Source organism: Rhodococcus shunpengi, assembly GCF_048381395.1.
In the GTDB taxonomy this organism is placed as follows: Bacteria; Actinomycetota; Actinomycetes; order Mycobacteriales; family Mycobacteriaceae; genus Rhodococcus.
In genome coordinates this window covers 25,085-74,229 of sequence record NZ_JBLWIU010000008.1, presented here as the reverse complement: position 1 = coordinate 74,229, position 49,145 = coordinate 25,085, and the positions used below count along the sequence as shown (strand labels likewise).

The window sequence follows — 49,145 nt, the reverse complement described above, 5'->3', positions numbered from 1 at the left end:
ATCCACCCGATGCGGTCCTCGACCGGTTTCGGCACCTCCGCTGTCCACCGGCCCGTAATTTCCGGAGACCGAGAAGTATGAGAGAGAACGTCATCATGAGAGAGCGAGCCACGCATCCCCGCGCGGTGGGTGGCTCGGCCGGCAACCGCAACACCCTCTCGCGGCGCGTGCACGACATGCTGCTGGCCTCGGTGCACCACGGCATCTACGCCGAGGACCAGGTGCTCGTCGAGGACCAGTTGATCGCCCACCTCGACGCGAGCCGCACCGCCGTCCGTGAGGCACTCCGGAAACTGGCGGACGAGGGAGTCGTCGAACGGCATCCGCGCAGCGGCACGATCGTGGTGAACACGGGAGTGCGGATCGCGTTGGAGGACATCCGTCTCGCCGACGGACCGCCGGACGAGATGGACATCGTCATCACCGAACAGCGCACGGTTCCCAGCACCTCACTGCTCAGGACCCGGCTGTCGACCTCGGATCGTCGCCTGCGGATGGTGGAGAACACGTTCGTGCTGCACGGCACCGTGATCGGTATCCGCACGGCGTACTTCCGGGCGTCCTTCGAAGCGGTGAGCTACGACGGGCGCGCGGCGATGAGCGAGGTCGCCGCCCGGTTCTTCGGACGCACCGTGTCCCGGATCGATACCTCGATCGGAGCGACGACCGCCGACGCGCGCACCGCCCGGATCCTCGGGATCGCCGAGGGTTCCGCGGTCGTCGTACGCAACCAGACCTTCTACGACTCCCACGAGCGGCCCATCCAGATCGCGTTCGACCACTACCGCGCCGACCGTGTCACCTTCGTCCACGGGCGCCCGTCGACCGCGGCGGTCGCCTCGCCGCACCTGCACGCGACCGGCGGGCAGGACCCGGAGCGACACCACCCCTTACGCTGAGGGACATCGGAGTCGAGTGGGATTGTCCTCGTAATGATTTCGAAACGCCGATGGGATAGAAACGACCCATGACCGGCATGGAGCCCGGTCGGTGTTCCAGGAGGCACAGTGCAGCAGGACATGCGTCGCGACGATTCATCAGTGCGAGGTTCGACGAATCAGACCCGCCGCGCATACGGCCTGATCCGCTCGTTGATCAGGTCGGGTTTTCTCGTCGACGACGAACAACTCGTCGAGGACCGTCTCGTCAAGACGATGGGTATTCCGCGGGCCCGGGTCCGGGAGGCGCTTCAGCAACTCGCGGCCGACGGACTGGTCGAGCGGCGCCGGCGTACGGGAACCCGAGTGCGGCAGGAGTACTTCCAGGTCCCCGTCGACGACATCCTTCCGTGGCACACCCCGCCCGGTTTCGCAGTGCGGCAGACAGACAATCGCGTGGTGCCGTCGGGGCCGTCCATCAGGACGCGGCTCGGTACCCACGACACCCGTGTGGGACTCGTCGAGCACGTCTTCGAACACGTGACGAGTTCCGGCGTGGAACCGTTGGGGGTGCGGATGGCCTACTACCGCGAGCAGTACGAGCAGCCCAAGGTGTGGCAACGCTGCCCGAGTCTCGCCGACGCCTTCGCACTGGTCTACGGCGTCCCGTTGGGCAAGGTGGACACCGTGATCGACGCCGTCGCCTGCGACACGGACACCGCCCGCGTACTCGGCCTGCGCGAGGGTTCCCCCGTACTCATGCGCGAACAGCTCCTGCGCGATGTGGAGGGGACCGCGCAGGAGTACACCTTCTCGTACTACCGGGCCGATCGGGTGTCCTTCCCGCTCGGCACGGCACCCGAACGGGTGGGGCAGTGACCCGCACCTGACGATCGGCTCGGGAGGACGTGCCCGCATTCCGGAAGGAATGCGGGCATTTTCGTTTTCCGGGGGAGTGCGGCCCCGGCGAATAAGGGAGCGCTCTCGGCGTATTGACCGGATGCCGGATCGAGCCCGGACCCGCCGAGCCCGTCGACCTGCACGAATCGCTCACCCGATGCAGCGCCCGAGAGGGTTACACGGCGAAATCGACGCGCAAATGCGTCGACCAGGCGGCGAAATCGATGCCGCGTTGACTGAGCGTCGTCACTGAGGCGAACGAGTTGTGGTGTCGCCGTGAACTCGATCCCGTGCCCGGCCGATGCTCTGCATCACGGGCGTGTAGCTGGAACCGGAGAACGCATGAAATCGCTCAAGCATACGGCCGTCGGGGCCCTCTTCCTCGGTGCGTCGCTCGCACTGTCCGCCTGCACAGCGGCCACCGACGTCGGGTCGGACGACACTTCGGACAGGGCCCTCTCCGCCTCGGCGCAGGAATGCGTCGACGGCGTGCAGGCGCGTCTCGCCACCGCGACCGCTCCGTCCGAGCTGATCGCCCCGACCGCACCCCTGGACCTCGCCGCGCTCCAGGGCGACACCATCTGGTTCATCACCGTGACGATGAACCAGTTCTCGGTGGATATGGTCGAAGGCGTCGAGGAAGCCGCCGAGGCCGCCGGGATGAAGGTGGTCCGCTTCGACGGTCAGGGCATGACCAACCGCTTCAACGAAGGCATCGAACAGGCCGTCGCGCAGAAGGCGGCAGGCATCATCCTGGTCGGTATCGATCCGAGCGTGGTGTCGTCGGCGCTGGCCTCCGCCGAAGCCGCCGGCATCCCGGTGCAGAACACCCTCAACTCCGATCCGGACGACGCGGTCCCGTCGGGCATGTACGGCAACCTCACCGCGGACTTCAGCGCCGACGGGGCGATGGCCGCCGATTGGGTCATGGCCGACAGCGGCTGCGCCGGGAACCTGGCGATCATCTCGTCCACCTCGGTCACCGTGTGGGACTACCTTGCCCAGGGCGCGAAGTCGCAGATCGAGGCGGAATGCCCCGACTGCACCGTGACGATCATCGACGTCGACGTCGCCAACGTGGCGACCGACGTCGGCAGCCAGCTGCAGACCACGCTGCAGCGCCAGCCCGACATCGACTACATCTTCCCCGTGTGGGACAGCGCCGTGACCTACGTCGACCCCGTGCTGGCCGCGGCCAACTCCAAGGCCAAGGTGCTCAGCCGCGACGGACTGCAGCCGAACCTCGACGCGATCGCGGGTGGTTCCGGCCAGGACATGGACATCGCGACCCCGCCCGCCGGCTGGATCGGCTGGCTGGCCGTCGACGATCTCGCCCGCGCCATCCTCGGTGAGAGCGCTCCGGGCTACGTGATCCCGACCCGCGTCGTCGACGCCGACAACGTGGGTGATGCGAGCGTCGAGTCGATCGCGCCCGAATACTCGGACTACCAGGCGGCATTCGTGTCCGCGTGGTCCTCGGCTCAGTAACCGGCCGAACAGGAGATCCCATGACGACTTCCGCCACGACCCCCGACACGACGCTCACGGAGACTGTATCCCCCGTGACGAAGAGTTCCTCCCGCTTCGACGGGGCGTTCGAACGTTGGGCCCTCGTCGGCGCACTTGGACTGCTCGTCCTGCTGTGTGTCGCCATCCTCCCTCAGTTCCGCACGGCATCGTTGTTCACCACGATGCTCAACGCCCAGTCGCTGGTGCTTCTGCTCGCTCTGACCGCGACGATCGTGCTCCGGCTCGGAGACTTCGACCTCTCCATCTCGCAGACGATGGTGGCGACCGCGGCGATCGTGGCCGTGATGACGAAGAACGGTTATCCGGCCTACGTCGCGATCCTCACCGCCCTGGCCCTCGGCGCGGTGGTCGGAGCGATCAATGCACTCATCGTGGTGCGGGTGGGTGTCGACTCGTTCGTGGCCACACTCGGCTCGTACACGGCGCTGGCAGGTTTCGCGTACCTGATCACCGACAGCCGGATCGTGGCCGGCGTCCCCGACGGTTTCGTGAACTTCTCCCGCTCGCAGTTGCTCGGCCTGCCGATGATCACCTGGTACGCCTGGGTGCTCGTAGTGGTGCTCTGGTACGTCTACCAGCGCACCCCGCTCGGGCGGTACACGGTCTTCATCGGGGGCAACCGCGCCGCGGCACGGTTGGCCGGCATCTCCGTCGACCGCATCCGGACCTCGGCGTACATCGTGTCCGGCCTGATCGCGGCCTTCATCGGCATCTGCTTCGCCGGATACTTCGGAGCGGTCGACCCGAGCGTCGGAGCCCAGTACATGCTGCAGCCCTTCGCGGCAGCCTTCCTCGGCGCGACCGCGATCACCGTGGGCCGGTTCAACGCGTGGGGTACCGTCGCCGCCCTCTACCTGCTGACCGTCGGCATCACCGCACTCCAGTTGCTCGGCGCGCAGACCTGGGTGACCAACGTCTTCTACGGACTCGCGCTCATCGTGTCGGTCACCGCCGCCAAGCTGGTCGGCAAGCGCCGGGCAGGAGCCCGGACATGACGGCACTCAACGTGGTCGGCCTGCGCAAGTCCTACGGCGGCGCGGTCGCGCTCGACGGCCTGAACCTGCACGTCCGCCCCGGCGAGGTCCACGCTCTGCTCGGCCAGAACGGTTGCGGCAAGAGCACACTGGTGAAGTCGTTGACCGGGGTGGTGACGCCGGACGAGGGTTCGGTCGAGGTGTTCGGCCGCACCCTGACCCTGCCGGTGGACGCTCCGCACGAACACGGCATCGCCGTCATCCACCAGGACATCGGGCTCGTCGACGACATGACCGTGCTCGAGAACCTGGGAGCGAACGCCAGGTACGGTGCCCGCCTGCTGGCCCCGGTGCGGGTCGGACGGGAGAAGGCCGTCTACCGGGAACTGATGAACCGGCTCGGATTCGACTTCCCGCTCGACGCCCAGGTGTCGACCCTCAGCCCCGCCGAGCGCGCCCTGCTCGCGGTGGTCCGGGCCATGCGTCTGATGGACGGCAACACCGACGAGCAGCTGTTCATCCTCGACGAGCCGACCGCTGCTCTGCCCCGTCCCGAGGCGTCCCGGCTGCTCGCGCTCATGCGCCGCGTCGCGGACACCGGTGCCGGCGTGATCTTCATCAGCCATCGGCTCGCCGAGGTCATGGAGGTGTGCGACCGCGCGACGGTGATGCGCGCCGGCCGCGACGTCGTCGAGGTCCCGATCGAGGACACGAGCCGCTCCGAACTCGTCGCCCACATGCTCGGCCGGCGCATGGACGACTTCTACCCGGCCCCTCCGAGCGTGGAGTTCGGCGCCCCGCGCCTGACGGTGCGGGGACTCACCGGCCGGCGCGTCACGGACGTCGATCTCACGGTCCGCGCCGGCGAGGTCGTCGGCGTCACCGGCCTTGCGGGCATGGGGCAGGAAGAACTGCCGATGCTCCTGGCCGGGGACGAGAGGCCCACCGCCGGAACCGTCGCGGTGGACGGAGCCGAACTGCGCGCGAGTGATCCGCGGCAGGCGATCGACCACGGGATGACCCTCGTCCCGGGGAACCGGTTGCGTGACGGATGCTGGGTGGAAGGCACCGCCGAGGAGAACGTGATCCTCCCCGTGGTGCACCGGCACCGGCGCTGGAAAGGGCTGGACATCAACGCGATGCGGGAGCGTGCCGCCCGGCTGATGACCGAGGTGAACGTCCACCCGAACCGGCCCGAACTGCCGATGTCCGCCTTCAGCGGCGGCAACCAGCAGAAGGTCGTGTTCGCGAAATGGCTGCAACTGGACCCCAAGGTCCTGCTCCTGGACGAACCGACCCAGGGTGTGGATCCCGGCTCGGCCAAGGACCTGCTCGCCGATGCGATGGCAGCAGCGACGAAGGGTGCGGCGGTGGTGGTGTTCTCCGGTGAACACGAACTCCTCGCGGCCGTGTGCCATCGGGTGCTGGTGCTCCACCACGGCCGCCTGATCGACGAACTGTCCGGCCCGCGATTGACCGAGCAGCAACTGCTCGAAGCGTGCGAGTCCCCGGCGGACGACGCACTCCTGGCAACCCACTGACCCCGCCGTCGGATCCCGACGGCACATACTCCGGGTCCCGCGACGGCGGGACCGCGTTCGACGAAGAGAAGGACCACGAACATGACTGCAGATCCGTTCCGTCTCGGCTGGTTCGGCAACCTCGCTGCCCCCGAATGGAAGTCGCCGTACAGCGGCATCGACGCCACCACCAACTACTTCAACGGTCGCTTCTACGTCGACATGGTCCGGAACCTCGAGCGGGCCGGCTTCGACTTCCTCATGATCGAGGACTCGCTCATGGTGAGCGACATCTACCGCGGCACCGCCGAGATCGAACTCAAGCACGCCCGCTACGCACCGAAGATGGACCCGGTCGTGGCAGCCTCGATGCTCGCCGCCGCCACCGAGCACATCGGCATCATCGCCACCGCCTCGACGACCTTCTACCACCCCTACCAGCTGGCGCGGCAGTTCGCGACGCTCAACAACCTCACCGGTGGCCGAGTGGGCTGGAACATCGTGACCTCGAGCGAGGACCTCGCCGCCCAGAACTACGGCCTCGACAAACTGCCGGAACACGATCTCCGATACGAGATGGCCGAGGAGTTCGTCGACGTCGCGATGAAGCTGTGGGGATCGTGGGAGGACGGTGCCATTCTCGCCGACCCGGAGAGCGGCTACTACGCCGACTACAAGAAGGTCCACCCGATCCACCACGAAGGTCGCTTCTACAAGTCGCGCGGACCGCTGAACGTTCCTCCGGGACCGGGTGGGCGTCCGGTCTTCTGCCAGGCCGGCGGATCGCCGCGCGGCCGCGACTTTGCTGCCAAGCACGCCGACATCATCCTGACCATCCCGCACGGCGTCGAAGGGGCGAAGGAGTACCGCGCCGACATCCGCGCCCGGGCGGCCAAGTTCGGCCGCAACCCCGACGACATCAAGGTGTTCTCGGTGGTGTACCCGATCGTCGGTGAGACGGAACAGGAGGCCAAGGAGAAGAACGCCGCCTGGTACGCCCGCAAGGAACACAACTTCGAGGTCCAGATGGCGCACTTCGCGGCGACCATGGAGATCGACTTCTCCCAGTTCGACCCGGATCAGCCGATCCCGGACGACGTCTCGACCAACGGCCACCAGAGCCAGCTCGAGGTCTGGCGCAAGCAGCTCGGCGGCCGCACCATCCGCGAGGGCTTCAGCGGAATGCGCGTCCAGACCACCGAAATGGTCGGTACCCCGGATTCGATCGCCGCACAGATGGACGAGTTCATGCAGGAGGTCGGTGGCGACGGTTTCCTCATCTACGGACAGCCCATCAGCCGCCAGTCGATCGCCGAGATGACCGACGGTGTCGCTCCCGCGCTGCAGCGCCGCGGTCTGCTGCGCACCGACTACGCCCACTCCACGCTGCGCGAGAACCTCCGCTCGTTCAGCTGATGATGTATCGCATCTATGTCGACACGCCGTGCGGGCAGATTCACGCCCGCACGGCGGGGTCGGGCCCCGAGGTCGTGCTCCTGCTGCACCAGACGGCCTCGTCGTCGGAGATGTACGAGGCGTTCGCCGCGAAGTTCCTCGAGGCCGGTCACGGCGAGCGCTATACGCTGATCGCCCCGGACACTCCGGGCTTCGGGATGTCCTTCGCCCCACGTGAGCAGTACGCCCTGCAGTGGTGGGCCGACGACATGATCGCGCTGCTCGATTCCCTCGGTGTCCTGCACGCGCACCTGCTGGGGCATCACACCGGTGCCGCCATCGCAGCGACGATCGCAGCGTGTCACCCCGGCCGGACCGCGAGTCTGGCGATGGTCGGGGCGGTGGCCATGTCGCCGGAGGACCGTGCCCGGTGGCACGCCGGGGTCACGGCGATGACGCCGGCCGCCGACGGTGCACATCTGCTGACGGCCTGGGAACAGGTCGGAACGATCGATGCGGACCTCGCGTTCGCGCCGGACGTCGCGCTCCGGCATCGCGAGGTGGTGGACAAGCTCCGGGCCGGACTGCGTTGGCACGAAGCGTATCTCGCGGTTTTCTCCACCGATGTCGGTGCTCTGCTGGAGGCCGTCGCGGCCCCGGCGCTCCTGCTGTGTGGCACCTCCGACGTGCTCCATCCCTACGTCCCGGAAACGAGGCGGGCGATCCCACACGCACGGTACGTCCCCCTCGAGGGCGGCGGATACATCCTCGACCAGGATCCCGCCACGGTCCTCGAGCACTACATCGAATTCCTCACCGACGTCTCCGAGGAGGTCGAATGCCCACCAGCCCGATAGCCGTGTGGTTCCTCGAACCCGGCAACGCTGCGACGATGCTCCGCACCGTCCTCCACCTCGATCTCGCCGGTGCCGATGCGGTGGTCCTTCCCGACGAGGCGGACTGCCCGGAGGCGTTGTTGCTCGCCGCAGCGGCCTCACGGCGTGCGCCGCGGATCGGTCTCGTCGCGGAGATCTCACCGTGGAGCCGGCCGCCCTTCCTCACCGCCCGAGCCCTGGGCACGCTCGACGCCCTGACCCGCGGCCGCGCGGGATGGTTCGTCTCCGGTCGCGACACCGGCACCACCTGTTCCGACGACAGTGGACGCTGGTCGGCCGGCACCGCGACCGCAGCGGAACGGCAGGACGCGCTCGCCGACTATCTCGCCGCGACCGCCGCGCTCGGCAACTCGTGGGAGCCCGACGCTCTCGTCGCGGACGTGCCCTCCGGGAGATACGTCGATGCCGACTGCGTCCATGTCACGAACTATCACGGCCCCTACTTTTCCACCCGCGGTCCGCTGAACGCGCCCCGCCCACCACAGGGACGCGCGGTGCGCTTCGCCGAATATCGGCCGAACGCAGCAGAATCGGACGTCGCCGACGTTCTCGTCGTCGGATCCGAGGAGGACATTCCCGGAGCGCGGGCGAGCGCGGATCGCGTGCTGTTGAAAGTCGCGGGGGAGGCCACGGCCGCACCCCCGGTGACCTCGGCCGACGGCTACGCCTTCTGCGGCGTCACCGACGGCCGTCTGCTCGGGCAGGTGCTGCACGAGACGCTACCAGCGCTCGTGCCCGCTCCGAGGGGTGGTCTCCTCCGCGACCGATTCGGTCTGAGCGCATCCGATTTCGAGTTCGTCCCGTATCACGCCGAACAGGAGGTACCGGTATGAACGAGCCGATGACGCTCGGATGGTTCGTCAATTACATGCCCACCGGATGGAACCGGCCCTGGGCAGGACCGGATCCGCGGGCATGGACCGACGGCAGCTTCTACGTGGACATGGCCAAGGCCCTCGAGCGCAGTTGCATCGACTTCGTCATGCTCGAGGATTCGAGCGTCGTTCCGGAGAACTTCGGCGGTGACATGGTCGCGGAGTTCAAGGCCACCGTGAAGGCCCCCAAACACGATCCGCTTCCGCTCGCGGCGGCCATCTCCCAGGAGACCAGCCGCCTCGGCGTGGTGACCACCATGAGCACGAGCCTGTATCCACCGGATCGGCTGGCGCGGATGCAGGCGACGCTCGACGAACTGTCCGACGGCAGGAACGGGTGGAACATCGTCACCTCGTTCGAGGACCTCGCGGCGCGGAACGTCGGGCTGGAGAAGCTGTGGGAACACGACGAGCGCTACCTCCGCGCCGACGAGTACCTCCGCGTGACCTCCGAGATGTGGTCGAGTACCGACGGAATCGACTTCGACGGCCGCTACTACCGGGTGAACGGCCCGGCCGCCCCCATGAGTCGGCAGGAACGGCCGGTCCTGTGCCAGGCCGGCGGATCACCCGCGGGCATGGATTTCGCAGCCGAATGGGCCGACCTGATCGTCTCCGTCCCGGTGGGCATCGACGCCATGAAGAAGTACCGGGACGGCATCCGGGAACGGATCGAACGCAGCGGCGGCGATCCGGACCGATGCCGGGTGCTCTACATGGTCACACCGATCCTGGGGGAGACCGACGCCGAAGCAGCTGCGAAACGCGACCGCATGTACTCGCCGGAGTCGGACAACTTCCTGCGCCGGATCGTCCAGCTGTCCAACATCTCCGAGATCGACTTCTCGACCTACGATCTCGATGCACCGATTCCCTCTGACGCCACCACCAACGGGGCGCAGAGCATCCTCGACACGATGAAGCGGCTGACCGAGGGATCCTCGCTCCGGCAGGTCCTCGAAAGCACCGGCGAATCCACCTCCCTCGACCTGGTCGGAACGCCGGCGACGGTCGCGGACCGCATGGAGGAAGCGATGGAGATCGTCGGCGGCGACGGGTTCCTGCTCTTCCACGGTGGGGGAGGCCTCATCACCCGGCGTTACCTCGACGAGGTGCTCGACGGTCTGGTCCCCGAACTCCAGCGCCGCGGACTCGCCCGCAACGAATATGCAGAGGGCACGTTCCGGGAGCGCCTCGCCCGGTCGGTCCCCACCGGCGGATAGATCGAGTTTTCCGCGGTATCACCGCCGCGTCGCACAGCTTCCGCAGGTGAACGGTCTGCGGGGGCGATGTGCAACGGCGCAATATGTACGCCACATTCCGGTCGCACTCCCGACATACCCGTCGGGTCGAATATCCGGTGACGGGCGGAAAGTCTCGCCCGAAAGGAGATCCACATGAAGGTCACTGTCGTTGCCGGTAACCCGAAACCCGGCTCCCGTACGCTCGACGCCGCCACCGTGCTGGCCACCGCGCTCACCGGGGAGGCCCCCGATCACGTGGTCGACGTCGTCACTCTCGGTCCGGGCCTGCTCGGCTGGGGCGACGACGCGGTGAAGGAGGCGGTCGAGACCGTCGCCTCCTCCGACCTCGTGGTCTTCGCCAGCCCGACCTTCAAGGCCACCTACACCGGCATCCTGAAGTTGTTCCTCGACCAGTTCGCGACCGGCGACGGTCTGCGCGACGTCACGGCGGTGCCGCTCATGCTCGGCGCCGGCCCGGCCCATGCGATGGCGCCCGACCTGCTGCTCAAGCCCGTGCTCGTCGAACTCGGCGCCACCTGCCCCGCCGCGGGGCTGTACCTGATCGATTCCACCTACACCACCGACACCCGGATCGCCGAGTACGCCGAGCGCTGGGCGCCGGTGCTGCGATCCACCATCCGGACGGAGGCACGATGACCACCCTCGCCCTCGACGGCGCCACCCTGCGCCGCGCGTTCGCCCACGTCCCCTCGGGTGTCGTCGCGATCTGCGCCGACACCGGCAGTGAGCGGATCGGCATGGCCGCAAGCACTTTCGTTCCCGTCTCCCTCGAGCCGCCGCTGGTGGCGTTCTGTGTGCAGAACAGTTCGACCACCTGGCCGAAGCTCGAAGCGCAACCGCGCCTCGGCATCAGCGTCCTGTCGTCCGAACACGACATCGCCGCCCGGGTGCTTGCAGCGAAGAACGGCGACCGGTTCGCGGGCATCGAGACCGAGACCCGTGACAGCGGAGCGTTGTTCATCGACGGCTGCGGTGTGCGGATGGACGTGTCGATCGAACAGCAGGTGCCGACCGGCGATCACGCGATCGTCGTGCTGCGCGTGCACGAACTGTTCTGTGATGAAGCCGATCACGCGACGGAGCCGATCGTCTTCCACCGCAGTTCGTTCCGACGTCTGGTGGCGTCGTGAGCCGCATCGAGGCGGCGCTCGACGCGTTGCGGGCGGGTAAGCCGGTCCTCGTCTCGGACGCCGCGGACCGGGAGAACGAGGGCGACGTCATCCTCTCCGCGCAGCACGCGACCCCGGAATGGATCGCGTGGACCGTCCGACACACCTCGGGTCTGCTGTGCGCCCCGATGACCGGTGCCCGCGCCGACGCCCTGGACCTGCCGGCAATGGTCGCCGACAACCAGGATCCGAAGCAGACCGCCTACACCGTCACGGTCGACGCCGCGCGAGGCGTCACCACCGGCATCAGTGCCGCGGATCGTGCTACGACCCTGCGTGTGCTCGCCGATCCGACGGCCACCTCGCGCGATCTGATCCGCCCCGGCCACATTCTGCCGTTGCGGGCCCGCCCCGGTGGAGTGCTCGAGCGTCCCGGTCACACCGAAGCCGCCGTCGACCTGTGTGCACTCGCGGGTCTGCCGCAGGTCGGTGTGATCGCCGAGCTCGTCTCCGACGACGGATCGATGATGCGCATGCCGGAGATCGAAGCGCTGGGAGCGCAGTACGACCTGCCCGTGCTCACGATCGAGGAGTTGATCCGCTACCGCGCGGCGCATCCGTTTCCGTCACCGGTGGTGCCGTCCGGACGGGTCGTGAGGGCCGACGAGGCATCGATGCCGACCCGCTTCGGAACCTTCCGTGCCGTCGGCTATCTCGACCGCCACACCGGCGCCGATCACATGGCGCTCATCGCCGGACCGTTGGGTGACGCCCCGCTGGTCCGGGTGCATTCGGAGTGTCTGACGGGCGAGTCGTTCGCGTCGCAGCGCTGCGAGTGCGGCCCCCAGCTGGATACCGCGCTGGAACGGATCGCTCAGGAAGGCGGCGTCCTCGTCTACCTGCGTGGCCACGAGGGCCGGGGGATCGGCCTGCTCAAGAAGCTCGCGGCCTACCGACTGCAGGACGGCGGCTTCGACACAGTCGCGGCCAACCTCGAACTCGACGAACCGGCCGACGGACGCGAATACGGCGGCGCCGCGGCGATACTCCACGATCTCGGCATCGGCTCGGTGCTACTGCTCACCAACAACCCCGCCAAGATCGCCGGACTCGAGGACAACGGCATCGTCGTCGCGGGGAGGGAGCCGCTGCACGTCGGCGTCGCACCGGCGAACGTGCGGTATCTCGAGACGAAGCGGCGACGGATGGGGCACATGCTGCCCGCGGCGCAGAACTGAACAACATCCTCGCTACACGAACCGGTGTTTGCCCCTGCTGCAGCAGGGGCAAACCTCGTTTCGGCGAGCGAACCCGGACACTGTCGGAATTCTCGAACGCACACTTACCGCGCGTCCTACGGTTGTCGGCATGGGCACGCCCGGCATCGACCAGTGGGTCTTCCACGTCGACCTCGACCAGTTCATCGCCGCGGTCGAAGTGCTGCGCAATCCGGAACTGGCGGGCCGTCCGGTGGTCGTCGGCGGTCGCGGTGATCCGACCGAGCGCGGCGTGGTCTCCACTGCGTCCTACGAGGCGCGGGCGCACGGGGTGGGGTCGGGGATGCCGCTGCGGGTCGCTGCGCGCAAGATCCCCGACGCGGTCTTCCTCCCTGTCGACGCCGATACCTACAACGAGGTATCGCAGGTCGTGATGGACACCCTCCGCGGCTTCGGCACGGTCGTCGACGTGCTCGGATGGGACGAGGCGTTCATGGGCGTGCAGACCCACGATCCGGAGGCGTTCGCGCGCGAGGTGCAGGCCGCCGTGCTCGACGCAACCGGGCTGCACTGTTCCGTCGGGGTCGGCGACAACGTCCTGCGCGCGAAGATCGCGACGGGATTCGGGAAGCCTCGCGGGATCTTCCGGTTGACGCGCGACAACTGGTTCGCGGTGATGGGGGAGCGCTCACCCGATTCGTTGTGGGGCATCGGCGCGCGCACGGTGAAGAAACTCGACGACATGGGTATCCGCACGGTCCGCGAGCTGGCGCGTGCCCCGGTCGACGAGATGGCAGCGCGGTTCGGACCCAAGATCGGTCCGTGGCTCGTCGGCCTCGGCGCCGGTGCGGGCTCGACGGAGGTGTCGGCGGAACCGTGGGTGGCGCGGTCGCGCAGCCGGGAGACGACCTTCCAACACAACGTCGGCGACTGGAACGCGATCACCGAGTGCGTGCGCGACCTCGCGGCGCGGGCCGTCGACGACGTCCGAGGTGAGAGGCGTGAGGGAGTGCGGGTCGCGCTGAAGATCCGCTACGCGCCGTTCGTCACCCACACCGCGAGCGTCGCTCTTCCGTCGCCCACCACGGATCTCACGACCGTCACGGACGCGGCCGTCGGACTGCTCGACCGCTTCGATCACGAACGCGAGGTCCGGCTCGTCGGAGTGCGGGTGGAGATGACGCCACCGGAGAACGTGCGGTCGCCCTAACGGCTGGCAGACTGGGCCCGGTGCGATCGGTGACCAGGACACGGGGACCTCTACGACCACCGGAGGCCGCCGCAGCGGCGGTCTTCGGGACGTTGACGGCTGTGCTGTCGGTCGTCGCGGGACTGATACCCGTCGGTGTCGCCCAAGTGCTGGTCGCGCTGCCCGTCGCCTTCCTCGCGGCCACCGGCCGCCTGCGCGCGATCGTCGCCGCGACCGTTGCCGCCGGGGTGGTCGCGCTCGTGGCCGGCGGGCCGTTCGCCGTCGCCGCGGTCGTCGTCCTCTCCGGTATCGGAACACTCGTCGGGTTCGCGCACCGCCGGTGGGGTCACGCCGCGGTGTTCGCGGTGCTGGCCGGATCCGTCCCGGCCGGGTTGCTGCTCGCGGCCGCCGCCTGCGGTCTGCTGCTGCTGTTCGACCGGACCCGGGTGCTGCTGCTCGAGGCCCTCGAAGCGTCGATGCGCGGCACGATCCGGGCGTTCGAGGCGGCCGGTGCAGGCCGGCAGTTCGTCGACACCTGGGACCGGACCCTCGAGATCATGGTGCGGCTGTGGTGGGTGTGGATCGGTGGCGCAGTGCTCATCGGGACCGTGGGCACCGCACTGCTGTGCTTCGGGATCTTCCGCGTGGTGGCCCTCCGCAGTACGTGGGCGACCCGGTCGGTCGACTGGCCCGAGCAGGACCCCACCGCCGACCCGGCTCCACTGCCCGTCGCCCTGCGCCTGGTCGGCTACCGGTATCCGGGAACCGACCGCGACGCCCTGTCGGACATCGACCTCACGATCGAACCGGGAGAGTTCGTCGCGATCGTCGGTGGCAACGGCTCGGGTAAGTCGACACTCGTGCGGCTGCTCGCGGGACTCGAGCCGACCGTCGGCCTTGTCGACCGGCCCGGACCCGTCGGACCGGGACGCCCCGGTGGAACCGCGATGATCCTGCAGCATCCCGAGAGCCAGGTCCTCGGTCGCACGGTCGCCGAAGACCTGCGGTGGGGGATCGACGACGTCGACGTCGAGGATCTGCTCGCCCGCGTCGGCCTCGCCGGGATGGAGGACCGCGCGACGGAGGATCTGTCCGGCGGGCAACTGCAGCGACTGGCACTGGCAGGCGCACTGGCCCGACGACCCGCACTGCTCATCGCCGACGAGATCACCGCGATGGTCGACGCGGACAGTCGCGCGGACCTGATCCGCCTGCTCGCGGACGTCGCGCACGACGGTACCGCGGTCGTGCTCGTCACCCACCTCGACGACGAGGCCCGCGCCGCCGATCGCGTCGTGCACATCGCCGACGGCCGGATCGTCCCGCGGGTCGCGTCGCCCCCACTGCCGCCACCGGTCCCGGCGACCGCCCCGTCCGTCCCGCAGCCTGTCCTCGAACTACGCGATATCACGCACGTCTACGCGTCCGGCACACCCTGGGCTCATACCGCCCTCCGCGAGGTGTCGCTGACGATCTGCCGAGGCGAAGGCGTGCTCGTCGTCGGGGAGAACGGTTCGGGCAAGTCGACGCTTGCGTGGATCGTCGCCGGACTGATGCGCCCCACGCACGGAACGGCCGTCCTGCACGACACCCCGACCGCCGACCTGCACGGGGAAGTGGGCATGGTCTTCCAGCAGGCCCGGCTCCAGCTGCAACGACCGACCGTCGCGCAGGAGATCTCCGACGTGGCCGGGCTTCCGCACACCGACCGCGGTTACGTCGCCGCCGTCCTGCACCGGGTGGGTCTGCGTCCCGAACTCATCGACCGGCCGATCGACCGGCTCAGCGGAGGAGAGATGCGGCGGGTCGCGATCGCCGCCCAACTCGCCCGCACTCCGCGGGTGCTCGTGCTCGACGAACCGCTGGCCGGGCTGGACCTGCAGGGCCGCCGCGAGGTCGTGTCGATCCTCGCCCACCTGCGCGCGGTCGAGCACGTCACGATCATCGTCATCTCCCACGACCTGCACGGCATGGAAGAGGTGTGTTCGCGCACCGTGGTGCTCGAGGACGGACGCATCGTGGAGCAGACGGGAGCGGTGATCGCATGAGTCGCACACGTACGCGGCAGCGCCGCCCCGTCATCCTGCTGCGACCCGTGCCGCGGCAGACCCCCCTGCACCGAGTGTGGGCCGGAACGAAGGTGCTGTCGGCAGCGGCGCTGTCGGTGGCGGTGAGTTTCGCGCCGAGCTGGACCGGACTCGGCATCCTGCTCGCCGTGCTGGTCGTGGGCGTGCTCGTCGCGCGGATCCCCCGCGGGGTGGTCCCGACGATTCCGTGGTGGGTGTTCGCGGTCCTCGCCGTCGGCCTGGTCCTCAACGCCGCGGGCGGCGGACTCGCCGCCTACGTCCGGACGATCCTGCTCGGCGTGGGCCTGCTGCTCCTCGCGTCGCTGGTCGGGTGGACGACGCGACTGTCCGATCTCGTCGATGCCCTGCCGGTCCTGTTCGCCCCGCTGCGGTTGTTGCGGCTGCCCGTCGACGAATGGGTGACGGTGTGCGCGCTGGCGTTGCGGATGCTGCCGACCGTGCGTGCCGAGATGCGCGTGCTGTTCGCTGCCCGCAAGGTCCGCGGCCGACCCGGCTTCCGCAATCCGGCGGGATGGTGGCACGAGGTGATCGACGCCGTCGGCGCGGTGGTGTCGGTGTCGATGCGGCAGGTCCGAGATCTCGGCGACGCACTGTCGGTGCGGGGACCACGATCGGCGACCCGCCCGCCACTGCGACTGCGGATCGGGGACGTCGTCACCGTCCTGGTCGTGGTGGGCGCGTGCACGGCGATCACCGTGTGGGGCTGAGCCGTCAGTTGCGGTTGTCCGAAGCGGTGTCCTTCGACCGCGAGCGGATCCGCTTGACGAGCCCGTAACCGATCACCGCGACGACGACGGCGATCACGACGTACTGCAGCGCCGAGGCATACGGTTCCACGGCGCTCCAGTTCTCGCCGAGCTGATAGCCGGCCAGCACGAAGATCGAGTTCCAGATCAGACTGCCGGTGGTGGTGAAGACGAGGAACTGCCAGATCGGCATCTGCGTGACCCCGGCGGGGATGGAGATGAGACTCCGGAAGACGGGCACCATCCGGCCGAAGAAGACGGCTTTGCGTCCGTGCCGCTCGAACCACGCGGTCGAACGATCGAGGTCCTCGACGTCGACGAGCGGCAACTTCCGCACGACCTTACGGATCCGGTCCTCACCCACCCAGCGGCCGACCGAATACAGGCCGAGAGCGCCGACCACCGAACCGAGGGTCGTCCAGAACAGCGCACCGAACAGGGTAAAACTGCCCAGGCTCGCGGCGAATCCGGCGAGCGGCAGGATGACCTCGCTGGGCAACGGAGGGAAGAAGTTCTCGAGTGCGATGGCGATGCCGGCACCGACACCGCCGAGGCGGTCCATCAGGTCGAGCGCCCATCCCGCGAGACCGTCGGTGGGGGCTGACTGTGAATCCGCGACACTCATCCACCCGACCCTACCGAGGGGGCGTCGAGGTTTCCGCTCGTACGGATCGAAACGGTTCCGGTACGTGTGACCGGGGAGAAGGATGGCGGGGTACTCCGCTCTCCACCGGAGGGCCGATCCGGAAGGTGAACTCCAGTGACGATCGTTGTCGTCGCGGGCAACCCGAAGCCCGCATCCCGCACCCTCGACGCCGGAGCCCGCCTCGCCACGGCGCTTACCGGACGAGAGCCCGATCACGTTGTGGACGTGATCACACTCGGAGCGGGACTGCTCGGCTGGGGCGACGAGAAGGTCGCCGCCGCGGTCGAGACCGTCGCGGCCGCCGATCTCGTGGTATTCGCGAGCCCCACCTTCAAGGCCACCTACACGGGCGTCCTCAAGTTGTTCCTCGACCAGTTCGCCACCGGTGACGGGTTGCGCGACGTCGTCGCCGTGCCGCTCATGCTCGGTGCCGGGCCCGCTCACGCACTCGCGCCCGACCTGCTGCTCAAGCCCGTCCTGGTGGAACTGGGCGCCACGAGCCCGGCGCCCGGCCTGTATCTTCACGATTCGACCTACACAACCGATACCCGTATTGCGGACTACGCCGAACGCTGGTCGCCGGCGCTGTCCGCCGCACTCCGAAACGAGGCCGCCTCATGACCACTCTCGACGGACCGTCTCTGCGTCAGGCATTCGCGCACGTCCCCTCGGGCGTCGTCGCGATCTGCGCGGAGGTGGACGGAGAGCGGATCGGGATGGCGGCGAGCACCTTCGTGCCGGTGTCGCTCGACCCGCCGCTCGTCTCCTTCTGCGTGCAGAACACCTCGACCACGTGGCCGCGACTGTCGTCGCTCCCGCACCTGGGCATCAGCGTGCTCAGCGAGGAGCACGACGGTGCCGCGCGGGTGCTCGCCGCGAAGAACGGCGACCGCTTCGCCGGTATCGACATCGAGAGCCGCGAGGGCGGTGCCCTGTTCGTGTCCGGCACGAGCGTGCGCATGGACGTGACGGTGGAGCAGGAGGTCCCGGCGGGCGATCACGCCATCGTCGTGCTGCGCATCAACGAACTGCTCACCGACGCCGACGTCGAACCCATCGTGTTCCACCGCAGTTCGTTCCGCCGCCTGCTCGCCTCCTGACTCGCAGAGGACCGATTTCGGTGGTTCCACCCCCGCTCAGCGGGGCCGGAACCACCGAAATCGTGTTCACTCCTCGCGTTCGAACGTCACGAGTATTCCCTCGACGCCGCCGGGACCGACCCGTCCCTTGATGTCGGCCGAGGTGATGGCCTTCAGACGCCACCCCTGGCGGGCGTGGTCGTTGAGGATCTTCTCGAGTTTGTCGCCGGACATCTTGCCACCGAACATGCCTTCGCGGATCTCGACCACCTTGTACGAGTACATGGCTCCACAGTACGACCGAGCGGCGAAACTGCTCCGCTATGAGGCGGGGACCTGCGAGAACAGTCCGGCCGGCCGCGACAGTCCGTAGTGGTCGCGGAGTGTGGTGCCCTCGTACTCGGTGCGGAACACTCCACGACGCTGCAGGATCGGCACGACCTCGTCGACGAAGACCTCGAACGAGCCGGGCAGGTAGGGCGGCATGATGTTGAAACCGTCCGCGGCGCCTACCTCGAACCATGCGACGATGCGATCGGCGACGTGTTCCGGTGTGCCGACGACCGTGCCGTGACCGCGGGCCCCGGCCAGCCGGTGCAGCAACTCGCGCAGCGTCAGACCCGGCTCGCGCTCGACGAGGTCGAAGATGATGCGTGATCGGCTCTGCGCTCCCTGCACGTCCTCGGGGCGGGGCAGAGCGTGCAGTGGCACCGGTCCGTCCAGCGGGAAGCCCGACAGGTCGACGTCGTCGAACCGCGCCGACAGGTGCGCCAGTCCGACCTCGGGGATCGACAGGTCGGCGAGATCCTGTTCGATGCGCCGCGCCTCGGCCTCGGTGGACGCCACGATCGGGGAGAGGCCGGGCAGGATCTTCACAGCCTCGGGATCGCGTCCGAACTCGGCGGCCTGCCGCTTGACGTCGCGGTAGAACACGCGCGCATCGTCGAGGTCGACCTGCGCAGTGAAGATCGCCTCGGCGTAACGCGCGGCGAACGCGCGACCGTCGGCGGACGATCCGGCCTGGACGAGCACGGGTCGGCCTTGTGGGGAGCGTGCCGCGTCGAGCGGTCCGCGCACCCGGAAGTGCGTGCCCGCGTGGTCGATCCGGTGCACCCTGCTCGCATCGGCGTAGACGCCGGCGTCGCGGTCGAGCACGACCGCGTCGTCCTCCCAGCTGTCCCACAATGCCGTTGCGACGTCGAGGAATTCGGCGGCGCGGGTGTAGCGGTCGGAGTGGCCGGGTCGTCCGTCGACACCGAAGTTGTACGCGGCGGCGGACGACCAGGACGTCACGATGTTCCAGCCCGCACGTCCACGGCTGATGTGGTCGAGCGAAGCGAACTGGCGCGCAAGGTTGTACGGCTCGGTATAGGTCGTCGAGACCGTGCCGATGAGCCCGATCCGCTCGGTCACCAGTGCCAACGCGGACAGCAGGGTGAGCGGTTCGAAGCTGCTCTGGGCCACACGGTCGTAGTGACGACCCACGGCCGGGACGTCCGCGAAGAAGATCGAGTCGAACTTCCCGCGTTCGGCCGTCTGCGCGATCTCGCGGAAGTAGTGCACGTCGTCGACCCGTTCCGGTGCGGTACCGGGCAGACGCCAGGACGCCTCGTGGTGGCCGGCGCCGGTGATGAACACGTTGAGATGGAGCTGAGAGGGCAAGGCGGACACCTTCCGAAGTCCCGACAGAGATCCTTGCCAGTGCAGTCCATTTCCGACGCGGAGCGAACCGTTGTGATCACGGTGATTCCTGCTGCGTCCTCCGCGGCGGCCGATTGCGATCACCTCGATCACAAGGGTGGTTCGTCCGTGCGGGCACTCCCTACTGTCGGCGGCCATGACGAGCAATCACATGCTTCGACGCCGGACCGGGGTGAGCTGATCGTGGCGACCATCCTCGACAGGACGCGCAGGACCACACCGGACGCGGCGGACACGCCTGCGATGACCGGACCATCGGGACTGATCGATCCCACCGCGATCAGCCGGAAGACCCGCAGTTCGTCCCGCATTCCGAGTTCGGTCCAGCGGCTGCTCGGGCCGGTCCTGCTCGTCGTGGCGTGGCAACTCGCCGCGTCCAGCGGCCTGTTCGGCGAGAACGTCCTTCCCCGACCGCTGTCGGTGCTCACCGCGGCGTGGCGACTGATCGCCGGCGGGGAACTGCAGGAACACATGACGGTCAGCCTGTTGCGGGTCGGCAACGGCCTGCTCATCGGCATCGCGCTTGGTCTGGTCCTCGCGCTGGTCTCCGGATTGTCGCGGGTGGGTGAGAACTTCGTCGACGCCAATATGGAAATCCTGCGTGCCGTACCGAATTTCGCGCTCGTTCCGCTTCTCATCGTGTGGTTCGGTATCAGCGAGACCCCGAAGGTCCTGCTCATCACCCTCGCCGTGGCAGTCTCGATCTACATCAACACGTTCTCCGCGATCCGGAGCGTGGACGCCGGACTCGTCGAGGCGGCACGATCGTTCGGTGTCCAGCGCCGCGAACTGATCCGGCGGGTCATCCTGCCGGGTGCGCTGCCCGGATTCCTCATCGGCCTGCGTCTCGCCCTCACCGGTGCGTGGCTCTCGCTGATCTTCGCCGAGACCATCAACGCCAAACGCGGTCTGGGACGGATGATGAGCGACGCGCGCGAATACTTCCAGCTCGACGTGGTTTTCGTCCTGATCGCCGTCTACGCCCTCCTCGGTCTGCTCTCGATCTTCATCGTGCGGGCGTTGGAAACACGCCTGCTCACGTGGAGGAGGTCGTTCGATGGCAACTGATGTGACCGAACGCACCGCGCTCGATTCCGTCGTCGTCGCCCGCGGTGTGCGGCGCGTGTTCGGCGAGCAGGTAGTGCTCGACGGCCTCGACCTCGACATCGCCCCCGGAGAATTCGTCGCGCTGCTCGGTCGGAGCGGCTCCGGGAAGTCCACCTTCCTGCGGGCGCTGGGAGCCCTGGACCCCGACGTCGAAGGGCATCTCCGGGTGCCGGCGAAACAGGCCATCGTCTTCCAGGACCCCCGGCTGCTGCCGTGGCAGAAGGTGCTGACGAACGTCAACATCGGACGACCGGATAACGCGCGGACCCGTGCCGAGGCGCTCGATGCGCTCGCAGAGGTCGAGCTCGAGAACAAGGCGAAGGCGTGGCCGCGGACGCTGTCCGGGGGAGAGGCACAGCGGGTCGCGCTCGCCCGGGCACTCGTCCGCGAACCCGAACTGTTGCTGCTCGACGAACCCTTCGGAGCTCTCGACGCACTCACCCGGATCCGCATGCACGGCCTGCTCGAGAAGTTGGTGGCCAAGCACCGGCCGGCCGTGCTCCTCGTGACCCACGACGTCGACGAGGCGATCCTGCTCGCGGATCGCGTCATCGTCCTCACCGACGGGGTGATCTCCCTGTCGTCACAGGTCGAGGTGCCGCGTCCGAGAGGTCGCGACTCCAGCGAGTTCGTCGCTCTGCGGCGCCGCCTGCTCACCGAACTCGGTGTCGGCGACCAGCCCGACTCGCGTTGAGTGCGGCCGGTATTCCCACTTGTGTCCGGACAGCAGGTCAGGACGCCTCCCGAGAAGGATCGACTGTGTTTCGTAGTGTTCGCTCGCGATGGCTTGTGGTGCCGTCGCTCGCAGTGTTGTTCGCGGCATCCGCGTGCGGCCTGGGTGGTGGTGATGGGCAGGAGGCCCTCGCCGAGGCCACGATCGCCCACACCGGCGAGGGCATCCCCGAGGGGGTGAAACTCGTCGTCGCCGAGCAGAACGCGTCCCGCTCCCAGCCCCTCTACCTCTCGGGGGCAGGGGAAGATCTCCCGTACGACCTCGAATTCGCCGACTTCAGTGGTGGACCGGCCGTCATCGAGGCGTTGCGCTCCGGTGCTGCCGACATCGGGTCGCTGGGAGAGGCGCCCATTCCGATCGCGGTGTCCAACGGGATCACCGACATCGTGGCGATCGCGCTGGAAGCGAACCCCGGCAGCAGCGGTGGTTACTTCCTGGTGGCGCAGCCGGGCAGTGGCATCGAGACGGTCGCCGACCTGAAAGGCAAGAAAGTCGCCTACCCACCCGGAACGGGACGTCACATGATCGTCGCAGGCCTGCTGGCGAAGGCCGGACTCGACCCGAAGACCGACATCGACGCGGTCGAACTGGCGGGCGCGGAGGTCGCGCCGACCTTCTCCTCAGGAGCCGTGGACGCCGCGATCCTCACGGGCGTGCAGTACTACAAGGTGGGTTCGCCACCCATCCTCGGCGACGGCACCGGGATCAACACCGGGATCAACACCCTGATCGTGCGGAAGCAGACCCTGGAGGATCCCGCGAAGGCCGCAGCGATCGGCGACTACGTCGGACGCTCGGTCGCAGCGAACAACTGGATCGGCCGGCATCCCGACGAGTGGGTGGCGGCTTATCACGTGGGTACCCAGGGGATGACGCCCGAAGAGGGCCGTGAACTGCTCGACCACACAGGCACCGGACGGTTCTATCCGATCGACGAGAAGTCGATCGCCCTGTTCCAAAGCGTCTCGGACGGGCTCTACGAGACGGGCACCATGTCCGTTCCCGTCGATATCTCGCCGTACGTGGACGGCCGCTACAACGACATCGTCGTCGCGCAGAACGAGGCGGACGACAGCGTTCCGGATCCGCTCCCCTGATCCGATCCATCACTGCAATTCCACCGATCGAAGGAGTAGCCGACATGACCCAGGCCGCAACCCGACTCGACGTCATCCCTCAGTCCGGCCATGCCGGAGCCGAGATCCGTGGCGTCGACCTGACCCGCGAACTCGCCGAAGACGAGATCGGCACCATCCGCGACGCACTGCTGAAGTGGAAGGTCGTGTTCTTCCGCGACCAGTTCCTCGACCACGACCAGCATCTGCGGTTCTCGTCGTACTTCGGTAAGCCGACGCCCGCGCACCCGCTGTTCGACTCGATTCCGGACCCGGACTACCCGACGATCTACCCGATCTTCCGCGACCGGTTCAAGGCGCGCATCGCGAACAGCAGCGGTTACGACAAAGTACGCTGGCACGCCGATGTCACTGCGGCGGTCAACCCGCCGTTCGCGTCGATCCTGCGTGCCGAGACCCTCCCGCCCTACGGCGGCGACACCCAGTGGTCGAACGCGGTGGCGGCGTACAACGGTCTGTCGGCGCCTGTCCAGCGACTCGCCGACGAGCTGCGCGCGGTGCACCGCTTCACCCCGGGTGACGGTGCGAAGCCGACCGAGGACTACCTGCGCCGCGTCGAACGTCGCCCCCTGGTGAGCGAACATCCGGTAGTGCGGCTGCACCCGGAGACGGGGGAGAAGGCACTGTACGTCAATCCGGGCTTCACGCAGTACATCTCGGGGGTCTCGCCGCACGAGAGCCGGCGTCTGCTCGGGTTGTTCTTCGAGGAACTCGGCCGTCCCGAGTACACGGTCCGCTTCAAGTGGGAGCCGGGATCGATCGCATTCTGGGACAACCGATCCGCCGTGCATCTCGCGCCGAGCGATCTCGTCACCGAACACGACCGGCGCCTGTACCGCATCACCCTCGAAGGCGACGTGCCGGTCGGACCGGACGGACGCGAATCCGTCGCGCTCGAGGGCGAACCGTTCGAGGCAGTCTGAACCGCGTGACCGCACGGACGGAGCCCGGACCCGGGCTCCGTCCGTTCTTCCTGTCGCTGTTCGTCCCGTCGGCGATCTTCGGTCTGGGCACCGGTGCCGGTGCTCCGATGATGGCGCTGCTCGCCCGCGAACTCGGTGCGTCCGTGCCGGTCGCGGGACTGATCGTCGCGCTGGTCGCGTTCGGGGCGGTCCTCGGCGACCTACCGTCGGGCACGGTGGTCGCGCGCTTCGGGGAACGTCGCGCGATCGTCCTCGGATCGGCGCTCGGTGCGACCGGCGTTCTCGTCTCGTTGTCGGCGCCCACCCCGGCGGTGCTCGCAGTGGGCGCGACGCTCACCGGTTTCGCGAACGCGGTGTGGGGGCTCGCGCGGCAGAGCTATCTCGCCGGTGCCCTTCCACTGCACATGCGAGCCCGCGGTATCTCCGCGAACGCAGCCATGAGCCGGGCGGGTGTGTTCGTCGGTCCGTTCGTCGGGGCCGTCGCGGTGCACCTGACCGGCGTGAGCGGAGGGCTGGTCGTCCAGGTGATCGCAATCGTCGTCTCCGGGGCGCTCGTCGCGAATGCCGCTGTGCCGGAACCGGACAGGTCGGAGCAGCGCAGCGGTGGCGTGATCGCGGTGGCGGCCTCGCACCGGACGGTCCTCGGAACTCTGGGTGTCGGTGCGATGCTCGTCGGCGCGTCGCGCGCCTCACGCGACGCGGTGCTTCCGTTGTGGGCCGATCATATCGGGGTGGCGCCGGCGACCGTCTCGTTGATCTTCGGTGTCGCTGCGGCAGTGGACGTGGCACTGGCCTACCCGTCCGGAGTCCTGATGGACCGGTACGGCCGCCGGGTGACGGCCGTACCGGCGCTGCTGCTGTTCGGCACGGCCTTCCTGATCCTGCCGCTGTCGCAGCAGTTGTGGTGGCTCGTGGTCGTCGCGGTGGTGCTCGGGACGGCGAACGGCATGAGCAACGGCATCGTCATGACGCTCGGCGCCGACGTCTCACCACCGCATGCGCGTGCCGAGTTCCTTGCGGCATGGCGACTCACCCACGACACCGGATCGTTCGCGGGACCTCTCGTCGTGGGAGCAGTGGCCATGGTGTCGCTCGCCGGTGGTGCCACCGCGATCGGGGCGCTGGCCCTCGTCGGCGCCGGAGCGATGTACCGGTACATCCCGCGGTACGTGCCGGTGCCCGTCGCGGTGCCGCAGGATCAGCGCGCGAAGCCGTAGAAGCGGGAGACCCGCACGCGCAGCAGCAACCTGCGATCGGCGACCATCGCGGCCCGGAAGTCGTTCCAGTCCGGATGCTCGCCCTGCACCGCCCGATACAACTCGACGAGCTGTTCGACGGTGTCGTCGTGGGGATCGGCCGCCACCGGCGACAGTTCGGCCTCGCCCTCCGCGACGGCATAGGACCACTTGTCGTCGGAGTCGACGAACAGGCTCACACGCGGGTCGCGGCGCATGTTCCGGGTCTTCGCCCGGTCGTCGGTGATGGAGACGGAGAACGTGCGGGTCGCGGACTCGTACCGGTAGGTGATATTCGACAGTTGGGGTCGTCCGTCGCGCTTGATCGTCGCGAGCGCGGCGACTCCGGTGGGCGGGAACAGGGCTTCGAGTGAGCTCTCGTCGGCCGGCATGGCGCCCAGACTACGGCCGACCGTGCAGAATCGGGGCGGGTATGGGAGCCGAGTACGAAGGGCAGACATGCTGAACTACGCGCGTTACTGCGGAGAGATCGTCGAACAGACGGAACTGCTGGTGGACTCACTGGCCGGACAGGACATGACCACACCGGTGCCGTCGTGCCCGGGATGGAACGTCGGTCAGCTCGCCCGGCACATCGGCTACGGCCATCGTTGGGCGACCGAGGCGGTCCGCGGTGAAGGGGCGATGCCGCGCACCGACCGGGCGATGCGGGAGTTGTCGGACTACGTCGACGAGGATCCGGACGAGCTTATTCCGTGGTTACGGGAAGGAGCGCGCGAATTCGAGGCCGCGCTGCGGGAGGTCGGTCCGAACATGCGGGTGTGGACACCGATCCCGGGCGGCAAGAAGACCCCGGAGTTCTTCGCCAGGCGCTTCGCCCACGAGACCATGGTGCATCGCGCCGACGCCGCGCTCGCATTGGGAGCGGATTTCGAGCCGGCTCACGATCTCGCCGTGGACTGCGTGGACGAATGGCTCGACCTGGCGGTGGTCACCTGGCCACGACTCGATGTCGAACGGCACCGCGCGTTGCACGGACCCGATCGGACGCTGCACTTCCACGCGACGGACACGTCGGCGGAGTGGGTGGTGGACCTGACCGGCGAGGACTTCGCGTGGCGGCATGCCCACGAGAAGAGTGCCGTGGCGGTACGCGGACCGCTGACGGAACTGCTGTTGGTGCTCTATCGTCGGCGCGCTGTGGACACAGCCGACGTGGAGGTCTTCGGCGACACCGGGTTCCTGGCGTCCTGGCTCGACGTCAGTCCCTTCGGCTAGCCCGAAGGCAGAACGCACAGCGGGTGGCCGCACCGCGACGTTGAGGCGCGGCCACCCGCCTGCGAGTCAGACCGACAGGCGCGAGGCCGAGTACGCGTGGCGGATCGCGTCGAGTGCGCTGGTGCAGGGAATATGAGCTTCCTGCAGCGAATGGATCACCTCGGCGATCGGTCCGGACTGCTCGAAGGCGCTACCGGCGGCCACGGCCCAGGCGACTTCGCCGGGCTCGAATGTCCGGGTGGGCTTCCATCCTCGCTGAGGAGCGAGTTCGCGCAGAGTGCTCCAGTGCGCGACCTCGTCCGCATCCGGACGTCCGATGAAAAGTAGGCGGTCGTGTCCCACGATGAACCCCTTCGTTCTTCGTCGTGCTTCGACAGGTAGGTCGTCTTCTCTGTGTGCTTCGTTACATTTACCTGATCGCGAAGCGTCGCAGGTTTATGACGTTCCACTATGTGGTACATCCGCCTGAATCCGAGGGGCTCGCCCGGGAAGTCGGTCATCCACCGCCGTAGCGAGCCGCGAACGCGCCCGGCGTCATGCCCACGACCCTCGCGAAATCCCGGACGAAATGCGGCTGGTCGGCGTAACCGAGGACCGCGGCGACCTCCGACAACGATCCGGGCTTCTCGCACAGGCGACCGGCGGCCTCCTGCAGTCGCCGTCGCTGGATCAGCCACTTCGGGGTCAGCCCGATCCGTCGCTGGACGAGACGTTGCAGCGCGCGCTCACTGAGGCCGAACTCCGCCCGCACCTGCTCGACCCGCAGGACGTCGGAGTTCTCCTCGACGAACGCCACCACCCGGTTGACGAGTCGCCCCTCCTCGTCGATCGGCAGATAGGCGCGCAGCACGTCGTCGAACGCCTCCGTCGCGGCGCGGTGCGACTCGCGAGAGTCCGGGTCGTGCGCCATCGCCTCGCGCACCCGCGTGATCAGACGCGACCCGGCATGTCCGAGGACGTCGGCGAGGTCGACCGCCCGGTCGGTGAACGCCGCGAGCGAGGTGCCGGTGATCAGGGCACCGGTCGCCGGGCTGAGCATGGACCCGACCGCCCAGCCCTCGCCGGTGAGGGTGACCGTGGACAGTCCGTGCTCGACACCGTAGAAGCGTGCGTAGTCGTGTGCGACCACCAGTTGGCAGACCGGATAGCGCAGCACCCGTTGGGGTGCCTCCCGGCCGGCCGGCACCGACCAGACGGGAATCCAGTATCGCTGCATCAGATCCGTGAGGTCGGGCGCGGCGGGATAGCGGTGGATGGTGTGCGAGGCGTCGTGCGGATCCTTCAGGTGGGCACGTTCGGTGTCGTCGCGACCGCCGACACGGTCGGTGTCGTCGCGACCGCCGAGAGGGTCGCCGCCGTCGGGTTTCATCAATACCTCACGCTCGCCGGTCGTCAGTATCGAGTCATGAATACAACAGCACTGCGACACGCAGAGGCCGACAAGCCGCTCACCGACGTGATCTCGTCGCTCCGCGACACCGACTGGGACGTGCAGTCGCCGTGTGAGGGGTGGACGGCACGCGACGTCCTGGCCCACATCATCGACACGCAGCGGGACTTCTTCGCCGGACGCGGCGTCGAGGTGGGCGAGCGGCCCGATACCGACCGTCCTGTCGAGGCGTGGAGGACGCACACGGCACGCATCGCCGAGATCCTCGCCGACGACACACTCGTCTCGACGACCTACGACGGATACTTCGGGCCGACCACGGTGGGCGCGACCTTCGAGCAGTTCTACATCTGGGACATGCTCGTGCACCGCTGGGACATCGCGCGCAGCGCCGGGATCGATGCGACCTTCTCGGCCGCCGAACTCGACCGGATGGAGGCCGGCGCCGACAGTTTCGGCGACGCGCTCTACATGGACGGTGTCTGTGCTCCGGCCGTGCCGGCTCCCGAGGACGCGGACCGTACGACCCGGATCCTCGCGAAGATGGGGCGCCGCACGGCCGCGTCGATCGGTTAGGCCGCGTTATCGTCGGTCGTATGAGCGAAACGATCCGCGTCGCGGACTACGTGCGCGAGGCGATCGCGGCCGGGCGGCCGGTCGTGGCGCTCGAATCGACGATCTTCACGCACGGACTCACCCGGCCACGCAACATCGAGGTCGCGCTCGACGCCGAGCAACGTCTGCGCGATTCCGGGGTGCTGCCCGCGACCATCGGGGTCGTCGACGGGACACCCACGGTGGGTCTGTCGGAACAGCAGATCCGCATGCTCGGCGCGGAGGACGTCCCGGTCGTCAAGCTCGGTGTCCGCGACCTGCCGGTCGCAGCGGCCAAGCAGCTGCACGGCGGGACGACGGTGTCGGCGACGGCGCTGCTCGCGCATCGCGCCGGGATCGACGTGTTCGCCACGGGCGGGCTCGGCGGCGTGCACCGGGGAGCTACGTCGACCTTCGACGAGAGCGCGGATCTCGTTGCGCTGGCGACACTTCCGATCGTGGTGGTGTGCGGCGGCGTCAAATCCGTCCTCGACATCCCGGCGACGCTCGAACGGCTCGAGACGCTCGGGGTGATCGTGGTCGGCTACCGGACCACCCGCTTTCCCGGCTTCTACGTGCGCGACAGCGGCTGCGATGTCGACGAGGTGGAGTCGGCGCAGCGGGCCGCGGAGGTGGCCCGGGCTCGGGACGGGCTCGGTCTGCGGTCGGCGGTGCTCGTCGGGAATCCGGTGGCGGCCGAGGCGCAGATCGATCCGGAACTGCACGACCGCGTGCTCACCGAGGCCGAACGCGCAGCTGCAGAGGCCGGGACGCGCGGGAAGGCGATCACCCCGTTCCTGCTCGACCACATGCACCGGGCCACCGAGGGACGCTCGCTCGAGACGAATGTCGCGGTCTATCGCGGGAACGTCGCGGTCGCTGCGGAGATCGCGCACGCGCTGGCGTCCTGATTCCTCACTGCAGGAGGAAGGCGGCGGTGGACGACGGCAGGGGAGTGCTGCGTCGGCGGTAGATCTCGGCGGGCCGGCCCGTGCCCTCCCTCCGCAGTTCGCCGGTGGGTTCGAGACCGTGCAGGAGATGCCTGCGGAATGTGTCCTTGGGATAGCTGCGGGCATAGACGGTTTCGTACAGAAGTCGCAGGTCGAGCACGGTGAACTGCTCGCCGAGGAAGTTGCCGGGGTCGACCTCGGCGGAGTACCGGCGTCGCAGGTCGGCGACGGCCAGGTCGACGATCTCGGCATGGTCGAAGGCGAGATCGCTGGTCTCGGTGGTCGGCACGAGATGCGCCTCGGCGGGGATCTCGGCGACCGGCACCGCGGCGCCGTGGGCCATCGACAGCACCCACCCGCGGTCGTCGCGCTCGGGATCGTCGAGCATGGCCAGCTGGTAGAAGTCCACGCCCGTGAGCCCGGCCTTGTCGCGCAGGGCGCGTTCGGCGGCCTCGGCGAGTCGCTCACCGGGGTGCAGGAAGGTGCCCGGCAGGGCGAAGTTGCCGTCGGGACGTTCGACGACCAGCACCTTCAGTGCCTCGTCGACGGTGAGGACCGCGACGTCCACGGCCACCGAGGGGCGCGGGTAATCGGTGAGCGACCTGCCGGTCGAGTCGGTCGGTGTGCCCATGGTGGACATTCAATCATTGATGCGCTAACTTTAGCGCAAACTTGAGCGAATAGGGGGGTTCATGAAAACGACCGCAGCACAGAACGACCGGGCCGCCGGAGTCCTGCTCGCCACCGCAGCAGGAGACGCACTCGGGGCGGGATACGAATTCACCTATCCGACGGACGCCACGCCCATCGACATGATCGGCGGCGGACTCGGGCCGTTCGCGCCCGGTGAGTGGACCGACGACACCTCCATGGCCCTCGCCATCGCCGAGGTCTCGGCGACCGGCGTCGACATCGGTGAGGGCGCCGGACTCGACGCGGTCGCGGCGCAGTTCCTCCGCTGGTACGCCACGAACCCCAAGGACATCGGCAACCAGACGCGTGCCGTCCTGCGCGAGGCGGGTCCCACCGCCGCCACCATGACGGCGCGCGCCCGCAGCCTCCCGGGACGTACCGGCGGCAACGGATCGCTCATGCGCACCGCACCCGTCGGGCTCGCCTACCTCGACGACGCCGAGCGGTGCCTGGCCGCGGCACATGCGATCAGCAGCCTCACCCACGCGGACGAGCAGGCCTCCGAGGCATGCCGGCTGTGGTCGTTCGCAATCCGTCACGCCGTCCTCCACGGCACCTTCGACGGCGTGCGGGTCGCGCTGACCCACCTGCCGCGACCCGCCGCACAGCGGTGGACGGCGCTGCTCGACGAGGCCGAGACCGCGCCGAGTCCGCGCGTGTTCGACAACAACGGCTGGGTCGTCCATGCCCTGCAGGCCGCGTGGTGGGCAATCACGCACGCCCGCACCGACGGCCCCGGACACCTGCCGGAGGCACTCGAACTCGCCGTGCGTGCCGGCAACGACACCGACACGGTCGCAGCCATCGCGGGCGGACTGCTCGGCGCCCGGTGGGGTGCGTCCGCGGTGCCCGAGCGGTGGCGTCGCATGCTGCACGGATGGCCCGGTTACCGTGCGGACGACCTCGAGCGGCTCGGGCTGCTCACCGCGCGGAAGGGCTCCGGGGAAGGCGGGGTGACACGGCCTTCCTCCGGGAAGGCGGGGTGACATGGCCTTCCTCCGGGAAGGTGGGGTGACATGGCCTTCCTCCGGGAAGGTGGGGTGACACTGCGGGTCGTCGAGGGGTGAGACTTCCCGGAATCCGCCGGATGCCTCCGCTCGCGGCTGTGATGCGGTAGACACGACCCGTCGGCCGGATACTCGAGGAGGGATCGCACGTGGCTTCCATCGCACTTCCACGCATCATGCGCGTCGGCGGGGGTGCCGTCGACGAGATCGGGGAGGTCGTTGCCGGACTCGGACTCGCCCGACCGCTGGTGGTGACCGACAAGTTCCTGGTCGGCACGGGCGCGGTGGATCGGATGGTCGCGCAGCTCGAGGCCGCCGGACTGCAGCCCGCTGTCTTCGCCGAGACCGTGCCCGACCCCACCACCGCCTCGCTCGAGGCGGGTGTCGCTGCGGTCGCCGAGCACGACGCCGACTGCGTGATCGGGTTCGGTGGGGGAAGCCCGATGGACACGGCCAAGGCACTCGGCCTGCTCGCCCGGCAGGGCGGCCACATGCGCGATTACAAGGCGCCACGCGACAACATCGGTCCGGCGCTACCGGTGATCGCCGTGCCCACCACGGCGGGAAGCGGCTCGGAGGCAACCCAGTTCACGGTCATCAGCGACAGCGAGACCGACGAGAAGATGCTGTGCCCGGGTCTGGCCTTCCTGCCGGTCGCCGCGATCGTCGACTACCGGCTCACCCTGACGATGCCCCCGCGCCTGACCGCGGACACCGGCGTGGACGCGCTCACCCACGCCATCGAGGCCTATGTCAGCAGGAAGGCGAACCCGTTCTCCGACAGCCTCGCGCTGGTCGCGATCGGCACCATCGGACAGGTGCTGCGACGCGTCTACGCGGACGGGCAGGATGCCGAGGCGCGCGAACGGATGATGCTGGCCGCCACGCAGGCGGGCATCGCGTTCTCCAACTCCAGCGTCGCGCTCGTGCACGGCATGAGCCGGCCGATCGGCGCGCACTTCCATGTTGCGCACGGCCTGTCGAACGCCATGCTGTTCCCGGCGGTCACCGAATTCTCCGTGGATGCCGCCGAGTCCCGTTATGCCGACTGCGCCCGCGCCCTCGGCGCGACTTCGGCGGATGCCTCGGATGCGACCGCCGCCGCCGACCTGGTCGTCGCGCTGAAGGAACTGTGCCGCGACGTGGAAGTGCCGACACCGAAGTCCTACGGCATCGACAAGCAGACCTGGGACGAGAGGGTCCCGGTCATGGCCGAGCAGGCGCTGGCGTCGGGATCCCCGAACAACAACCCGAGGATCCCGACGGCCGACGAGATCCGCGAACTCTACGGGCGGATCTACGGCTGAGGGCGGCTCATTCGGGAGCCTGATCGTCGGGCTCGACCTTCTCCGTCCTCACCCGGTCCGCGACGTTGCCGGGCGCACCCTCCTCCTCGCGTTCCTTCTCGACCTTCTGCTCGAGCTTGTCCACGAGATGCTTGATCTTCTGGCCGGTGAGGTCGTCGTTGTCCTCGGGGCGGCCCGAACCGTGCTTGGGGGCGTTGTCCATCGACGTCCGTCCTTCGTTCGTAGGGTGCAGGGGAGCGGTACCCGAGGGCCGGAACCGTCAAACGGGCAACGGTTCTGCTCACGCCGATCACCACCGGCAAGCTCGAGGAGACCGTGCCCGCCGCCTAGCTCATCGGGTCTGCTCGGCCGCGGCGGCGATGTCGGCGAGGTCCTGTTCGAGGGCCTTGCGGGTCGCGCGTTTCGCCAGCGGGGCGAACAAGGTCATCGCGAGCTGCGCGAAGGCCCCGAGCGGTCCGCTCTCCCCGGAGAACTCCACGGTCAGATCCGTGCCGCCCGCCGAGGGGGTCAGGTCGAAGACGGTCCGGTAACGGGCGCCGCGGGATTCGGCGACGACGACGGTGCGCCGCTCCGGATCCACCTCGGCGACCTGCATCTCCTCGGTCGCCGACTGCCCGAACATCACCCGGGTCTCCCGCCATCGCGTCCCCACCTCGTAGCCGGTGCCGTCCAGTCGTTCCACGGCCTTCACCCCGCGCAGGGTGACAGGTGCCTCGTCCAGTGCAGTGAGCACCCGCCACACCGCGGACGGTGGTGCGGCGATGTGGCGGGAGACCTCGATGCGTTGTTCCACTTCTCTCCTCGTGATCGTTCGGGTCAGAGCGGGAGCTCGGTCTCCTGCAACCCGGGCGGAAGGCTACGGCGCCGGAACCATTCGACACCGAAGGCCGCCCGCAGGTGTTCCTCGGGCATGTTCAGCATCGGCCCGAAGTCGCCGATCTGCGACTCGTAGCCCACCATCGCCGCGCGTTTGGCGCCCAGCGTCGTCGACACGTCCACGGCGGTGGTCAGTTCCGATTCCGGCAGGCCGAAGGTCTCGAGGTCCGGTGGGCGCACGTCGTCGGGGGTGTCCGGCAGCGCCGAGAGCAGCCGCATCAGATGGTCCCGGTTCGTGGATGCCTCGTAGACGGCGTCGTGTCCGGTGATCCGTTCGGCATGGACCCCGGCACGGTGGACCTGGACGTGATCGGGATGGCCGTAGCCGCCGTGCGCGTCGTAGATCGTGACGACATCGGCGCGTTCCTGCTCGATCACGGCGGCCAGCCTGGCTCCCACCTCGCTCGGATCGGCGTTGGCGAACGAATTCGGATCGTGGTTGCCGGCGGTGCCGGCCATCCCCGAATCGCCGTATCCGAAGGGCACCACCCGCGCCGCACCCAGCGCCCGGGCCGATTCCTCGAGTTCCTTCGTGCGGCGGGCGGCGAGGGATTCGCCGGGCGCGAGCAGCCCATCGGGATACTCGCCGCGGGCACCGTCGGTGGCGACGACGAGCACGACGCGATGCCCGGCGTCGGCGGCCCGGCGCATCACGCCACCGGTGAGGAACACCTCGTCGTCGGGGTGTGCGTGGAAGCACAGCAGAACGCTCATGGCGTTCATGCTGACACGCTGCCCGTCCGTTGCAGTGGTCAGTCCGACTCGCCGTATCGGGCCGCGAGGTTCTCGGGCATCGGTTCGTGCCGCAGATACTGGCGGGCGAAATCGGCGGTGCCTTGCGTGATCGCCCGCAATTCGACCGGATAGCGGCCGAGTTCGAGTTCGGGAACCTCCGCGCGCAGCAGGGCGACACCCGGCTCGGGGGATTCGGTGCCGAGCACCCGTCCGCGCCGGGCCGACAGATCGCCGAGGACCGCGCCGAGATACTCCTCGGGCACGATCACCCGCACGGCGGCGACCGGTTCGAGTACGCGAACGGTGCTGTGCGCGGCCGCATCCCGCAGGGCCAGCCCGGCTGCCGCCTGGAATGCAGCATCGGACGAATCCACCGAGTGGGCCTTGCCGTCGACCAGGGTGACCTGCACGTCGACGAGCGGATATCCCGTCGTCACGCCCTTCTCGGCCTGCGCGTACACGCCCTTCTCCACGGACGGGATGAACTGGCGCGGAACCGCACCGCCCACCACCTTCTCGGCGAAGACGACCCCGCTGCCCACCGGAAGTGGTTCGACCTCGACGTCGACGACCGCGTACTGGCCGTGCCCGCCGGACTGTTTGACGAGTCTGCCGTGGCCTTTCGCGGGGCCGGCGAAGGTCTCCTTCAGCGGCACCCGATGCTCGACCGTGTCGACCTGGACACCGTGCCGGGTGCGCAACCGTTCGAGGACCAGTTCGGCGTGCGCCTCACCCGTGCACCACAGCGCGAGCTGATGGGTCTCGGGATTCTGCTCGACGCGCAGCGCGGGATCCTCGGAGGCGAGGCGCGACAGGGCCTGGGACAGCTTGTCGTCGTCGGTGCGGGTGTGTGCCTCGATCGCGACGGGGAGCAGGGGAGTCGGGGTCGGCCACCGGTCGAGCGGGACCGGATGGTCGGGGTCGTACAGGACGTCGCCGGGTTGTGCCGTCGCGAGCTTCCCGACGGAGGCGATGTCTCCCGCCACGGCCTCGCCGACCGGGCGCTGTTGCTTGCCGAACGGGCTCGTCAGGGCGGGAATGCGTTCGCGGCTGTCGCGGTCGCCGTCGGCCAGCGCGACGATCGTGTCGGGTCGCAGCGTGCCGGAGTAGACGCGCACCAGGCTGATCCGCCCGACATAGGAGTCGCCGGCCACGCGCACGACCTGCGCGGCGAGCGGACCGCCCGGATCGCACGGCGGTGCACCACGACCGCGCTGCGTCGGTGCCGGGAAACCGGTGGTGATCAACTCGAGCAATTCGACGGCGCCGATCCCCGTCTCGTCGGCGGGGACGGCCGGGTGCAGGGTGCACGCCAGGATCTCGCGGGTGAGTCCTTCCTGCAGGGAGGCCGTGTCGAGTTGCTCGCCGGCGATGAACCGCTCCATGAGTGTGTCGTCCTGGCCGGAGATGGCCTCCACGAGACTCTCGCGCGCCTCGGTGGACACCGGGCACGGACCGGGTTCGCCGTAGCTGCGGCCCGTCAGCAGACCCATCGACCCGATCGGGCGGTCGCCGTCGTAGACGGGATAGAACATGGCCCGGAGGGTGTCCGGTCCCAGACCGAAGGCGTCGTGGCAGTCGGTGAGCATGTCGTCGAAGCTGTGCCGGGCGACGTCGAGTTTGTTCACCACGATCGCGCGGGGGATCGCCTCGTCGTCGCATTCGCGCCAGAGCGCGCGGGTCGCGGCGCTGATGGGATCGGTGGCGGAGACGACGAAGATCGCCGCGTCGGCGGCGTGGAGACCGGCGCGGACCTCGGCGTCGAAGTCGGGATGTCCCGGTGTGTCGATCAGGTTGATCTTGATGTCGTTCCATTCGAGGGGCACGACGGACAGCTGCACCGACCGGCGGTGGCGCTGCTCGATCTCCTCGTAGTCGGACACCGTGGTGCCCTCGGCCACGCGCCCGGCGCGCCCGACGGCGCCCGCTGCGACGGCGAGGGACTCGGTGAGGGTGGTTTTCCCGGAGCCGCTGCACCCCACCAGGGCAACGTTGCGGATCCGGTCGGGACTGTCGGCGGTCGGTGCCTGCCGGCTGCGTGCTGCGGAGCGATCGGGCATCGAGCTACTCCCTCGTGTGACCTGCAGCACAGTCTAGGGCATTCCGATCGTCCCTCCGGGGAGGTTCGCAACACGCGCTCGAGGCTCGCAACGCCACCGGTGACCGATGATGTTGCGAGCCTCGAGGTGCTGATGCGTACCCCGGCCTGCTCAGTACACGTCGCGCACGTACCGCTTCTCGCGCTTGAGGGTGGTGACGTACTCGGCGGCCTGCTCGTCGCTCATGCCGCCGTGCTCGGCGACGATCTCGTGCAGCGCACGGTCGACGTCCTTCGCCATCCGCGACGCGTCGCCGCAGATGTAGAAGTGTCCGCCCTCCTCGAGCCACGCGAACAGCTCCGCACCGTGCTCCTTCATGCGGGTCTGCACGTAGATCGTCTCGGCCTGATCGCGGGAGAACGCCAGGTCCAGGCGCGTGAGCACGCCCGAGTCGACGAACTCGGCCAACTCGTTCTCGTAGATGTAGTCGCAGCCGCGCTTCTGGTCGCCGAAGAACAGCCAGTTCTTCCCCGTCGCACCCCGTGCGCGACGTTCCTGCAGGAAACCGCGGAAGGGCGCGATGCCGGTGCCCGGACCGACCATGATCATCGGTGCGGTGTCGTCGGCGGGGACGCGGAAGGCCTTGTTCTTCGACACGAAGATGCCCACCCTGCTCTCACCGACACGATCTGCGAGGAAGGTCGAGCACACGCCGCGACGCTCGCGGCCGTCGGTGCCGTAGCGCACCGCCGCGACCGTCAGGTGCACCGAACCGTCGCACGCGTTCGGACTCGACGAGATCGAGTACGCCCGGTGCTGCAGCGGGCGCAGCAGCGCCAGGAACTGCTCGGCCGACAACTCGGGGGCGGGATCGAGCAGGAGCACGTCGAGAATGTCGCGGCCCCACAACCATTCGTCGAGCGCGGCCTTGTCGCCGTGCCGCAGCACATAGGTGAGTTCCTCGTTGCCCGTGTGCTTCTCGATCTCCTCGAGGAGATCGACGGACGGAGCGGTGATCTCGTAGTCGTAGGTGAGCAGATGCTCGAGCGTGTCGTCGTGACCCTCGGGGACGCTCGCGCCGTCGAGACCGAGTCGACCGAGGATCGCGTGCACGAGTTCGGTGTCGTTGACGGGCACCACGTTCAGCGCGTCGCCCGCTTCGTATTCGAGACCGGAATCGGCGAGCGCGAACTCGTAGTGCCGGATCTCCTTGGCCGAGTCCTCCCCGGACAGCAGCACGTTCGACGTCAGCACCGCCGGATAGGGATTCTTGCGGGTCCACTGCGACTTCGCCCGGGCCGGTGCCGCCGGTGCCGCGGGGGCGGGAGCACCGTCGCCCACGATGCCCTCGACGGCCGCGACGAGCGGCAGCGTCTCCGCGATCCACGTCGCGGCGAGCTCCTCGAACTCGACGTCGCAGTCCACCCGCGGCACGATGCGCTGCGCACCGAGCTGCTCGAGCCGCATGTCGATGAGCTTGCCCGCCTGGCAGAACCCGTCGTAACCGGTGTCGCCGAGAGCGAGCACCGCGAAGTTCATGCCGTCGAGACGCGGGGCGCTCTCGGCCGACAGTGCCTCCCAGAACAGCTCGGCGTTGTCGGGCATCTCGCCGTCGCCGTAGGTGGACGTGACGATCAGGATCTGACCCAGACCGGCGAACCGGTCGAGGTCCATGTCGTCGAGAGCGCACACGACCGGCGCGAAGCCCTGGGCGCGGGCCGCGACGGCGGCGTCCTCGGCGACGGCTTCGGCATTGCCGGTCTGCGAGCCGTAGAGCACGTGCAGAGCGGGTGCCGAGCCGGCGGTCCCGGCATCGTCGGCGGAACCACCGGAGAACAGGCGGGTCTGCATCCCGGCGACGAAGCCGGAGAGCCACGACCGCTGATCGGCGGTGAACGGAGCGTCGAGGGGAATGAACGGGCCGGTGGTGGTCACGCGGAGACTCCCATCGTGGAGGTGAGGACGTTCGGGACGGCGTTGCGTGCGAACAGTTCCTCGTAACCGGGCAGGCGACCTGCGGCGTCGAGATTCTTGCGGCTCTGCAAGAGGATCCAGCCGTAGGTACCGGGCGCATCGACCGAGCGGACGTTGCGCAGGGCCAGGGCCTGCTTGTAGTCGTTGAGGCGCTTGTCGGCGACCAGCGCTGCGAGCTGCTCGTCGGTGTGATCGGCGATCGCCGCGAGGGCGTAGCGCTCGAGCTTCGCGACGAGGAAGAAGTCCTCGGTGAGCAGCAGATTGCGTGCGGCCTTCTGTACCGCCGGATCCGACACGTCGGTGGCGCCGGGGACCTTCTGCAGCGCCATCTCCTGCGCGGCGGCGAGCACCGTGTAGTTGTTGAGCAGCGCGTACATGGCCTCGGTGTCGGTCGCGTCCGGGGTGACACCACCGGCGACGGGAACACCCGAGCGGTAGTTCTCCTTGAACTTGCGCACCTGGTGCGCGACCAGCGCCGTGGCGACCTCGGCAGCGAGGTCCTTGCGCGACGCTGCGGCGAGGATCTCGTCGAGGTCCTGGTACTGCAGCAGCGCGCGCGGCATGCCGTACGCGAACCGGTGCTGCTCGACCTGCCAGTTGTCGATCAGGAAGCGGGCCTTCACCGAGCCGGTCGCCTCGACGTGCAGGTGCAGCAGCTGCAGCACCGCGGCGTTGTGGATCGCGGCCTGCGGGTCGTCGCCGGTGATCGACCCGAGGACGATCGAGTCGGCGCTGGCCTTGCGGGGGAGCAGGCCCTCGGGGTCGTACTGGTAGACGAACCCGCCCGACATGCCGTTGCCGAAGCCCTTGCCGAACTCGCCGATGTTGAGCACCGCGCCGTTGGTCATGTACTCGCAGGCGAACTCGCCGACACCCTCGACGACGGCGGTGGCACCGGAGTTGCGCACCGCGAAGCGGTCGCCGGCCTCGCCCTCGACGAACAGGCGACCACCGGTCGCACCGAAGAGCGCGAAGTTGCCGATGAGCACATTGCCACCGCGATCGTCGCTGCCGCCACCCGGTGAACGCAGCACGATCTGCCCACCGCACTGGCCCTTGCCGACGCCGTCGTTGGCGGTACCGGTGTGCTCGATGTGCATGCCGTCGTTGCAGAACGCCCCGAAGGACAGGCCCGCCGAACCGGAAGTAGTGATGGTGACGGTGCCGTCGCGCAACCAGCGGCGTCCGCGCTCGTCGTCGAACACGGCCGGCAGGACGCCGAGATCCTCGTGGTTGAGCATGCGCTCGATGTCGATCGCGAGCTGCGCACCGACGCTCTTGTTGTTGTTCGTCAGCTGCACACCGTCGCCGAGCGCGACGGTGAGCTCCATCCCATCGACGAGGGCCTCGCGCAGCCGGGCCACCCACGCCTCGTCGAGCGAGTAGTCCTTCTCCATGTACACCGGGTTGTCGATGTGCACCTCGGGCAGCACCGCGAGCATCGCCCGCAGATCCAGCCGGCCCACGCTCGACGGGTGGTCGAGCAGGTGCAGCAGGTCGGCGCGGCCGCGCGCGTCGCGCAGCGACCGCAGACCCAGGCGGGCGAGCAGCTCGCGGGTCTCGTGCGCGACGTTGAGCAGGTACTGGGCCATCGCCCGCGGATCACCGTTGAACACTTCGGGATTCGTGGTCAGACCTGCCGGGCACTTGACGTTGCAGTTCTTCGCCATGACGCAACCGAGCATCATCAGCGCCGTGGTGCCGAACTCGAAGCTGTCGGCGCCGAGCAAGGCGGAGACGATGACGTCCGACGCCGTCTGGTGCGCACCCGAGCACCGCAGCACGACCTTGTCGCGCAGACCGTTGGCCGTGAGGGCCTGATGGACCTCGGCCACACCGATCTCCGCGGACCGGCCCGCGTACTTCAGCGAGGTCACCGAGGCGGCGCCCGTGCCGCCGGTGTTGCCGGCGACGTTGATGACGTCGGCGCCCGCCTTGGCGACACCCACAGCGATCGTGCCGATGCCCTCCGAGGAGACGAGCTTGACGATCACCCGCACCCGCGCCGCCTTGGCGTCGTGGATGAGCTGGGCGAGGTCCTCGATCGAGTAGGTGTCGTGGTGCGGCGGCGGCGAGACCAGCTCGACGCCCGGGGTCGCACCACGTGCCGCGGCGATCTCCACCGTGACCTTCTTGGCGGGCAGCTGGCCGCCCTCGCCGGGCTTGGCGCCCTGCGCGATCTTGATCTCGATCTCCTCGAGCATCGGATCGGCGAGGTAACCGGCCCATACACCGAAGCGTCCGGACGCGAACTGCTTGATGCGCGAGCCGCGGATGGTGCCGTAGCGGGAGATGTGCTCGCCACCTTCACCGCAGTTCGACATGCCGCCGACCATGTTGGTGCCGTGGGCGACAGCTTCGTGGGCGTTGGAGTTGAGCGCGCCGTGGCTCATCGCGCCCGACGCGAGCGCCGGGGTGATCTCGTGCGGCGGCTGCACCCGGTCGAGTCGCACGCTCAGCGGGGCCTGACGGACCTGCTCGAGATAGCGCGCGGCATCACCGATCGCGTGCACGGTCAGGGTGTCGCCGTAGCAGCGGTGCGAGACGATGCCGTCGCCGAAGCGGGCGACGAGCGAGGCCGCGAGCGCATCGGGGCGACGGTGGTCGTCGGCGAGCGGACCGGTCAGACGCAGGACGAACTCGCTCTCGCCGACCCGCGCGGCGGAGATTCCGCGCACGAGCATCGAGTTGTTGCCGAACCGTGCGAAGCGGCCCATCTCCTTGGTGAAATCCTCGGCGGTGACGGCGAAAGTGACGTCGGCGGGCAAGGCCAGCACGTCGCGCAGCGCCGCGGGACGTTGCGCGCGCTCGTCGGCCATCGTGCGAGCGAACGCGCGGTAACCCGGGGTGATCTCGAAGGCATCGATCTCGGCGGGTGTCAGGGCACGGAAACCGCCGTAGCGGTACGACGCGTCGTCGAGACCGTGCGCGTCGGAGAGGCGGTGCAGCGGCAGCAGACGCAGTGCGTCGGTCAGATCCGGCTCGGCCTCCTTCTCGACGGGCAGGGTGGACGGTTCCTCGGTCATGTCCACGAAGCCGCGTACGGCGGTCGTGCCGAACGAGTGACCGGCGCCCTCGGCGCGCTCCTTGAACAGACCCAGCAGTGGGACGTCCTTCTCGGTCTCGACTGTGAGGGCGCGACGGTGCCAGTCGGCGACGGCCTGCGCGAGGGTGGTGAAACCGACACCGCCGACCGGGGACTTGACGTTCGGGAACCAGCGCGCGAGCACCTCGTCGCTCGTGTCGAGATAGCTCGGCTCGAAGAACTCACCGCCGATGTACGACTCGACGGTGCACAGGCCGACGCGTCCCATCGTCTTCATGAGCGACTTCTCGGCGGCCTTGCGGAACTTCAGGAACGCGGCGTCGGCGTCGTCGCCGAACTTCTCCTCGGCGCGCATCTGCACCGTGAGCGGATACACCGCAGCGGCACCGAAGCCGAGGGTCGCGGCGATGTGATGCGACGAGAACAACTGTCCGGACTCGACGATGACGGACACGCGCAGACGCAGTCCCTCGTCGATCAGGCGCTGGTTGACCGCGGCGACGGTGAGCACCATCGGCAGTCCGGCGCGGTCGGTAGAGACGTGCCGGTCGGTGAGCACGGCGATGCCACCGGATTCGCGAGCGAAATCGGCAATGGCCTCGGCCGTACCGTCGATCGCGGCGGCGAGCGCGGCCGCGTTCGCCTTCGCGTCGTCGAAGACGGGGGAGTACAGCATCTCGAATCGCCGCACCGGGGTGTCGGACTGCTCGCGGATACGCAGCATGTCGAGGTGCGTGAGGATCGGGGTGGGCACCACGATCTGGGTCGCGGACGAGGCGGGAGCACCGCTACCGGGACGGGCACCGAGCGCGACGCGCAGGGTCATGCCGTCCGCCTCGCGGATCGAGTCCAGCGACGGGTTGGTGACCTGGGCGAAGCGCTGCGAGAAGTACTTGGCCACACCGCCTTCCTGATCCGACAGCGCGTTGATGGCGTTGCCGTAACCCATCGCGGAGATGCGTTCCTGACCCGAGGCGAGCATCGGGTCGAGCATGAACCGGAAGGACTCCTGGTTGATGCTGTAGGACACGTAGCGCTGGTAGCGGCCGAGATCGCCGTTGTAGCGCAGCGGGGAACCGGCCTTCTCGGCGGGAACCTCGGGCAGGGCGTCGAGATCGCGGCGGGCCTCGTCGACGAGCGACGCGTAATCCTGCCGGGCAGCAAGAAGTTCGAGTGCCTCGACGGTTCCGTAGGAGCGGCGCGTGCGGTGATCGAAGTACAGCATGCCGCCGGCCTCGATGCGGCCGCGACGCAGCACGGTCTCGGGCGCGAAATCGAACTGACCGGCCTCGGAGGTGACGGCGAGGTACTCCTCGGTCTCCACGGTGCGCAGCGGGCGCAGGCCGAGGCGGTCGAGGCGCGCGCCGACGACGGTGCCGTTGCCGAAGATCAGCGCGGCGGGACCGTCGTTCTTCTCCTCGTACAGCGAGAAGAACTCGAGCATCGCGCGGACCTGCGGCGACAGCTCGGTGTCGTTCTCCCAGGCCGGCGGCATCATCTGCACGACGGCGGTGACGAGGTCGAGGTCGTTGTGGGCGATGCGCGAGGCCAGGGTCTGATCGAAGCGGCAGCTGTCGGACTGTCCCGGCGGGCGGATGATGTCGCGGCCCATCGCGCGGGCGAGGGCGCCCTCGAACAGCCGGTTCTTGCGATCGGTGTTCAGTTCGCCGTTGTGCGCCATGAGGCGGAACGGCTGCGCCATCGTCGGATGCGGATCGGTGTTCGTCGAGAACCGGGTGTGGAAGAACAGGGTGTGCACCGCGTGCCGCGGATCGGTGAGATCGCGGAAGTACGGGATGACCTCGTGAGAGTTCAAGCGGTTCTTGAGAACCTGCGTGCGCGCACTGAGCGAGAGCGGGTACAGCCCGCCCAGTTCCGGCTCGGTGTAGGCGCGGGCCTCGACCTCGAGGAGCACGTCGTGCAGCAGCCGGTCGAACTCGTCGACTGTCTCGCACGCGTCGGGCCGGGTGAAGATCCACTGCCGGATCGGCAGCTGGTATTTCGTTGCGGCAGGACGTAACACGCTGTCGTCGACGGGAACGTCGCGCACCGTGAGCACGGTGACCCCGGCTCCGGCGAGTGCCGACGAGACGAGTTCCTCGGCATCGGCATGCGCCGCGGGATCGGTGGGGAGGAAGAAGTTTCCGACACCGAAGTTCCCTTCCTGCAGGGGCTTTCCGGTGATCTCGGAGAAGAAGGCGACCGACAGGTCCACGTTGATGCCGGCTCCGTCGCCGACACCCTCTGCGGACATGCCACCGCGGTGCGGCACGACGCACAGGGCTTCGTGGCCGCGGGTGAGCACGTCGTGGGTCTGTACGCCGTCCTTGCGGGTGATGAAACCGACACCACAACTGCTCTTGTCCAGCGTGCTGTCGTACAGGCCGGTGTCACTGGCGTGCGTCACGGACGTCCTCCTCGGTGCATCGAATTCGGCGTCGACCGGCAGTGACGATGCGAAGGAGAGGGAACGCGTGGGAAGGCGCAGCTCCTGAGGTGCATAGACGTGTGCCGGAGACGATGTGTGTGAATGCAGACGTCTTTGTCCGAATGCGCCGTGCGTTGCGACGGTGGAGCGCGCGAGCAGCAATGGCCAGTGTAGCGCACGTGTTAACTCCGATGACGGCGGGATACATCACAACCCGCCGGGAGTAAACGCTGTATTGCGGGAGGGGTCTTCGCTACGCTCGCGCCCAACGGCGTCGACAGGCCGGCCTACGAGCAGGGGAGAGCGATATGACCGACATTCTCGACCGCACGAAGATCTACATCGACGGGCAGTGGGTGGACTCCGACGGCAGCGGCCGCATCGAGGTCGTGAATCCGGCGACCGAAGAGGTCGTCGCGGTGGTCGCCGAGGGTGTCGCCTCCGATGTCGATCGGGCCGTCGCCGCGGCGAAGGCCGCCTTCCCGGCCTGGGCCGCGCTCAGTGGCGCGTCACGTGCCGCCTACTTGGAGAAGGTCTCCTCGCTGGCGAACGAGCGCGCCGACGAGCTCACGAGGGTCGTCTCCCAGGACATGGGGATGCCCGCCCACTTCGCGCGTGCCATCCAGGTCGGTATGCCGCTGAAGAACATCGCCGGCTATGCGTCGCTGGCCGGAACGTACGACTTCGACGACCAGGAGATCGGCAACGCCCTGGTCGTGCGCGAACCCATCGGGGTCGTCGGGGCGATCACCCCGTGGAACTACCCGCTGCACCAGGTGGTGCTGAAGGTGTTCGCCGCGCTCGCCGCCGGATGCACCGTGGTGCTCAAGCCCACCGAGGTCGCGCCGCTGGTGACCTATGCGCTCGTCGACATCGTCGACGAGGCCGGCCTGCCGCCGGGCGTGTTCAACCTCGTCAGCGGTTACGGGCCGGTCGTCGGCGAGGCCATCGCTGCGCACCCCGACATCGACATGGTGTCGTTCACGGGCTCGACGCGTGCCGGCAAGCGCGTCTCGGTCGTTGCCGCGGAGACGGTGAAGAAGGTCGCGCTCGAACTCGGCGGCAAGTCGGCCAACATCATCCTCGACGACGCCGACCTCACCGCGGCCGTCACCGAGGGTGTCGGCAAGTGCTTCCTCAACTCCGGCCAGACCTGCACCGCACTGACCCGCATGCTCGTCCCCGCCGACCGTCTGCAGGAGGCCACCGCCATCGCCGAGCAGGTCGCGCGGGCCTACACGGTCGGGCTGCCCGACGATCCGTCGTCGAAGCTCGGCCCGCTCGTCAGCGGAACGCAGCAGGCACGCGTGAAGGCGTACATCGACAAGGGCGTCGAGGAGGGTGCCGAACTGGTGCTCGACGGACGCGAAACCGAGTTCACCACCGGCTACTTCGTCGGCCCTACCGTGTTCACGAACGTCGCGCCGGAGATGACGATCGCCCGCGAGGAGATCTTCGGGCCGGTGCTGTCGATCATCGGATACCAGGACGAGGACGACGCGGTGCGCATCGCCAACGACAGCGAGTACGGCCTGTCCGGCGGGGTCTGGTCGGCCGACCCGGCGCGAGCGGAGGCGGTGGCCCGCCGTATGCGCACCGGTCAGGTCTACATCAACGGCGGCGCATTCAACACCGACGCACCCTTCGGTGGTTACAAGCAGTCGGGTATCGGACGCGAGGCCGGCGTTTTCGGGCTCGAGGAGTTCCTGGAGATCAAGACGATCCTGCGCTGACGGTGCCGCATCGTTTCGTCGGACCGGTCAGTAGTAGACCGCGCCGGGCACGCCACCGCCCACAGCGATCGCGTCGCCGGTGATGCCGATGCTGCGCGGGCTCGCGAGGAACGCGACGACGTCGGCGACCTCGCTCGCGTCGATGAGGCGGTTCACGGAGTTCTTCGCGATCTGCTGTTCGAGTTCAGCTACCGGCGTGCCGGTCTCGGCCGACTCCTCGGCCAGGCGTGCCGCCAGCCGCTCGGTGCGGGTCCGGCCGGGGTGCACCACGGTGACGTTGATGCCGTGAGGGCCGAGTTCGTCGGCGAGGTTCTTCGTCACAGCCGCAACGCTGACGTTCCGGACCGTCTGGGCGATGGAGTTCGCGCTGCGCGCACCGAGGCCGCTGATGTTGATGATCCGGCCCCAGCCCTGTTCGATCAGATAGGGAGCGACGGCGCGTGCGGTGCGCAGGCAGCCGAGGACCTTGATCTCGACCTCGTTGCGCACGACGTCGTCGGTGGTCGCGGCGAAGTCCGTCGGCTTGTTGGCGCTCCAGGGAGTGGCGGCGGAGTTGACGAGGATGTCGACCCCGCCGAGTTCGGCGACGGCCCGCGCGACCAGCGTGTCGACCGAGGCCTGGTCGCCGGTGTCGGTGGGCACGGGAACGATTCGTCGCCCGGTCTCCTCCGAGAGGGTCTTCGCTGCGATGTCGAGATCGGCCGCGGTACGGGCCGCGATCACCACATCGGCGCCTTCGGTGGCCAGTGCCCGCGCGATGGCGTAGCCGATGCCGCGGCTACCGCCGGTGACGATGGCCCTCTTCGCGGTGAGTCCGAGATCCATGCTGCTCCTGTCCGTTCTTCGGGGATGTCCCGACGGTATGCCGACAGGGGAGCGGGCGGCCACGTTTGCGACCGGCATGATGCGAATCGGTGGACGGCTCCGGGTACTGCGACGGCCCCCGCACCGTGTGGTGCGGGGGCCGTCGGTTGTAGGTCTCAGGCCTTGCGGGTGCGGCCGAGGCGCAGCAGCGTCATCGCGAGCGTGCTGCCGTCGGTGCCGAGTTCGGCGAAGCGTCCCAGGACGGCCATTTCCTCGGCCTGTGCTTCGCGGCTCGCGTCGGTGCCCTTCGCGGATGCTCCGGCGCGCTGAACGAGCTCCGAACGCCGCTTGATCACCGCGAGCAGCTGAGCGTCGAGCTCCTTGATCTGCTCGAACAGCTCCCCGAGCTCTGCCTCGGCCGACGAAGCTTCGCCGACGGACGCGATGCCAGGCGAATCAAGCTGGACAGTCATGCAGACTCCTCCGGTCTCGTCTGAATCGTCACAGATTGTGTCGTGCTCACGCCTATAGGTGTTACCGACACGTAGGGAAAAATTCTCGCGAGACTCTCCCATGCGCGTCCTGTCCCTTCAGAAACGGCCGTGACCTGGTTCAACACTCTGATGACCGAGGGGTATGTTAATTGTCACACCGACCGGTGCCAACTCGTGTGCCCGTCGGTGACATCGCGCCCGAAGGGTCCGCATCGGGTCCGCCGCTCGAGGTAGCGTTCCGGCCGACCGGCAGGGCCGAGGACGTCGGGGCTCCTCGGTACACCGGGAGGGGAGACCGATGCGACGACCTGTTGTCCCGTGGGGTGGGCGCGGCACGGAGGCTGCGACTTCCGACACCGATGCGACTACCGACACCGAACCGACTTCCGAGACCGAACCGACGTCCGACACCGATGCGACGTCCGATACCGAACCGCCGAGCGAATGGCAGCACGGCACGCGCAATCTGCACGTGTACGCAGCGGCCGGCGCGGCGGTGCTCGTGGCGGTCTTCGCCGCGGCCCGCGGAGCGGGGGCGTGGAGCACCGATTCGGTGGGTGCCGACCGCTTCTATTCGATCCTGGCGCTGCTGATGCTGCTGACGGCGGCCTTCGGAGCCACCTTCTGGTGGCCTGCCGGATCCGGGGGTCGGCGACCGCCGTCGTCACCACCGAGCCGCACACCGCGGGTCCGGTACGTCGAGACGGCCGGTCGCGGCGGTACCGAGATCGGGGGCCGCCGTCCCGTCTTCGGTCTGCTGCTCGCGATGGTGCTGTGCGGGACGTTCCTCTCGCTCGGCGCCGCCGTGGAGATCGTGGTCGGGAACGAGGGGCTACCCCTCGTGGCGCTGGTGCTGGCGTTCGTCGCCGGGGTGTGCCTGGCCTTCCTCGTGGAGGTGGCACTCGGGCGCATCCGGGCCGGTTCGCTCGTTCTCGGACCGGACGGGATCAGGTTGCGCGGCTGGTTCGTGGAGTCCTACCTGCCGTGGGTCTCGGTGCGGGGTCTCCGTGCGGTCGACCGGGGGTTCCCGGAGATCTGGATCGAGGGGCACGGGTCGGCGGCGTGGGCGCGTCGACGCACGAGTCGGGTGTTCCTCTTCGAGCGCCTGCCGCCCGAACCCCGGATCGAGGTGGACTCACGGCATCTGGCCGTCGATCCCGTGCAGTTGTACCGCTTCCTCGAGTTCTATGTGGAGCACCCTCGCCACCGCCGTGAACTGGGCACACCGGCCGCTGCGGAACGTCTCGCGGAGGGTCCTCCGTTCACCGCCGACGACGAGTGAAAATGATGTAGTCAGTATTGTAGAATGGCGTTTCCGTTCCCGTTCCTGCAACGCGTGTTCGGACCTTCGCGATTGCGGCACTCGGTGCCGTAGCATCGAGTCAGACGCTTCGGGAGGACGCCTTCCCGAAGATCCGTGCGCTCGGCGGTGCCGGCGCGTGGACCCCAGGTGTTCGACCAGATTGGACGAGAAATGACCGCTCCGGAACGCATCGTCATCGTCGACGGCGCACGCACCCCCGTCGGCAGCTTCGGCGGCGCACTCAAGGACGTACCCGCGCACGAACTCGGCGCCACCGCCGTACGCGAGGCGCTGCAGCGCTCGGGTGTCGCAGGTGAGGACATCGACGAGGTCGTCATGGGCTGCATCGGTCAGGTCGGTGCCGACGCCTACAACGCCCGTCGTGTCACCCTCGCCGCCGGACTTCCCGTCTCCACCCCGGCCCTGACCGTCAACCGCCTGTGCGGCTCGGGTCTGCAGGCCGTGTGGTCCGCGGCCCAGGAGATCCGGTGGGGTGCCGCGGAGATCACCGTCGCAGGTGGCGACGAGAGCATGTCGCGCATGCCGTTCTACGACTTCGGTGCCCGCAACGGCTACAAGCTCGGCAACCGCGAGCTCGTCGACGGCACCGTCGGCATGCTCACCGACCCGTTCAGCGGACAGCACATGGGTGTCACGGCCGAGAACGTCGCCCGCGAGTACGGCGTCAGCCGCGAGCAGCAGGACGAGTTCGCCCTCGAATCGCAGCGCCGCGCCGCCACCGACGCCGCGAAGGCCGCCTTCGCCGAGGAGATCACCCCGGTCGAGATCGGTGGCCGCAAGCCTGTCACCGTCACCGAGGACGAGCACCCCAAGCCCGACACCACCCTCGAGGTGCTCGGCAAGCTGCGTTCGGCGTTCATCAAGGACGGGACCGTCACCGCCGGTAACGCCTCCGGCATCAACGACGGCGCTGCTGCGCTCGTCCTGGCCCGCGAGTCGGTCGCCCGCGAACGCGGCCTCGGTGCCTCCGTCGTACTCGAGTCGGTGGTCACCGCGGCGATGGAGCCCGAGCTGATGGGCTACGCCCCGACCCTCGCGCTGGTGAAGCTGTTCGAGCAGAACGGCCTGACGCCGGCCGACATCGACACCGTCGAGCTCAACGAGGCATTCGCCTCGCAGGCCCTCGCGGTGGCGCGCGACGCCAAGCTCGACCCGGAGAAGACCAACCCCTACGGCGGTGCGATCGCCCTGGGCCACCCGGTCGGCGCGACCGGCGCGATCCTGACGCTGCGCGTCGCCAAGGACCTGATCCGCCGCGATCTCGAACTCGGCGTCGTCACCATGTGCATCGGTGGCGGACAGGCACTCGCCGCGCTGCTGCGCCGCGTGTCCTGATCCGGGCACCTCGGAAAGACCCGACTGTGGCGGGCG

45 protein-coding genes are annotated in these 49,145 nt (G+C 68.5%); 30 read left to right on the top strand and 15 right to left on the bottom strand.

Translation table 11 applies throughout. The features are described from left to right. Positions 1-95 precede the first annotated feature (95 nt). From ACNJ7K_RS01295 to ACNJ7K_RS01225, 15 genes are all read left to right on the top strand, one after another. Positions 96-899: a GntR family transcriptional regulator gene (locus ACNJ7K_RS01295; RefSeq protein WP_230791987.1), complete on the top strand. Its 804-nt coding sequence runs from the start codon at positions 96-98 to the stop codon at positions 897-899. 141 nt (positions 900-1,040) lie between these two features. Then, complete coding sequence (locus ACNJ7K_RS01290) at positions 1,041-1,757, top strand: UTRA domain-containing protein (protein ID WP_487041040.1); 717 nt, start codon at positions 1,041-1,043, stop codon at positions 1,755-1,757. A gap of 363 nt (positions 1,758-2,120) precedes the next feature. Then, entirely contained in the window at positions 2,121-3,266 is a 1,146-nt protein-coding gene (locus ACNJ7K_RS01285; RefSeq protein ID WP_230791989.1) for a sugar ABC transporter substrate-binding protein, read from the top strand. Between the two features lie 20 nt (positions 3,267-3,286). Beyond that, positions 3,287-4,303, top strand: coding sequence for an ABC transporter permease (locus ACNJ7K_RS01280; RefSeq protein WP_230791990.1), 1,017 nt, complete (start codon positions 3,287-3,289; stop codon positions 4,301-4,303). Beyond that, positions 4,300-5,823 (top strand): sugar ABC transporter ATP-binding protein, encoded by a 1,524-nt coding sequence (locus ACNJ7K_RS01275; protein WP_230791992.1) that lies wholly within the window; start codon positions 4,300-4,302, stop codon positions 5,821-5,823. Before ACNJ7K_RS01280 ends, ACNJ7K_RS01275 begins: the two co-directional genes overlap by 4 nt. An 81-nt stretch (positions 5,824-5,904) precedes the next feature. Beyond that, positions 5,905-7,218, top strand: a complete 1,314-nt coding sequence (locus tag ACNJ7K_RS01270) for an NtaA/DmoA family FMN-dependent monooxygenase (RefSeq protein WP_085469544.1) — start codon at positions 5,905-5,907, stop codon at positions 7,216-7,218. After that, positions 7,218-8,054 carry an alpha/beta fold hydrolase gene (locus ACNJ7K_RS01265; protein ID WP_006552855.1) on the top strand — a complete coding sequence of 279 codons (837 nt, stop codon included), beginning with the start codon at positions 7,218-7,220 and terminating at the stop codon, positions 8,052-8,054. The genes ACNJ7K_RS01270 and ACNJ7K_RS01265 overlap by 1 nt, the downstream gene beginning before the upstream one ends. Beyond that, complete coding sequence (locus ACNJ7K_RS01260) at positions 8,036-8,926, top strand: LLM class flavin-dependent oxidoreductase (RefSeq protein WP_229580226.1); 891 nt, start codon at positions 8,036-8,038, stop codon at positions 8,924-8,926. The genes ACNJ7K_RS01265 and ACNJ7K_RS01260 overlap by 19 nt, the downstream gene beginning before the upstream one ends. Further along, positions 8,923-10,191, top strand: coding sequence for an LLM class flavin-dependent oxidoreductase (locus tag ACNJ7K_RS01255; RefSeq protein WP_039958221.1), 1,269 nt, complete (start codon positions 8,923-8,925; stop codon positions 10,189-10,191). Before ACNJ7K_RS01260 ends, ACNJ7K_RS01255 begins: the two co-directional genes overlap by 4 nt. 174 nt (positions 10,192-10,365) lie before the next feature. Next, complete coding sequence (locus tag ACNJ7K_RS01250; protein WP_016692083.1) at positions 10,366-10,869, top strand: NADPH-dependent FMN reductase; 504 nt, start codon at positions 10,366-10,368, stop codon at positions 10,867-10,869. After that, entirely contained in the window at positions 10,866-11,363 is a 498-nt protein-coding gene (locus tag ACNJ7K_RS01245; RefSeq protein ID WP_487041039.1) for a flavin reductase family protein, read from the top strand. The genes ACNJ7K_RS01250 and ACNJ7K_RS01245 overlap by 4 nt, the downstream gene beginning before the upstream one ends. Next, complete coding sequence (locus tag ACNJ7K_RS01240; protein ID WP_006552860.1) at positions 11,360-12,580, top strand: bifunctional 3,4-dihydroxy-2-butanone-4-phosphate synthase/GTP cyclohydrolase II; 1,221 nt, start codon at positions 11,360-11,362, stop codon at positions 12,578-12,580. Before ACNJ7K_RS01245 ends, ACNJ7K_RS01240 begins: the two co-directional genes overlap by 4 nt. Before the next feature lie 130 nt (positions 12,581-12,710). Next, the gene (locus tag ACNJ7K_RS01235; RefSeq protein WP_487041038.1) at positions 12,711-13,769 is read left to right on the top strand and encodes a DNA polymerase IV; all 1,059 of its coding nucleotides are present in this window, start codon (positions 12,711-12,713) and stop codon (positions 13,767-13,769) included. A 29-nt stretch (positions 13,770-13,798) separates the two neighbouring features. Beyond that, positions 13,799-15,796 (top strand): ABC transporter ATP-binding protein, encoded by a 1,998-nt coding sequence (locus ACNJ7K_RS01230; RefSeq protein WP_183070678.1) that lies wholly within the window; start codon positions 13,799-13,801, stop codon positions 15,794-15,796. Beyond that, positions 15,793-16,542 carry an energy-coupling factor transporter transmembrane component T family protein gene (locus ACNJ7K_RS01225; RefSeq protein WP_159418758.1) on the top strand — a complete coding sequence of 250 codons (750 nt, stop codon included), beginning with the start codon at positions 15,793-15,795 and terminating at the stop codon, positions 16,540-16,542. Before ACNJ7K_RS01230 ends, ACNJ7K_RS01225 begins: the two co-directional genes overlap by 4 nt. Before the next feature lie 4 nt (positions 16,543-16,546). On the opposite strand, the gene ACNJ7K_RS01220 is transcribed toward ACNJ7K_RS01225, so the two are convergent. Beyond that, complete coding sequence (locus ACNJ7K_RS01220) at positions 16,547-17,206, bottom strand: DedA family protein (RefSeq protein ID WP_016692076.1); 660 nt, start codon at positions 17,204-17,206, stop codon at positions 16,547-16,549. Between the two features lie 135 nt (positions 17,207-17,341). Here ACNJ7K_RS01220 and ACNJ7K_RS01215 point away from each other — a divergent pair, with 135 nt between their 5' ends. Beyond that, complete coding sequence (locus ACNJ7K_RS01215) at positions 17,342-17,848, top strand: NADPH-dependent FMN reductase (protein WP_159418756.1); 507 nt, start codon at positions 17,342-17,344, stop codon at positions 17,846-17,848. Then, positions 17,845-18,327: a flavin reductase family protein gene (locus ACNJ7K_RS01210; protein WP_016692074.1), complete on the top strand. Its 483-nt coding sequence runs from the start codon at positions 17,845-17,847 to the stop codon at positions 18,325-18,327. Before ACNJ7K_RS01215 ends, ACNJ7K_RS01210 begins: the two co-directional genes overlap by 4 nt. A gap of 66 nt (positions 18,328-18,393) precedes the next feature. Here the strand turns inward: ACNJ7K_RS01210 and ACNJ7K_RS01205 are convergent, their stop codons facing one another. Continuing rightward, entirely contained in the window at positions 18,394-18,591 is a 198-nt protein-coding gene (locus ACNJ7K_RS01205) for a DUF4177 domain-containing protein (RefSeq protein WP_016692073.1), read from the bottom strand. Between the two features lie 36 nt (positions 18,592-18,627). Then, positions 18,628-19,977, bottom strand: coding sequence for an LLM class flavin-dependent oxidoreductase (locus ACNJ7K_RS01200; protein ID WP_174247061.1), 1,350 nt, complete (start codon positions 19,975-19,977; stop codon positions 18,628-18,630). 273 nt (positions 19,978-20,250) lie between these two features. On the opposite strand from ACNJ7K_RS01200, the gene ACNJ7K_RS01195 reads away from it, so the two are divergent. The 5 genes from ACNJ7K_RS01195 (at position 20,251) to ACNJ7K_RS01175 (ending at position 25,123) form a co-directional block, all read left to right on the top strand. After that, on the top strand, positions 20,251-21,075 hold the full coding sequence (locus ACNJ7K_RS01195) for an ABC transporter permease (RefSeq protein WP_487041037.1): 825 nt from the start codon (positions 20,251-20,253) through the stop codon (positions 21,073-21,075). Continuing rightward, positions 21,065-21,808, top strand: coding sequence for an ABC transporter ATP-binding protein (locus ACNJ7K_RS01190; protein ID WP_216850656.1), 744 nt, complete (start codon positions 21,065-21,067; stop codon positions 21,806-21,808). The genes ACNJ7K_RS01195 and ACNJ7K_RS01190 overlap by 11 nt, the downstream gene beginning before the upstream one ends. A gap of 65 nt (positions 21,809-21,873) precedes the next feature. Further along, a complete protein-coding gene (locus tag ACNJ7K_RS01185) occupies positions 21,874-22,944 on the top strand; it encodes a PhnD/SsuA/transferrin family substrate-binding protein (RefSeq protein ID WP_225623757.1) in 1,071 nt (356 codons plus the stop codon). Between the two features lie 44 nt (positions 22,945-22,988). After that, complete coding sequence (locus ACNJ7K_RS01180; RefSeq protein WP_159418753.1) at positions 22,989-23,906, top strand: TauD/TfdA dioxygenase family protein; 918 nt, start codon at positions 22,989-22,991, stop codon at positions 23,904-23,906. Between the two features lie 5 nt (positions 23,907-23,911). Further along, positions 23,912-25,123 carry an MFS transporter gene (locus tag ACNJ7K_RS01175; protein WP_159418752.1) on the top strand — a complete coding sequence of 404 codons (1,212 nt, stop codon included), beginning with the start codon at positions 23,912-23,914 and terminating at the stop codon, positions 25,121-25,123. Here the strand turns inward: ACNJ7K_RS01175 and ACNJ7K_RS01170 are convergent. Beyond that, positions 25,105-25,533 (bottom strand): PPOX class F420-dependent oxidoreductase, encoded by a 429-nt coding sequence (locus ACNJ7K_RS01170; protein WP_268655468.1) that lies wholly within the window; start codon positions 25,531-25,533, stop codon positions 25,105-25,107. The two genes, ACNJ7K_RS01175 and ACNJ7K_RS01170, sit on opposite strands and share 19 nt — an antisense overlap. Positions 25,534-25,600: 67 nt before the next feature. Here ACNJ7K_RS01170 and ACNJ7K_RS01165 point away from each other — a divergent pair, with 67 nt between their 5' ends. Further along, a complete protein-coding gene (locus ACNJ7K_RS01165) occupies positions 25,601-26,380 on the top strand; it encodes a maleylpyruvate isomerase family mycothiol-dependent enzyme (protein ID WP_159418750.1) in 780 nt (259 codons plus the stop codon). 66 nt (positions 26,381-26,446) lie between these two features. Here ACNJ7K_RS01165 and ACNJ7K_RS01160 read toward each other — a convergent pair whose 3' ends face one another. Together ACNJ7K_RS01160 and ACNJ7K_RS01155 are read right to left on the bottom strand one after the other, a co-directional pair. Next, on the bottom strand, positions 26,447-26,722 hold the full coding sequence (locus ACNJ7K_RS01160) for a hypothetical protein (protein ID WP_006552872.1): 276 nt from the start codon (positions 26,720-26,722) through the stop codon (positions 26,447-26,449). Between the two features lie 154 nt (positions 26,723-26,876). Beyond that, entirely contained in the window at positions 26,877-27,749 is an 873-nt protein-coding gene (locus ACNJ7K_RS01155) for a helix-turn-helix domain-containing protein (protein ID WP_192378738.1), read from the bottom strand. A 36-nt stretch (positions 27,750-27,785) separates the two neighbouring features. Here ACNJ7K_RS01155 and ACNJ7K_RS01150 point away from each other — a divergent pair, with 36 nt between their 5' ends. After that, entirely contained in the window at positions 27,786-28,346 is a 561-nt protein-coding gene (locus tag ACNJ7K_RS01150; RefSeq protein WP_268655469.1) for a maleylpyruvate isomerase family mycothiol-dependent enzyme, read from the top strand. Positions 28,347-28,366: 20 nt separating this feature from the next. Beyond that, a complete protein-coding gene (locus ACNJ7K_RS01145) occupies positions 28,367-29,275 on the top strand; it encodes a pseudouridine-5'-phosphate glycosidase (protein WP_268655470.1) in 909 nt (302 codons plus the stop codon). A 4-nt stretch (positions 29,276-29,279) separates the two neighbouring features. Here ACNJ7K_RS01145 and ACNJ7K_RS01140 read toward each other — a convergent pair whose 3' ends face one another. Next, positions 29,280-29,945, bottom strand: coding sequence for an NUDIX hydrolase (locus tag ACNJ7K_RS01140; protein ID WP_159418746.1), 666 nt, complete (start codon positions 29,943-29,945; stop codon positions 29,280-29,282). A gap of 61 nt (positions 29,946-30,006) precedes the next feature. On the opposite strand from ACNJ7K_RS01140, the gene ACNJ7K_RS01135 reads away from it, so the two are divergent. Both ACNJ7K_RS01135 and ACNJ7K_RS01130 read left to right on the top strand, forming a co-directional pair. Next, positions 30,007-30,993, top strand: a complete 987-nt coding sequence (locus ACNJ7K_RS01135) for an ADP-ribosylglycohydrolase family protein (protein ID WP_268655471.1) — start codon at positions 30,007-30,009, stop codon at positions 30,991-30,993. 197 nt (positions 30,994-31,190) lie between these two features. After that, complete coding sequence (locus tag ACNJ7K_RS01130) at positions 31,191-32,321, top strand: iron-containing alcohol dehydrogenase (protein WP_487041240.1); 1,131 nt, start codon at positions 31,191-31,193, stop codon at positions 32,319-32,321. 7 nt (positions 32,322-32,328) lie between these two features. Here ACNJ7K_RS01130 and ACNJ7K_RS01125 read toward each other — a convergent pair whose 3' ends face one another. The 6 genes from ACNJ7K_RS01125 to ACNJ7K_RS01100 form a co-directional block, all read right to left on the bottom strand. Next, on the bottom strand, positions 32,329-32,523 hold the full coding sequence (locus ACNJ7K_RS01125) for a hypothetical protein (RefSeq protein WP_006552878.1): 195 nt from the start codon (positions 32,521-32,523) through the stop codon (positions 32,329-32,331). 129 nt (positions 32,524-32,652) lie between these two features. Continuing rightward, positions 32,653-33,114 (bottom strand): SRPBCC family protein, encoded by a 462-nt coding sequence (locus tag ACNJ7K_RS01120; RefSeq protein ID WP_159418742.1) that lies wholly within the window; start codon positions 33,112-33,114, stop codon positions 32,653-32,655. A gap of 23 nt (positions 33,115-33,137) precedes the next feature. Further along, positions 33,138-33,911: a PIG-L deacetylase family protein gene (locus ACNJ7K_RS01115; RefSeq protein WP_230792013.1), complete on the bottom strand. Its 774-nt coding sequence runs from the start codon at positions 33,909-33,911 to the stop codon at positions 33,138-33,140. A gap of 38 nt (positions 33,912-33,949) precedes the next feature. After that, a complete protein-coding gene (locus ACNJ7K_RS01110; protein ID WP_487041036.1) occupies positions 33,950-35,992 on the bottom strand; it encodes an elongation factor G-like protein EF-G2 in 2,043 nt (680 codons plus the stop codon). Positions 35,993-36,142: 150 nt separating this feature from the next. Next, a complete protein-coding gene (locus ACNJ7K_RS01105) occupies positions 36,143-37,906 on the bottom strand; it encodes a sulfite reductase subunit alpha (RefSeq protein ID WP_487041035.1) in 1,764 nt (587 codons plus the stop codon). Next, positions 37,903-43,398 carry a glutamate synthase-related protein gene (locus ACNJ7K_RS01100; protein WP_487041034.1) on the bottom strand — a complete coding sequence of 1,832 codons (5,496 nt, stop codon included), beginning with the start codon at positions 43,396-43,398 and terminating at the stop codon, positions 37,903-37,905. Before ACNJ7K_RS01100 ends, ACNJ7K_RS01105 begins: the two co-directional genes overlap by 4 nt. Positions 43,399-43,727: 329 nt before the next feature. Between ACNJ7K_RS01100 and ACNJ7K_RS01095 the strand changes: the two genes are divergently transcribed. After that, a complete protein-coding gene (locus tag ACNJ7K_RS01095; RefSeq protein ID WP_159418737.1) occupies positions 43,728-45,152 on the top strand; it encodes an aldehyde dehydrogenase family protein in 1,425 nt (474 codons plus the stop codon). 27 nt (positions 45,153-45,179) lie between these two features. On the opposite strand, the gene ACNJ7K_RS01090 is transcribed toward ACNJ7K_RS01095, so the two are convergent. Both ACNJ7K_RS01090 and ACNJ7K_RS01085 read right to left on the bottom strand, forming a co-directional pair. Continuing rightward, positions 45,180-45,977, bottom strand: a complete 798-nt coding sequence (locus ACNJ7K_RS01090) for an SDR family NAD(P)-dependent oxidoreductase (protein WP_487041033.1) — start codon at positions 45,975-45,977, stop codon at positions 45,180-45,182. Positions 45,978-46,132: 155 nt separating this feature from the next. Beyond that, positions 46,133-46,429, bottom strand: coding sequence for a chorismate mutase (locus ACNJ7K_RS01085; protein WP_085469565.1), 297 nt, complete (start codon positions 46,427-46,429; stop codon positions 46,133-46,135). Between the two features lie 319 nt (positions 46,430-46,748). Here ACNJ7K_RS01085 and ACNJ7K_RS01080 point away from each other — a divergent pair, with 319 nt between their 5' ends. Both ACNJ7K_RS01080 and ACNJ7K_RS01075 read left to right on the top strand, forming a co-directional pair. Further along, positions 46,749-47,732 carry a hypothetical protein gene (locus tag ACNJ7K_RS01080; protein ID WP_487041032.1) on the top strand — a complete coding sequence of 328 codons (984 nt, stop codon included), beginning with the start codon at positions 46,749-46,751 and terminating at the stop codon, positions 47,730-47,732. Positions 47,733-47,924: 192 nt separating this feature from the next. After that, entirely contained in the window at positions 47,925-49,109 is a 1,185-nt protein-coding gene (locus ACNJ7K_RS01075; RefSeq protein ID WP_120282060.1) for a thiolase family protein, read from the top strand. Positions 49,110-49,145: the final 36 nt, after the last annotated feature.

Excerpts from the sequence above, each read along its gene's own strand:
- ACNJ7K_RS01295 (WP_230791987.1), top strand. The coding sequence starts at position 96 with ATGAGAGAGCGAGCCACGCATCCCCGCGCGGTGGGTGGCTCGGCCGGC.
- ACNJ7K_RS01285 (WP_230791989.1), top strand. The coding sequence starts at position 2,121 with ATGAAATCGCTCAAGCATACGGCCGTCGGGGCCCTCTTCCTCGGTGCG.
- ACNJ7K_RS01280 (WP_230791990.1), top strand. The coding sequence starts at position 3,287 with ATGACGACTTCCGCCACGACCCCCGACACGACGCTCACGGAGACTGTA.
- ACNJ7K_RS01275 (WP_230791992.1), top strand. The coding sequence starts at position 4,300 with ATGACGGCACTCAACGTGGTCGGCCTGCGCAAGTCCTACGGCGGCGCG.
- ACNJ7K_RS01270 (WP_085469544.1), top strand. The coding sequence starts at position 5,905 with ATGACTGCAGATCCGTTCCGTCTCGGCTGGTTCGGCAACCTCGCTGCC.
- ACNJ7K_RS01265 (WP_006552855.1), top strand. The coding sequence starts at position 7,218 with ATGATGTATCGCATCTATGTCGACACGCCGTGCGGGCAGATTCACGCC.
- ACNJ7K_RS01260 (WP_229580226.1), top strand. The coding sequence starts at position 8,036 with ATGCCCACCAGCCCGATAGCCGTGTGGTTCCTCGAACCCGGCAACGCT.
- ACNJ7K_RS01255 (WP_039958221.1), top strand. The coding sequence starts at position 8,923 with ATGAACGAGCCGATGACGCTCGGATGGTTCGTCAATTACATGCCCACC.
- ACNJ7K_RS01250 (WP_016692083.1), top strand. The coding sequence starts at position 10,366 with ATGAAGGTCACTGTCGTTGCCGGTAACCCGAAACCCGGCTCCCGTACG.
- ACNJ7K_RS01245 (WP_487041039.1), top strand. The coding sequence starts at position 10,866 with ATGACCACCCTCGCCCTCGACGGCGCCACCCTGCGCCGCGCGTTCGCC.
- ACNJ7K_RS01235 (WP_487041038.1), top strand. The coding sequence starts at position 12,711 with ATGGGCACGCCCGGCATCGACCAGTGGGTCTTCCACGTCGACCTCGAC.
- ACNJ7K_RS01225 (WP_159418758.1), top strand. The coding sequence starts at position 15,793 with ATGAGTCGCACACGTACGCGGCAGCGCCGCCCCGTCATCCTGCTGCGA.
- ACNJ7K_RS01220 (WP_016692076.1), bottom strand. The coding sequence starts at position 17,206 with ATGAGTGTCGCGGATTCACAGTCAGCCCCCACCGACGGTCTCGCGGGA.
- ACNJ7K_RS01210 (WP_016692074.1), top strand. The coding sequence starts at position 17,845 with ATGACCACTCTCGACGGACCGTCTCTGCGTCAGGCATTCGCGCACGTC.
- ACNJ7K_RS01205 (WP_016692073.1), bottom strand. The coding sequence starts at position 18,591 with ATGTACTCGTACAAGGTGGTCGAGATCCGCGAAGGCATGTTCGGTGGC.
- ACNJ7K_RS01195 (WP_487041037.1), top strand. The coding sequence starts at position 20,251 with ATGACCGGACCATCGGGACTGATCGATCCCACCGCGATCAGCCGGAAG.
- ACNJ7K_RS01190 (WP_216850656.1), top strand. The coding sequence starts at position 21,065 with ATGGCAACTGATGTGACCGAACGCACCGCGCTCGATTCCGTCGTCGTC.
- ACNJ7K_RS01180 (WP_159418753.1), top strand. The coding sequence starts at position 22,989 with ATGACCCAGGCCGCAACCCGACTCGACGTCATCCCTCAGTCCGGCCAT.
- ACNJ7K_RS01170 (WP_268655468.1), bottom strand. The coding sequence starts at position 25,533 with ATGCCGGCCGACGAGAGCTCACTCGAAGCCCTGTTCCCGCCCACCGGA.
- ACNJ7K_RS01165 (WP_159418750.1), top strand. The coding sequence starts at position 25,601 with ATGCTGAACTACGCGCGTTACTGCGGAGAGATCGTCGAACAGACGGAA.
- ACNJ7K_RS01155 (WP_192378738.1), bottom strand. The coding sequence starts at position 27,749 with ATGAAACCCGACGGCGGCGACCCTCTCGGCGGTCGCGACGACACCGAC.
- ACNJ7K_RS01150 (WP_268655469.1), top strand. The coding sequence starts at position 27,786 with ATGAATACAACAGCACTGCGACACGCAGAGGCCGACAAGCCGCTCACC.
- ACNJ7K_RS01145 (WP_268655470.1), top strand. The coding sequence starts at position 28,367 with ATGAGCGAAACGATCCGCGTCGCGGACTACGTGCGCGAGGCGATCGCG.
- ACNJ7K_RS01140 (WP_159418746.1), bottom strand. The coding sequence starts at position 29,945 with ATGGGCACACCGACCGACTCGACCGGCAGGTCGCTCACCGATTACCCG.
- ACNJ7K_RS01135 (WP_268655471.1), top strand. The coding sequence starts at position 30,007 with ATGAAAACGACCGCAGCACAGAACGACCGGGCCGCCGGAGTCCTGCTC.
- ACNJ7K_RS01130 (WP_487041240.1), top strand. The coding sequence starts at position 31,191 with ATGCGCGTCGGCGGGGGTGCCGTCGACGAGATCGGGGAGGTCGTTGCC.
- ACNJ7K_RS01125 (WP_006552878.1), bottom strand. The coding sequence starts at position 32,523 with ATGGACAACGCCCCCAAGCACGGTTCGGGCCGCCCCGAGGACAACGAC.
- ACNJ7K_RS01115 (WP_230792013.1), bottom strand. The coding sequence starts at position 33,911 with ATGAGCGTTCTGCTGTGCTTCCACGCACACCCCGACGACGAGGTGTTC.
- ACNJ7K_RS01110 (WP_487041036.1), bottom strand. The coding sequence starts at position 35,992 with ATGCCCGATCGCTCCGCAGCACGCAGCCGGCAGGCACCGACCGCCGAC.
- ACNJ7K_RS01095 (WP_159418737.1), top strand. The coding sequence starts at position 43,728 with ATGACCGACATTCTCGACCGCACGAAGATCTACATCGACGGGCAGTGG.
- ACNJ7K_RS01090 (WP_487041033.1), bottom strand. The coding sequence starts at position 45,977 with ATGGATCTCGGACTCACCGCGAAGAGGGCCATCGTCACCGGCGGTAGC.
- ACNJ7K_RS01085 (WP_085469565.1), bottom strand. The coding sequence starts at position 46,429 with ATGACTGTCCAGCTTGATTCGCCTGGCATCGCGTCCGTCGGCGAAGCT.
- ACNJ7K_RS01080 (WP_487041032.1), top strand. The coding sequence starts at position 46,749 with ATGCGACGACCTGTTGTCCCGTGGGGTGGGCGCGGCACGGAGGCTGCG.
- ACNJ7K_RS01075 (WP_120282060.1), top strand. The coding sequence starts at position 47,925 with ATGACCGCTCCGGAACGCATCGTCATCGTCGACGGCGCACGCACCCCC.